At 62.8% G+C, this 57,671-nt stretch carries 45 protein-coding genes and 1 pseudogene (1 of these 46 running past the window's edge); 26 read left to right on the top strand and 20 right to left on the bottom strand.

Annotated elements, in window-relative coordinates:
- A protein-coding gene (locus MON38_RS14415) for an ABC transporter permease (protein ID WP_241936887.1) crosses the window boundary here: on the bottom strand, window positions 1-565 show its 5' end (the start). The gene continues 698 nt to the left of window position 1, outside the view; 565 of the gene's 1,263 nt are visible here — the first part of the coding sequence; its start codon is at window positions 563-565; the stop codon falls past the left edge of the window.
- A 148-nt stretch (window positions 566-713) separates the two neighbouring features.
- On the opposite strand from MON38_RS14415, the gene queA reads away from it, so the two are divergent.
- From queA to MON38_RS14400, 3 genes are all read left to right on the top strand, one after another.
- On the top strand, window positions 714-1,763 hold the full coding sequence (gene queA, locus MON38_RS14410; RefSeq protein WP_241937502.1) for a tRNA preQ1(34) S-adenosylmethionine ribosyltransferase-isomerase QueA: 1,050 nt from the start codon (window positions 714-716) through the stop codon (window positions 1,761-1,763).
- 145 nt (window positions 1,764-1,908) lie between these two features.
- Window positions 1,909-2,634 (top strand): 2-C-methyl-D-erythritol 4-phosphate cytidylyltransferase, encoded by a 726-nt coding sequence (locus MON38_RS14405; protein WP_277881510.1) that lies wholly within the window; start codon window positions 1,909-1,911, stop codon window positions 2,632-2,634.
- A gap of 98 nt (window positions 2,635-2,732) precedes the next feature.
- Window positions 2,733-3,533: an enoyl-CoA hydratase-related protein gene (locus tag MON38_RS14400; protein ID WP_241936885.1), complete on the top strand. Its 801-nt coding sequence runs from the start codon at window positions 2,733-2,735 to the stop codon at window positions 3,531-3,533.
- A gap of 197 nt (window positions 3,534-3,730) precedes the next feature.
- On the opposite strand, the gene MON38_RS14395 is transcribed toward MON38_RS14400, so the two are convergent.
- A complete protein-coding gene (locus tag MON38_RS14395) occupies window positions 3,731-4,570 on the bottom strand; it encodes a hypothetical protein (RefSeq protein ID WP_241936884.1) in 840 nt (279 codons plus the stop codon).
- A gap of 198 nt (window positions 4,571-4,768) precedes the next feature.
- Between MON38_RS14395 and MON38_RS14390 the strand changes: the two genes are divergently transcribed.
- From MON38_RS14390 to MON38_RS14380, 3 genes are all read left to right on the top strand, one after another.
- Complete coding sequence (locus tag MON38_RS14390) at window positions 4,769-5,380, top strand: DUF4142 domain-containing protein (protein WP_241936883.1); 612 nt, start codon at window positions 4,769-4,771, stop codon at window positions 5,378-5,380.
- A 75-nt stretch (window positions 5,381-5,455) separates the two neighbouring features.
- On the top strand, window positions 5,456-6,058 hold the full coding sequence (locus MON38_RS14385; protein ID WP_241936882.1) for a DUF4142 domain-containing protein: 603 nt from the start codon (window positions 5,456-5,458) through the stop codon (window positions 6,056-6,058).
- A gap of 232 nt (window positions 6,059-6,290) precedes the next feature.
- The gene (locus MON38_RS14380; RefSeq protein WP_241936881.1) at window positions 6,291-6,941 is read left to right on the top strand and encodes a DUF4142 domain-containing protein; all 651 of its coding nucleotides are present in this window, start codon (window positions 6,291-6,293) and stop codon (window positions 6,939-6,941) included.
- A gap of 74 nt (window positions 6,942-7,015) precedes the next feature.
- Here the strand turns inward: MON38_RS14380 and uvrA are convergent, their stop codons facing one another.
- A complete protein-coding gene (gene uvrA / locus MON38_RS14375; RefSeq protein ID WP_241936880.1) occupies window positions 7,016-10,048 on the bottom strand; it encodes an excinuclease ABC subunit UvrA in 3,033 nt (1,010 codons plus the stop codon).
- A gap of 394 nt (window positions 10,049-10,442) precedes the next feature.
- Here uvrA and MON38_RS14370 point away from each other — a divergent pair, with 394 nt between their 5' ends.
- From MON38_RS14370 to MON38_RS14350, 5 genes are all read left to right on the top strand, one after another.
- Complete coding sequence (locus MON38_RS14370; RefSeq protein WP_241936879.1) at window positions 10,443-11,198, top strand: hypothetical protein; 756 nt, start codon at window positions 10,443-10,445, stop codon at window positions 11,196-11,198.
- Window positions 11,199-11,302: 104 nt separating this feature from the next.
- A complete protein-coding gene (locus tag MON38_RS14365; RefSeq protein WP_241936878.1) occupies window positions 11,303-11,773 on the top strand; it encodes a hypothetical protein in 471 nt (156 codons plus the stop codon).
- A 118-nt stretch (window positions 11,774-11,891) separates the two neighbouring features.
- Window positions 11,892-12,416, top strand: coding sequence for a hypothetical protein (locus tag MON38_RS14360; RefSeq protein WP_241936877.1), 525 nt, complete (start codon window positions 11,892-11,894; stop codon window positions 12,414-12,416).
- Between the two features lie 114 nt (window positions 12,417-12,530).
- Window positions 12,531-13,961, top strand: a complete 1,431-nt coding sequence (locus MON38_RS14355; protein WP_241936876.1) for an MBOAT family O-acyltransferase — start codon at window positions 12,531-12,533, stop codon at window positions 13,959-13,961.
- Window positions 13,962-14,000: 39 nt separating this feature from the next.
- On the top strand, window positions 14,001-15,329 hold the full coding sequence (locus MON38_RS14350; protein WP_241936875.1) for an alginate O-acetyltransferase AlgX-related protein: 1,329 nt from the start codon (window positions 14,001-14,003) through the stop codon (window positions 15,327-15,329).
- Between the two features lie 65 nt (window positions 15,330-15,394).
- On the opposite strand, the gene asnS is transcribed toward MON38_RS14350, so the two are convergent.
- Window positions 15,395-16,789, bottom strand: a complete 1,395-nt coding sequence (gene asnS, locus MON38_RS14345) for an asparagine--tRNA ligase (RefSeq protein ID WP_241936874.1) — start codon at window positions 16,787-16,789, stop codon at window positions 15,395-15,397.
- A 178-nt stretch (window positions 16,790-16,967) separates the two neighbouring features.
- Between asnS and rpoN the strand changes: the two genes are divergently transcribed.
- Both rpoN and MON38_RS14335 read left to right on the top strand, forming a co-directional pair.
- Window positions 16,968-18,557, top strand: coding sequence for an RNA polymerase factor sigma-54 (rpoN, locus tag MON38_RS14340; RefSeq protein WP_241936873.1), 1,590 nt, complete (start codon window positions 16,968-16,970; stop codon window positions 18,555-18,557).
- A 183-nt stretch (window positions 18,558-18,740) separates the two neighbouring features.
- Window positions 18,741-21,560 (top strand): response regulator, encoded by a 2,820-nt coding sequence (locus MON38_RS14335; RefSeq protein ID WP_241936872.1) that lies wholly within the window; start codon window positions 18,741-18,743, stop codon window positions 21,558-21,560.
- Window positions 21,561-21,657: 97 nt separating this feature from the next.
- On the opposite strand, the gene MON38_RS14330 is transcribed toward MON38_RS14335, so the two are convergent.
- A complete protein-coding gene (locus MON38_RS14330) occupies window positions 21,658-24,288 on the bottom strand; it encodes a T9SS type A sorting domain-containing protein (protein ID WP_241936871.1) in 2,631 nt (876 codons plus the stop codon).
- A gap of 84 nt (window positions 24,289-24,372) precedes the next feature.
- Window positions 24,373-26,400 (bottom strand): hypothetical protein, encoded by a 2,028-nt coding sequence (locus MON38_RS14325; protein ID WP_241936870.1) that lies wholly within the window; start codon window positions 26,398-26,400, stop codon window positions 24,373-24,375.
- A gap of 333 nt (window positions 26,401-26,733) precedes the next feature.
- Between MON38_RS14325 and MON38_RS14320 the strand changes: the two genes are divergently transcribed.
- Window positions 26,734-28,839, top strand: coding sequence for an OmpA family protein (locus MON38_RS14320; RefSeq protein WP_241936869.1), 2,106 nt, complete (start codon window positions 26,734-26,736; stop codon window positions 28,837-28,839).
- Window positions 28,840-28,913: 74 nt separating this feature from the next.
- On the opposite strand, the gene MON38_RS14315 is transcribed toward MON38_RS14320, so the two are convergent.
- From MON38_RS14315 to proS, 3 genes are all read right to left on the bottom strand, one after another.
- A complete protein-coding gene (locus MON38_RS14315) occupies window positions 28,914-29,261 on the bottom strand; it encodes a DUF4844 domain-containing protein (RefSeq protein ID WP_241936868.1) in 348 nt (115 codons plus the stop codon).
- Between the two features lie 279 nt (window positions 29,262-29,540).
- Entirely contained in the window at window positions 29,541-29,960 is a 420-nt protein-coding gene (locus tag MON38_RS14310; protein WP_241936867.1) for a DUF4844 domain-containing protein, read from the bottom strand.
- 176 nt (window positions 29,961-30,136) lie between these two features.
- A complete protein-coding gene (gene proS / locus MON38_RS14305) occupies window positions 30,137-31,612 on the bottom strand; it encodes a proline--tRNA ligase (protein WP_241936866.1) in 1,476 nt (491 codons plus the stop codon).
- Between the two features lie 263 nt (window positions 31,613-31,875).
- Here proS and MON38_RS14300 point away from each other — a divergent pair, with 263 nt between their 5' ends.
- Both MON38_RS14300 and MON38_RS14295 read left to right on the top strand, forming a co-directional pair.
- Window positions 31,876-33,204, top strand: a complete 1,329-nt coding sequence (locus MON38_RS14300) for a hypothetical protein (protein ID WP_241936865.1) — start codon at window positions 31,876-31,878, stop codon at window positions 33,202-33,204.
- A 77-nt stretch (window positions 33,205-33,281) separates the two neighbouring features.
- Window positions 33,282-34,877 (top strand): OmpP1/FadL family transporter, encoded by a 1,596-nt coding sequence (locus tag MON38_RS14295; protein WP_241936864.1) that lies wholly within the window; start codon window positions 33,282-33,284, stop codon window positions 34,875-34,877.
- Window positions 34,878-34,985: 108 nt separating this feature from the next.
- Here the strand turns inward: MON38_RS14295 and MON38_RS14290 are convergent, their stop codons facing one another.
- Complete coding sequence (locus MON38_RS14290) at window positions 34,986-36,041, bottom strand: hypothetical protein (RefSeq protein WP_241936863.1); 1,056 nt, start codon at window positions 36,039-36,041, stop codon at window positions 34,986-34,988.
- Window positions 36,042-36,147: 106 nt separating this feature from the next.
- Between MON38_RS14290 and MON38_RS14285 the strand changes: the two genes are divergently transcribed.
- Complete coding sequence (locus MON38_RS14285; protein ID WP_241936862.1) at window positions 36,148-38,373, top strand: S9 family peptidase; 2,226 nt, start codon at window positions 36,148-36,150, stop codon at window positions 38,371-38,373.
- A 170-nt stretch (window positions 38,374-38,543) separates the two neighbouring features.
- Here the strand turns inward: MON38_RS14285 and prmC are convergent, their stop codons facing one another.
- Entirely contained in the window at window positions 38,544-39,422 is an 879-nt protein-coding gene (gene prmC, locus MON38_RS14280) for a peptide chain release factor N(5)-glutamine methyltransferase (RefSeq protein ID WP_241936861.1), read from the bottom strand.
- Between the two features lie 56 nt (window positions 39,423-39,478).
- Between prmC and ribD the strand changes: the two genes are divergently transcribed.
- The 5 genes from ribD to MON38_RS14255 all read left to right on the top strand — a co-directional run bounded on the left by ribD (window position 39,479) and on the right by MON38_RS14255 (window position 44,264).
- Window positions 39,479-40,528, top strand: coding sequence for a bifunctional diaminohydroxyphosphoribosylaminopyrimidine deaminase/5-amino-6-(5-phosphoribosylamino)uracil reductase RibD (gene ribD, locus MON38_RS14275; RefSeq protein WP_241936860.1), 1,050 nt, complete (start codon window positions 39,479-39,481; stop codon window positions 40,526-40,528).
- 110 nt (window positions 40,529-40,638) lie between these two features.
- Window positions 40,639-41,121 carry a GAF domain-containing protein gene (locus MON38_RS14270; protein ID WP_241936859.1) on the top strand — a complete coding sequence of 161 codons (483 nt, stop codon included), beginning with the start codon at window positions 40,639-40,641 and terminating at the stop codon, window positions 41,119-41,121.
- 28 nt (window positions 41,122-41,149) lie between these two features.
- Window positions 41,150-42,106: a carboxypeptidase-like regulatory domain-containing protein gene (locus tag MON38_RS14265; RefSeq protein WP_241936858.1), complete on the top strand. Its 957-nt coding sequence runs from the start codon at window positions 41,150-41,152 to the stop codon at window positions 42,104-42,106.
- Between the two features lie 122 nt (window positions 42,107-42,228).
- Entirely contained in the window at window positions 42,229-42,906 is a 678-nt protein-coding gene (locus tag MON38_RS14260) for a Cj0371 family chemotaxis-regulating polar lipoprotein (RefSeq protein ID WP_241936857.1), read from the top strand.
- A gap of 152 nt (window positions 42,907-43,058) precedes the next feature.
- On the top strand, window positions 43,059-44,264 hold the full coding sequence (locus MON38_RS14255) for a glutathionylspermidine synthase family protein (RefSeq protein ID WP_241936856.1): 1,206 nt from the start codon (window positions 43,059-43,061) through the stop codon (window positions 44,262-44,264).
- A gap of 64 nt (window positions 44,265-44,328) precedes the next feature.
- Here the strand turns inward: MON38_RS14255 and MON38_RS14250 are convergent, their stop codons facing one another.
- The 4 genes from MON38_RS14250 to MON38_RS14235 form a co-directional block, all read right to left on the bottom strand.
- On the bottom strand, window positions 44,329-44,994 hold the full coding sequence (locus MON38_RS14250; protein ID WP_241936855.1) for a phosphatidylserine decarboxylase family protein: 666 nt from the start codon (window positions 44,992-44,994) through the stop codon (window positions 44,329-44,331).
- Between the two features lie 217 nt (window positions 44,995-45,211).
- Window positions 45,212-46,498, bottom strand: coding sequence for a Glu/Leu/Phe/Val family dehydrogenase (locus MON38_RS14245; protein ID WP_241936854.1), 1,287 nt, complete (start codon window positions 46,496-46,498; stop codon window positions 45,212-45,214).
- Between the two features lie 144 nt (window positions 46,499-46,642).
- Window positions 46,643-47,617: a phosphatidate cytidylyltransferase gene (locus MON38_RS14240; protein ID WP_241936853.1), complete on the bottom strand. Its 975-nt coding sequence runs from the start codon at window positions 47,615-47,617 to the stop codon at window positions 46,643-46,645.
- A 139-nt stretch (window positions 47,618-47,756) separates the two neighbouring features.
- Window positions 47,757-48,728, bottom strand: a complete 972-nt coding sequence (locus MON38_RS14235) for a CPBP family intramembrane glutamic endopeptidase (protein WP_241936852.1) — start codon at window positions 48,726-48,728, stop codon at window positions 47,757-47,759.
- A 199-nt stretch (window positions 48,729-48,927) separates the two neighbouring features.
- On the opposite strand from MON38_RS14235, the gene dusB reads away from it, so the two are divergent.
- Together dusB and MON38_RS14225 are read left to right on the top strand one after the other, a co-directional pair.
- Window positions 48,928-49,920: a tRNA dihydrouridine synthase DusB gene (gene dusB, locus MON38_RS14230; protein WP_241936851.1), complete on the top strand. Its 993-nt coding sequence runs from the start codon at window positions 48,928-48,930 to the stop codon at window positions 49,918-49,920.
- 163 nt (window positions 49,921-50,083) lie between these two features.
- Window positions 50,084-51,292 carry an ATP-binding protein gene (locus MON38_RS14225; RefSeq protein WP_241936850.1) on the top strand — a complete coding sequence of 403 codons (1,209 nt, stop codon included), beginning with the start codon at window positions 50,084-50,086 and terminating at the stop codon, window positions 51,290-51,292.
- Between the two features lie 189 nt (window positions 51,293-51,481).
- On the opposite strand, the gene MON38_RS14220 is transcribed toward MON38_RS14225, so the two are convergent.
- The 3 genes from MON38_RS14220 to MON38_RS14210 form a co-directional block, all read right to left on the bottom strand.
- A complete protein-coding gene (locus tag MON38_RS14220; RefSeq protein WP_241936849.1) occupies window positions 51,482-52,543 on the bottom strand; it encodes a lipocalin family protein in 1,062 nt (353 codons plus the stop codon).
- 144 nt (window positions 52,544-52,687) lie between these two features.
- Complete coding sequence (locus MON38_RS14215; protein WP_241936848.1) at window positions 52,688-53,383, bottom strand: carboxypeptidase-like regulatory domain-containing protein; 696 nt, start codon at window positions 53,381-53,383, stop codon at window positions 52,688-52,690.
- A 50-nt stretch (window positions 53,384-53,433) separates the two neighbouring features.
- Entirely contained in the window at window positions 53,434-54,333 is a 900-nt protein-coding gene (locus MON38_RS14210; RefSeq protein ID WP_241936847.1) for a carboxypeptidase-like regulatory domain-containing protein, read from the bottom strand.
- 113 nt (window positions 54,334-54,446) lie between these two features.
- Between MON38_RS14210 and MON38_RS14205 the strand changes: the two genes are divergently transcribed.
- Entirely contained in the window at window positions 54,447-54,974 is a 528-nt protein-coding gene (locus MON38_RS14205; protein WP_241936846.1) for a hypothetical protein, read from the top strand.
- Between the two features lie 72 nt (window positions 54,975-55,046).
- Window positions 55,047-56,840 carry an amino acid permease gene (locus tag MON38_RS14200; protein ID WP_241936845.1) on the top strand — a complete coding sequence of 598 codons (1,794 nt, stop codon included), beginning with the start codon at window positions 55,047-55,049 and terminating at the stop codon, window positions 56,838-56,840.
- Between the two features lie 62 nt (window positions 56,841-56,902).
- Here the strand turns inward: MON38_RS14200 and MON38_RS14195 are convergent, their stop codons facing one another.
- Both MON38_RS14195 and MON38_RS14190 read right to left on the bottom strand, forming a co-directional pair.
- A complete protein-coding gene (locus MON38_RS14195; protein ID WP_241936844.1) occupies window positions 56,903-57,058 on the bottom strand; it encodes a hypothetical protein in 156 nt (51 codons plus the stop codon).
- Window positions 57,059-57,557: 499 nt separating this feature from the next.
- Window positions 57,558-57,671, bottom strand: a pseudogene (locus tag MON38_RS14190) (IS5/IS1182 family transposase); the annotation flags it as partial.

Below are 57,671 nucleotides of genomic sequence, written 5' to 3'. Positions count from 1 at the left end.
CGCGGGCCTTGAGCTGCTGGCCCACCGCGCTGGTTCCCGGAAACAGGTTTTCGGCGATGGTGGCCCCGATGATGGCCACCGGCCGCGCGCCGTCCATTTCCTGTTGGGTGAAGTAGCGGCCCTCCTTGATGGGCACGTTGCTCACGGCGCGGTAGTCGTAGCTCACGCCCTGCAGCGTGCAGTCGGCCACCGAGTTGGAGCCCGCTTTGAACGTGTTGCCGCTTTTTGCCGCGAAAATGGCGATGCCCTTGTTGTTGGGGCCCAGCTGCCGGCGCAGCTGCTGAAACTCGCGCGGCGAGGGGTTGGGGCGGTTGAAGTACTTCCACCACGGAAACTCGGCCCCGAACTCGAAGGGCCATTTCTGCACGTAAATCACTTTGTCGCCCACAAAATCGAGGCTGCTGCGGATGTTGGCCTCCAGCGAGTCGACGATGGTGAAAACGGCGATGATGGAGAAGATACCGACCGTGACGCCAAGCAGCGACAGAATCGTGCGCAGCAGGTTGGATTTGAGGGCATCCCAGGCGAAGAGAAAGCTTTCGAGGGTGAGGCGGAGCGTGAGCATGGTGCAAAAGACGGGGCTGCGCCGGAAAGTTGCGCCCGCTCGCCGACCGGCCAGATGCGCCGATAACAAAAAACAACAAATCCCAAATAAAAGCCGTACTTTTGCCTCCCCAAATTTCCGTATATTCCCTAAATACAGCCCTATGGCAATGAAATTGCACGAGTTCAAATTTGAGCTCCCTGAAGAGCTGGTGGCCATGCACCCCGCCCGCAACCGCGACGAAAGCCGCCTGATGGTGGTGCACCGCGCGACCGGCCAGATTGAGCACCGCAACTTCAAGGATATCCTCGATTATTTCGACGAGGGCGACGTGCTGGTGTTCAACGATACGAAGGTTTTTCCGGCCCGCCTGTACGGCAACAAAGAGAAAACCGGGGCTAAAATCGAAGTTTTCCTGCTGCGCGAGCTGAACAAGGAGCTGCGCCTGTGGGACGTGCTGGTGGACCCCGCCCGCAAAATCCGCGTCGGCAACAAGCTGTACTTCGGCGAGTCGGACATGGTGGCCGAGGTGATTGACAACACCACCTCGCGCGGCCGTACCATCAAATTCCTGTTTGATGGCACCGACGAGGAGTTCCGCAAGGCGCTGTATGAGCTGGGTGAAACCCCGATTCCGAAAGAAGTCATCAACCGCGAAACCGAGCCCGCCGACAAGGAGCGGTACCAGACCATCTACGCCGAGCACATTGGCGCGGTGGCGGCCCCGTCGGCCGGCCTGCACTTCACCCGCGAGGTGATGAAGCGCATGGAAATCAAAGGCGTAGAACCGGCGTTTGTGACGCTGCACGTGGGCCTGGGCACCTTCCGCACGGTGGATGTGGAAGACCTGACCAAGCACAAGATGGACTCGGAGAACTTCATCGTGACGGCTCCGGCCTGCGAAGTGGTGAACAAGGCCCTCGATGCCAAAAAGAAGGTGTGCGCCGTGGGCACCACCACCATCCGCGCCATGGAAGCTTCGGTGTCGGCCAACGCCCGCATGAAGCCCACCCAGGGCTGGATTGACCGGTTCATCTTCCCGCCCCACGATTTCAAAATCGCCAACTGCATGCTCACCAACTTCCACATGCCGGAGAGCACGCTCATCATGCTGGCCTCGGCCTTCGCCGGCTACCCGCTGCTGATGGAAGCCTATAAGGAAGCCATCAAGGAGAAGTATAAGTTCTTCAGCTACGGCGACGCGATGTTGATTCTTTAAGGAGGGACTCGGGGTCTTGGGGACTTAGGGACCTGGTTTTTCCGGTTCTTCTCGTCTGCTGACCTTTTTTATCTCCTGCTGAATTTTGGGCGCTGATGTTCCTTTTGGAGCGTCGGCGCTCTTTTTTTATCACAACTTCGCGCCGATGAATGCTTATTCCAACCAAGACCCCAAGTCTCCAAGACCCCAAGTCCCTAGCCGATTCGCCGTTCTCGTAGCGGGCGGCAGCGGCACCCGTATGGGAGCCGACCGGCCCAAGCAGTTTCTGCTGCTGCGCGGCGAGCCGGTGCTGCTGCACACGCTGCGCCGCTTTGCCGAGCCGGCGCTGGGTGTGGCCGAGGTAGTGCTGGTGCTGCCGAAAGACCAGCTCGACACCTGGCAGGCGCTGTGCAACGAGTTTAATGTGACGATACCGCACCAGCTGGTGGCGGGCGGGGCCACGCGCTGGGCCTCGGTGAAAGCGGGCCTGGCGGCATTGAAAGAGCACCCGGAAGGGCTGGTGGCCGTGCACGACGGCGTGCGGCCGCTGGTATCGCGCGCGGTGATAGAGCGCACCTACGCCGCTGCTGCTACCCACGCCGCGGCCGCGGCGGCCGTGCTGCCGAAGGATTCGGTGCGGCTGGTGTCGCAGCACGGTTCGGCGGCGCAAAACCGCAGCCGCCTGCGCCTGATGCAAACGCCGCAGACGTTTGAAATAGACCTGCTGCGCCGCGCCTACGCCATGCCCGAGCTGGCAACCTTCACCGACGATGCTACGGTGGTGGACGACCTGTGCCGCGTGCAGCTGGTGGAAGGCGACTACCGCAACTTAAAAATCACGACGCCGGAAGATTTGCTGGTGGCCGAAGCGCTGCTGGGCGCCGGGCAGTAGCGCGAACTTTGTAGTTCGTGCCCCGGAACGTTCAAACGGCGCGGCGACGCGAACCACAAAGTTCGCGCTACTTTCGCCCTCCCAAACCAACCCACCTAATGGAATATACCGCCCTGCTTTACGACGTGCGCCCCGACGGCGTGGCCACCATCACCCTGAACCGTCCGGAGGTGTTCAACGCCTTCAACGACCCGCTGAGCTATGAGCTGCAGGACGCCCTGAAGCAGGTGGCGCGCGATGCCAGCGTGCGGGCCGTGGTGCTCACGGGCGCGGGCCGGGCCTTCTGCTCGGGCCAGGATTTGAAGGCGGCCCAGGAAGCCGCCGCCGCCGAAGGCAAGCCCCGCTCCTTCTACGACTCGCTGCACCAGCGTTACAACCCCATCATCCGGGCCATGCGGGCGCTGCCGAAGCCCATTGTGGCGCGGCTGAACGGCGTGGCGGCGGGCGCGGGCTGCTCGCTGGCGCTGGCCTGCGACGCCATCGTTGCCAGCAGCGAAGCTTCGCTGATTGAGGTGTTCATCAACATCGGGCTGGTGCCCGATTCGGGCTCGTCGTGGTTTTTGCCGCGGCTGGTGGGCACGCTCAAGGCATTCGAGCTGTGCAGCCTGGGCTCGAAAGTGCCGGCCGAAGAAGCCCTGCGCCTGGGCCTGGTGAACCAGGTGGTAGCGCCCGAGCAGCTCGACGAGGCCACCTACGCGCTGGCGGGCCGCTACGCCGCCGCTCCCACCAAATCCATCGGCCTCATCAAGCAGATGCTGAACAAGGCCGGCGCGGCCACGCTGGATGAGATGCTCGACTACGAAGCCCACTGCCAGCAGATTGCGGGCGAGTCGGCCGATTATGCTGAGGGCGTAACAGCCTTCAGCGAAAAGCGCAAGCCGGTTTTCACGGGCAAATAAATACCGACTGTCATTCCGACGAAGGAGGAATCTGACTGATTCCGTCCCAAGATTTTCTCAGATTCCTGCTGCGTCGGAATGACGAAAGCCCATTTACTGTCGATTCCCACCCGGCAGCCGTTCATGCCAGCATGAACAAAAAGAGCCGCCCTTGCAGGGGCGGCTCTTTTGTTTCGCAGAAAAGAGGTGAGCGAAAACTAACGCAGCTGAATGGTGCGGGTGTGGCCGTTGACGGTGACGGTGGCCACGTTGTCGCAGGTGCCGGTGCCGTAGTCCAGCGTCATGGTTTTGCTGTTGGTGTTGGTGACGCCGATGGTGCCCTGCACGAAGTACTTGGGGCAGTCGGCGCGCTTGATGAGCGGGCTCTGGATGGTGGCGGTGTAGCCCACGTTTTTGCGGTTGGTGCCAGTGGCCGAGCCGGTTACGCTGTACACGTCGTCCGAAACCTGCGGGGTGCCGTAGCCAGCGGTACGGGTGAAGGTCCAGTTGGCGGTCCAGGAGTGGGTGCCGCCACCGTTGGCGCGGATGATGCTGGCGTTGGTGACGTCGACGGTGAACGAGCCCAGGCCGGTATCGGTGAAGGTGCGGGTGGCGGTGTGCTGGTTGTCGTTCACGAAATAGTTTTCGCGCGTCACCACGGCGCCGGCCGTGCGGCGGTTCACATCGGTGGTGAAGCGCACCAGGATTTTGCCGCGGCGGTAGCGGCCATCGGCGCACAGGCAATTGGTAGTGCCAAAGTCGATGGTGAGGGTTTTGGTGGCGAAGTCGTAGCTGCGGCTGGCGCAGCTGCCGAAGCGGGCGCGGAAGTCGGCGTCGCCAATGAGGTTGGGCGAGCCCTGCGTTTGCGGGTCGGTGGGGCCGGCCATTTGCATAGCTTCCGAGCTCATGGCGGTTTCGGAGTTGTCGTCGGTACGGTCTTCGGCCGTGGTGATGTCGTCGGAGGGCGTGACGTCGTTGTTGCGGTTGCAGCCGGTGGTGAGCAGGGCGGCGCTGGCAAAGCAGGCCAGCGCGAAGGAACGGAGAGTGGCGGTACGCATGACGAAGGTGAAAAACGGGTTGGGAATAAGGTGAGAAACGGAACGAAGTACTGCGTTTGTGGTCGGTTGGAAGCGGAAGGTAGCGCCGGGTTTAAGCCACCGAAAAAATAATTGCGCCGGTTTCGGCCAAACCCCGGTTTCGGCCGGCCGTATAGCGGGCACGCCTGGCCAAAGGAGCTGCGCGCCCCCGGCTTCCCTATGCATATTTCCCTGAATTCCACGCCCCTGCCCCGCCAGTTGTTCTGGCAGCTGCTGGTGGCCCTGCCCCTGCTCGGCGGCTGCTCGGGCAGCGGCTCCAACGCCGATGCCGTGGACACGGCCATGGCCCAGAACGAAAAGAAAATCGACACCGCCGACATCACCCAAAAGCAGGAAGCCGATGCCGAATTCCTGGTAAAAAGCACCAGCAACGCTCTGCTCGAAGTGGAGTTGGGCAAGCTGGCCCAGGCCCGCGCCACCGCGCCCGCCGTGCGCAGCTACGGCGCCCGCCTGGTGCCACAGCGCCTGGAACTGCTGGCCACGCTGCGCGCCCTGGCCGCCGCCAAGGGCCTCACGGTGCCCGCCGCGCTGGGCGGCGACGAGCAGGAAGCCTACCACGAAGCCAGCACCCAAACCGGCGCGCAGCTCGACAAGCACCTGATGGCGCTGCTGGTAAAAGCCCAGAAACACGACGAGGATGCCTTCGACGACATGAGCGACGAAGCCTACGACGGCGACATTCGCGGCTTCGCGGCCAAGTTTCACGGTCCGGTGCAGGAACAGTTGGATGCTGCCAAAGAAGCGGCCGATGTGGCAGAGAAACTACCGTAACGGGCGGCGCTTCAGCTATTTTTCATCTTCCCTATTTCAACTTACCCGCTTCACTTCACCAACCCATTCCCCCTTATGAAACGCTCTTTCATCACCCTGCTCAGTGCGGCCGCCCTGCTGGTATGCGCCGTCGGCTGCAATTCCAACGACTCGGTTAAACAGGCCGAAAAAGTGAACGAAGCCAAAATCGACAGCACCACAGCCGATACCGACATGGGCAAAGTCGAAAAGGAAGGTAAAGACTACGATGCCGAATTCCTGGCCAAAGCGGCCAGCGGCGGCATGCTAGAAGTAGAGATGGGCAAGGCCGTGGCCGCCCGCGCCGTGACGCCCGATGCCAAGAAATTTGCCGAGCAGATGGTGTCGGACCACACCAAATCGAACGCTGAGCTGATGGCCCTGGCCGCGAAAAAGAACGTGACCCTGCCCACTGCCCTTAGCGACAAGCACCAGGGCGTGCTGAAAGACGTGACCGAGGAAAAAGGCGTGAAAATGGACCAGGAATACATGAAGGAAATGCTGAAGGACCACGAGGAAGACGTGAAGGAATTCACCGATGCCTCCATCAAAGCCTCCGACCCCGACATCAAAGCTTTCGCCGCCAAGAACGTGCCCGTGCTGAAAATGCACCTCGACATGGTGACGAAAATGAAGCCGACCGTAGACGCGGCCAAGTAGCGCCCAGCAGCAGCTGTCGATTTCCGAAACCAGCCCGCTCCGAGTCACGGAGCGGGCTTTTTTGCGCTGCAGCTACTGCCCAGCGGCTTGAAAATCAACGGCTGAGCTTATGAGCTAAATAGCTGCGCCAACGCAACATCTTTTCCCAAATCCTGCGTAAGGGATGGTATCAGGCGCAGCAGTGCCTGGTTTCCAACTGGTCTTACGCCCATTCACCTCCCATCCCCACCTTATGAAACGCACCCTCCTTCCACTGCTGGCCTCGGGCCTGCTCGCACTCACGTCCTGCGGCGATAACAAAACCGCCGACAGCGCCACCGACAGCAACATGGCCAATACGCCGGCCGCCGGGGCCGATACGGCCGCAACTTCGGCCGCTATGGCTGGCGATACCAGCGCCATGCCCGGCAGCGGCACCGCCATGGGCGATGCCAACGGCCCCACCGGCCCGCACAAAGACGACAACGAATTCATGATGACGGCCGCCCACAGCGACCAGAATGAGATTCAGCAAAGCAAGATGGCGCTGGCCAAAGGCGTAACCGGCATGGCCAAGGAAATGGCCAACAAAATGATTGCCGACCACACCAAATCGACGGCCGACCTGAAGAAGATTGCCGCTAAAAAAGGTATTACCCTGCCCACCGACATGGACGCCGAGCACAAAGCCATGGCGCCGGAAATGGAAAAGCTGTCGGGCAAGGATTTCGAGGCCAAGTACCTGTCGCAGATGCAGGCCGACCACCAGAAGACGGCCAACACCATGATGGCCCACGAAAAAATGACCAACGACGCCGACCTGAAATCCTTCATCGGCAAAACGCTGCCAGTGGTGCAAATGCACCTGGGAATGGCCCAGAAGGGCTCGGACATGAAGATGTAACCGTGCATCCGCCCCAATAAAAAAGCCGCTGTCCGTAACGACAGCGGCTTTTTTATTGGAGCGAATAGAACGTTTTAGCTGGCGTACTTGCTCGTACGCAGCTCCTCGGCCAGAAAGCGGGCCGTGTGGCCCTTGCCGGATTTGGCTACCTGCTCGGGCGTACCCTGGGCGACTATCGTGCCGCCGCCAGCGCCGCCTTCGGGGCCGATGTCGATGACGTGGTCGGCCACTTTAATCAGGTCGAGGTTGTGCTCGATGATGAGGACGGTGTTGCCCTTATCAGCCAGCTTCTGGAGCACATCCGCTAGGTGATTAATATCCTCGAAGTGCAGGCCGGTGGTGGGCTCGTCAAGGATATAGAAGGTTTTGCCAGTGTCCTTTTTGCTGAGCTCGGTGGCCAGCTTCACGCGCTGGGCCTCGCCGCCCGAGAGCGTGGTAGCCTGCTGGCCCAGCGTGAGGTAGCCAAGGCCGACTTCATTCAGCGTCTTGATTTTACGCAGGATGCGGGGCTGGAATTCGAAGAACTCCACGGCCTTCTCCACGGTCATGTCGAGAATGTCGGTGATGGACTTGCCCTTGAAGCGCACTTCCAGGGTTTCGCGGTTGTAGCGGCGGCCCTTGCAGGTTTCGCAGGGCACGTGCACGTCGGGCAGGAAGTTCATCTCGATGGTGCGGATGCCGGCGCCCTCGCAGGTTTCGCAGCGCCCGCCCTTCACGTTGAAAGAGAAGCGGCCGGGGCCATAACCCCGGATTTTCGCCTCCGCCATTTCGCCAAACAGCTGGCGGATTTCGGTGAACACACCCGTGTAGGTGGCCGGGTTCGAGCGCGGCGTACGGCCGATGGGCGACTGGTCGACCTCAATCACCTTGTCCACCAAATCCAGCCCTTCAATGCTGCCATAAGCCAGCGGCTCCTTTTTGGAATTGAAGAAGTGCTGGTTGAGAATGGGGTACAGCGTGTCGTGGATGAGTGTAGACTTGCCCGACCCGCTCACCCCAGTCACGGCCACCAGCTTGCCCAGCGGCACTTTCAGGGTCACGTTTTTGAGGTTGTTGCCCTTTGCCCCTTTCAGCACCAGTTCGGTGCCTTCGCCCTTGCGCTTCTTCTTTTGCAGCTCGATGTGCTTCTGGCCGCTGAGGTACTGCGAGGTGAGCGAGCCGGAATTGAAAATCTCATGCGGCGTGCCCGAGGCCACGATGTGGCCGCCGTGAATACCCGCGCCGGGGCCAATGTCCAGCACGTGGTCAGCGTTAAGAATCATGTCCTTGTCGTGCTCCACCACAATCACCGAGTTGCCGATGTCGCGCAGGTGCTGCAGGGCCTTGATGAGCCGCTCGTTGTCGCGCTGGTGCAGGCCGATGCTGGGCTCATCCATGATGTAAAGCACGCCCACGAGTTGGGTGCCAATCTGGGTGGCAAGGCGGATGCGCTGGCTTTCGCCGCCGCTCAGCGTGCGCACCGGCCGGTGCAGGTTCAGGTAGTCGAGGCCCACTTCGAGCAGGAAGCCGATGCGCTTGCGAATCTCCTTCAGCAACTCGCGGGCGATGACGTTCTGACGCTCGGTCAGGCGGCTTTCCAGGCCCTCAAACCAGCCGGCCAGCTCGTTCAAATCCATCACCGACAGCTCGCCGATGTGCTTGTCGTCCATCTTGAAGTGCAGGCTTTCCTTTTTGAGGCGGTAGCCGTGGCACTCGGGGCAGGGCTGGGCCTGCGCGTATTGCGCAATCCATTCGCGGATGTTGTCCGACTCCGAATCCATCTGCCGCCGCAGGAAGGGAATAATGCCCTCGAATGGCTCCGAATACATGCCCTTGCCGCTGTCGGCCTCGTCCTCCGAGATGCCGTGGAGCAGACGCTTCAGCAGCTCCTCGGGCAGCTTCTCAATCGGGGTATTCAGCGTGGCCTTGTTCTTCTTGAGAATGAGTTGCAGTTGCTGGAAAATCCAGATGTCGCGGTACTCGCCCAGCGGCGCGATGCCGCCCCGGCTGATGCTCAGCTTGCGGTCGGGCAGCACGGCTTCCTCTGTAATTTCCTGCACCTCGCCCAGGCCGTTGCAGGTGGGGCAGGCCCCGTAGGGCGAGTTGAAGGAGAAGGTATTAGGCGCCGGGTCGTCGTAGGCGATGCCGGTGGCCGGGTCCATCAGGAAGCGCGAGAAGAACTGCGGCTGGGCCTTTTTGGCTTCGGGGTCGAGCACCAGCATGGTGCCTTTGCCGTGCGTGAGGGCATTCTGCACCGAGCCCGATAGGCGAAACCGGTCCTCCTCTTTCACCAGCAGCCGGTCAATCACGATTTCGATGTCGTGGATTTTGTAGCGGTCCACCTGCATTTTGGGCGTGATGTCAAGGATTTCGCCATCGACGCGCACTTTGGTGAAGCCCAGCTTGGCAATCTTCTGGAAATCTTCGCGGTAGTGGCCTTTGCGGCCCTTCACTACGGGCGCCAGCACCACCAGCTTCTTCCCATCGAAGTGCCTGAGGATGTAGTTGATAATCTGGTCGTCCGACTGCCGAATCATCTTCTTGCCCGTGGCGTAGCTGAAAGCCTCAGCGGTACGCGCATACAGCAGGCGCAGAAAGTCGTAAATCTCGGTGATGGTGCCAACCGTGGAGCGCGGGTTGCGCGAGGTCGTCTTCTGCTCGATGCTGATAACCGGCGACAGGCCTTCAATCTTGTCCACGTCGGGCCGCTCCAGCCCGCCCATAAACGAGCGGGCGTAAGCCGAAAACGTCTCCATATACCGCCGCTGCCCTTCGGCATAAATGGTATCGAAGGCCAGGCTCGACTTGCCCGAGCCCGAAATGCCCGTGAACACTACCAAGCGGTTGCGCGGAATCTTTACCGACACATTTTTCAGGTTATGCTCGCGCGCGCCGTACACCTCGATGTACTGCGCCTCCAGGTGCTGCGAGGCGGGGCTGTGGCCGTTGAGCTGGCCGTGCACGTGCCCGGTAACGGGGCCGGCGGCGGGCAGTTCGGTGAGGTCGCGCACGGCGGCAGCGGTTTCGGCCACCGCGGCCGACGCGCCGTTTTTAGCAGAAGTCTTCTTAGCGGTTTTCGGAGCTTTGGCAGCTTCGGCAACCGGAGTTGCAGTGGATTTTTTGGCCATTCAGGAACGCAGCGAATAAGTGCGTAAAGGTACGGAAGAAGGGTGCCCCAAGGCTACGAAAACAAGCAAATTGCCAGCCGCGTTAGCCAGCCCAGCGGGTGGGGCGTTGGTGCGTAACACAGCAGCCGGGTGGTTTGTGCCCGCAGTTGGTACGAATGAACTGGGCGTGAGTCGCCGGCTTTCCGTTCAAAGGCCCAAAATCACGTATAGGGCATTCCGCGAATCTTGTAACCATCAGGTATTCAGCAGAAATTCATTCCTCTACAATTACTTCGCCAGTCCCCGCAATAATATTTCCCGGGCCCCTCCCTTATTGCGCATCTTGGCACTTGCCTTGCATCTACAGGTTACGGCAGTGGCTACGTGCTTCGCCTCACTTCTCTTGTCAACCATCATGAAACCCCTCGCAAAATTTATCGGCGCTGCTCTGGTGGGCGCGCTTGCCTTGTTGGCCGCTCCTACTGCTCAGGCCCAGGTGGGGGTGAATATTAATATCGGCACCCCGGCCTGGGGGCCGCAGGTTCCCTACGGCACGCAGTATTACTACATCCCCGAAATTGACGGCTACTATGACCTGTACGCGCAGCAGTACATCGTGTTCCAGGATGGCTACTGGGTGCCCCTGCCGCAGCTCTATGGCTACGACCCCTACCAGTTCCACCCGGTCGTGATTCAGTACCGGGGCCGCGAGCCCTGGCTGCAAAGCAGCTACTACCACCAGCGCTACGCCTACCAGCCCTATCGCAACTACGGCCGCGGCGGCTACGGCAACGGCTATTATAGCAACGGCTACGGCCGCGGTAACTACCCCAGCGGTGGTGGCTATTATGGCGGCGGCCGCGGCTACAACGACCGCGACGACCGCGGCCGCAACAACGGCGGCTACGGTGGCGGACGCGACCGCGATGGCCGGAGCAACTATGGTGGCAGCACCAGTGGCCCACGCGGCAACCAGCCGCAGCCGGGCGGCGGTTATGGCAACGGCCCCCGTCCCGACCAAGTGCAATACCCCGGCAGCACTCCGCGCGGCAACCAGCCGCAGGTGCTGCAGCCACAGCCCGGCGGCAACGGGGGGTATGGCAATGGCCAACCCCGCGGAGGCCAAGGCAACAACGGCCAGGGTGGCGGGGGCCGCCACGGCCGCGACTAGTCCGGCACCGTTCAACCTGCCGCTACCAAACCAAGTATAAAGCCTGCGCCCGGCCGGACCTGCGTTCGGCCGGGCTTTTTTATTCACCTGCTGAATTCCTGCTCATGAAACTTCTTCCCACCCTGCTTTGCGCAGCCCTGCTGGGCGGCGCGGCCCTGGCAGCGGCCCCGGCCGCCCACGCCCAGATTAACATCAACATCAACCCGCCCAGCTGGGGGCCGGCCGTGCCGCAAGGCTCGCAATACTACTACATTCCCGAAACCGACGGGTTCTATGATGTGCCGGCCCGCGAGTACATCGTGCGCCGCGATGGCCGCTGGATTCGGACGGGCAGCCTTTCGGGCTACAACCCGGCCAATTTCCACCCGGTAGTGGTCGATTACGTGGGCGCGCAGCCCTGGTCGCGCTACGACGAGTACCGCGCCCGCTACCCGCGCGGCGGCAACCCCAGCAACGGGGCTATGCCTCCCGGCCAGGCCAAAAAGCAAGGCTACCGCGCCAACCCCAGCAACGGTGGCCTGCCCCCCGGGCAAGCCAAGAAAATGGGCCACGGCAACGGCCACGGCAAGCACTAGTCAGCCACTGATTCCGACACCAGGCCCCGCCCTACCCGGCGGGGCTTTTGCGTGGCTGGGGTTTGGCACCGTCCTTGCCAATGCTTCGTTAGTTCGTGTACTTTTTGCCCATCAAGCCATGAAATCTCTGCCTTTTTTAGTGAGTGCAACCCTGCTGAGCGCAGCGGTACTGGCCACGACTCCGGCGGCCCACGCCCAGGCCCACATCGACATCAACGTGGGCACGCCCGCCTGGGGCCCTCCCGTGCCGCAGGGCACCCAGTTCTATTACATCCCCGAAATCGACGGCTACTACGACCTTTACGCCCAGCAGTACATTGTGTACCGCAACGGCCAGTGGATTCCGGTGGGGGTGATTGATGGCTACGACCCGCGCAGCTTTCATCCGGTGGTGCTCGATTACCGCGGCCGCGAGCCGTGGGTGTACGTGGGCGCGCACCGCGACCGCTACCCCCGCCGCGTGGTAGTGGTGCAGCCCCGGCCGGTAATTGTGCGCCAGCGTGGCCTGCCGCCCGGGCAAGCCAAGAAACTATACCGCGAAGGCTACCAGCAAGGTCGCCGCGAAGACCGCGAAGACCGCGACGACCGCGACGACGACCGTGGCCACGGCAAAGGGCATGGCAAAGGCCACGGCCGCGACTAAGCCGCAGCTTTCCGTCGGAATGTCCGCTTTCAGAACCTGCCCACCCGGCAGGTTCTTTTTTTGCCTGCCCGTTCCGGTTGTAGTTTTGAAACGTCCTACTCTCTCCTTTCTTTCATGGTTTTCAGCAGTACCCTTTTTCTGTTCTACTTCCTGCCCGGGTTTTTGCTGTTGTACTACGCCGTACCGGCCCGCTTCAAGAATGCCGTGGCCCTGGTGGCCAGCATTGGTTTTTACGCCTGGGGCGGGCTGAATTTCCTGGCGCTGTTTCTGGCCTCGGTAGTGGTCAACTTCGTGCTCATCCGCTTTATGGCGGCCGCACCGGAACGATGGAAGCAGCGCATATTTCTGATTATGAGCATCGTCATCAACGTGGCCATGCTCTTTTATTTCAAGTACGCCAACTTCTTTCTGGATAACGTGAGCGCCGTGGGGGGCTACTTTGGCGGCGAGCCGCTTACCTGGGAAAAGGTGGTGCTGCCCATCGGCATCTCCTTTTTCACCTTCGAGAAGCTGACCTACACCATCGACGTGTACCGGGGCGTGAACAAGCCGCTGAAGTCGTTCTGGGACTTCATGCTCTACATCATGCTCTTTCCGAAGATGATTGCCGGGCCCATCGTGCGCTTCCACGAAATTGCGGGCCAGCTCACCGACCGCGCGGCCTTCGAAACCATCGACCACAAGCTGGCAGGCGCTTTCCGCTTCGTGCTGGGACTAGCAAAAAAGGTGCTCATCGCCAATGTGCTGGGCGAGCAGGCCGACCATCTGTTCAGTGCCGACCCGGCTACGCTGGGCCCCACGCAGGCCTGGCTCGGCGCCCTGGCCTACACCTTCCAGATTTACTTCGACTTTTCGGGCTACTCCGACATGGCCATCGGCATCGGGCGCATGATTGGCTTTCAGTTTCCCGAAAACTTCAACAACCCGTACGTGTCGCGCTCCATCACCGAGTTCTGGCAGCGCTGGCACATCACGCTGGGCCGCTGGATGCGCGACTATCTCTACATTCCGCTGGGGGGCAACCGGGTGCACCCCAGCCGCCTCTACGCCAATCTCTGGACGGTGTTCATCCTCTCGGGCTTCTGGCACGGCGCGGCCTGGAACTTCATTGCCTGGGGCGCTTACCACGGCCTCTTTTTGGTACTGGAGCGGCTGTTTCTGCTGCGGCTCTACAAAAAAATCGGGGTGGCGAGCATCGTGCCGACCTTCCTCATCACCGTGGTGGGCTGGGTGCTGTTCCGGGCCGAAACCTTGGGCGGGGCGGGGCGCTACCTCAAAGCCATGGCCGGCCTGATGCCCGTGCCTACCGGTCAGCCGCTCATTTTCAGCCTCGAATTCTGGGTAATGATGGGCGTGGCGGCGCTTATCTGCTTTGCCGCAGCTTGGCCGGCGCTGGAGCGCTGGGAGCTGAGCACCCTGGCCAAAGGCCACTTCACCCTCCGCGGGGCCGTTGGCCTGACGATGGCAACGGCCCTGCTGCTGGTGCTCAGCCTGAGCTACGTGGTGGGCAGTTCGTTTAATCCTTTCATCTACTTCCGGTTTTAGTCTGCTTCGCAGGCTGCCGGCTGTCAACCTTGTCCTTCCGTGGCGCTGTTTATCAAACGTTTGCTATTGATGTTGCTGCTGGCGCTGGTGTTGCTGCCAGCGTTGCAGGCCAAGCTTCATTTTTTTGAAGAGAAAGCCCTGGCCGGGGCCTTTACCGTTGCTCCGCACGCGGAGTTCTCGTGGGAGGCCCTGCGCGACAATTCCTTCCAAACGGCGCTGGAGCATTACCTGGAAGACCGGATTGGGTTCCGGACTTACCTCATTCGGCTGCGCAACCAGCTTTCGTTTTCCCTTTTTCGGGCGGTGCGCTCGAGCGACCTGCTGGTGGGCGAACACGGCGTACTGTTTCAGCCGGGGCCCATTGAAAGCTACCTCGGCCACGACCTGCTGGCCGAAGACGAAGTCCGCTTCCGGGTGGCGCGCCTGCATGCAGTGCAGCGCGACCTAAGCCGGCACGGCGTGCACATGGTGTACGTGCTGGCCCCCGGTAAAGCCCGCTTCCAGCCCGAAGACCTGCCGGCGCGGCTGCGGGCGGCCCCGGGCACTATCACTAACTACGACCGGTTCGTGCATGCCATGCTCGCCGACAGTGTCTCGCTGCTGAACCTGACGCCGGTGTTTGCCCGCTGGAAGCACACCAAACCGTACCGGCTGTTTCCGAGCGGCGGCACCCACTGGAGTGGATACGGCGCCACGCTGGCCGCCGATACCCTGCTGCGGTATCTGGAGCACATCGGGCAGGTGCGCTTTCCGGCGGTGCGCACGGTAGCCCCGCCCCACCTCATCTACAATCCCGATTCGCTGAAGGGCACCGACAACGACCTTGGCTGGACGCTGAACCTGATATGGCCGCGCGACGTGAAACCCCTCGCTTACCGCCGCCTGGCCTTTGGCCCGCCGCAGCCGGGGCAAACCCGGCCATCGGCCTTGTTCGTGGGCGACAGCTTTGCCTGGGGCCTCATGCTGTTCAGCCCCTACATGCAGCGCGAGTTTTCCGATGATACCCGCTTCTGGTACTACAGCGATGCCGTGCACCTGCCCGATAGTGTGTACCACGACACGGGTATTAAAGCCAGCACGCTCGACTTGAAACAGCAGATTGAGTCGCGGCAGTTTATCGTGCTCCTATTCACCGAGCACAACCTGGGAGGCAAAGAATACGGGTTTACCGACCGCGTGTACCACCTCTATCATCCCCTGACCCCTGCCGACCAGGCAGCCATTAACCGGATAGCGCAGCAATTGGTAGCCAAAGCCTCGTGGGAAGAGCAGACTAAAGACTTGGACGGCTTCAAATACCGCGCCCACGAACAAGCCCACGACTTGTACGAACGGCAACAATACCGGGCCGCGCTACAGGGCCAATAGAACCATGGCCAATTAAAAAAGCCGGCCCCGCGAAGGGCCGGCTTTTTTGTGACTGCGCGGCAGCTTTAGAACGCCGCGTTCTTGGGGTAGCGCGGGAATGGAATCACGTCGCGGATGTTGCTCATGCCCGTCACGAACAGCACGAGGCGCTCGAAGCCCAGGCCGAAGCCAGCGTGCGGCGCGCTGCCGAAGCGGCGGGTGTCGAGGTACCACTCCAGGTCTTCGGTGGGCACGTGCATCTCGGCCATGCGGGTTTCCAGCTTGTGCAGGTCGGCCTCGCGTGCCGAGCCGCCGATGATTTCACCGATGCCGGGAAACAGCACATCCATTGCCTGCACGGTGCGGCCGTCATCGTCCAGCTTCATGTAGAAGGCCTTGATTTCCTTCGGGTAGTTGGTGAGGATAACGGGCTTCTTGAAGTGCTTCTCGACGAGGTAACGCTCGTGTTCCGACTGCAAATCGGTCCCCCAATCCACGGGGAACTCAAACTTCTGCTTGGCCGATTTCAGGATTTCGACGGCCTCGGTGTAGGTGAGGCGCTGGAAGGCGTTGTCGACTACGAAGTTCAGACGGCCGAGCAGTTCCTTGTCGTACTGGTCGTTGAGGAATTGCAGGTCGTCGGCGCAGTTGGCGAGGGCGTACTTCACCAGGCTTTGGAGGAAATCCTCGGCCAGGTCCATGTTTTCTTCAAGCTCGTTGAAGGCCACTTCGGGCTCAATCATCCAGAACTCGGCCAGGTGGCGGGCGGTGTTGGAGTTCTCGGCCCGGAAGGTGGGGCCGAAGGTGTAGATACTGCCCAAGGCCATGGCCGCCAACTCGCCTTCGAGCTGGCCCGACACGGTGAGGTTAGTTTGCTTGCCGAAGAAGTCCTGGGTGTAGTCTACCGAGCCGTCGTCGGCCAGCGGCGGCTTGTCGGCCGACAGCGTGGTGACGCGGAACATCTGGCCCGCGCCCTCGGCATCGGAGCCGGTGATGATGGGCGTGTGGACGTAGTAGAAGCCGTGGTCGTTGAAATACTGGTGCACGGCAAATGCCAGCGCGTGGCGCACGCGCAGCACCGCGCCAAACGTGTTGGTACGCGGGCGCAGGTGGGCGATGTCGCGCAGGTGCTCCAGCGAGGTGGCTTTCTTTTGCAGCGGGTAGGCTTCGGCATCGGCGGCACCCAGCACGGTTACTTCAGTGGCCTGGATTTCCACGGCCTGGCCCTTGCCCTGCGAGGCCACCAGCGTGCCGCGAATGGCCACGGCGGCGCCGTTGCCCACGTCCTTGAGGGTTTCCTCGGGGAAATTCTCGGCGGCGGCCACGGCCTGAATGGTGTGGATGGTGGAGCCGTCGTTCACGATGATGAACTGCACGTACTTGTTGCCGCGGCGGGAGCGAACCCAGCCTTTAACCAGGACTTCGCGGTCGAGGTCCTGGCTGGCCAGGAGTTCTTTGACGGTGGACCGTTTGAGGGACATAACTTGCGGGGAAGCGGATGAATCGGCAAAGGTAGAGCCGTAGCGTGGACTCTACGAGTCCGCGCATTGCAGAACGTTTGCCCGGGCGCGGATTCGCAGCGTCCACGCCACACCAACTTTTCGGGCTCAACCGTAGTAAAAACGACTGCCGCCGCCGGCTTTCCGTACTTTCGCCATTATGCAACGCCTCGACCTTAAACAGCTCCTTTCGCAAAAGCTTAGCCCGCAGCAGATTCAGTTTATCAAGCTGCTGCAAATCCCCACGGCGGAGCTGGAAACCCGCATCAAGGAGGAAATGGAGGTGAACCCGGCCCTGGAAGAGGACGAGCCCGACGACACCGAAGAGCTGGAGCGCGACGACAGCGACGACGCGGACGATGACGACCCCGATGCCAGTCTAGATAACGACGAAAATACGCTGGATGAGGACTTTGAGGACCGCAGCAGCAACGATTCGGAAATGGCCGACGAGATGCCGGAGCCCGAAATCCAGCCCAAGGACGACAGCCCCGCCGACGAAGCTGCCCCCGACAACACCGACCTCGACCTGAGCGACTACCTCAACGACGACGAGATTGCCGGCTACAAAATGCAGGGCGACGGCCCCGGCGAGGAAGAGGAGCGCGACACCCCGCTGGCCGATACCAGCGGCTCGCTCCTGGATTCGCTGCTCGACCAGCTGCACTTTGCCGACCTCGACGAGCGCCAGGAAGCCATCGGCCAGCAGCTCATCGGCTCGATTGACGGCGACGGCTACATCCGACGCGACCTCTCGGCCATTGCCAACGACCTCGCTTTTTCGCAGAACCTGGAGGTGACGGTGGCCGAGATTGAGGCCGTGCTGCGCGTGGTGCAGCAGTTCGACCCGCCCGGCATTGCCGCGCGCGACCTGCCCGAGTGCCTGCTGCTGCAGCTGGAGCGCCGCCCGCAGGACGAGAACACCGTGAACGCCGAGCGCATTCTGACCGACACGTTCGACGAGTTCAGCAAGAAGCACTACCCGCGCATTCAGCAGAAGCTGGATTTGGAGGATGACGAGCTGAAGGAGGCCATTGGCGTGATTCTGAAGCTGAACCCCAAGCCCGGCGGCAGCGGCCCCAGCGGCCTGGGCAAGACGCAGTACCTGATGCCCGACTTCATTCTGACGAATGACAACGGCATCTTCAACCTGACCCTGAACGCCCGCAATGCCCCCGAACTGCGCGTGAGCCCGGCCTACACCGAGATGTTCCGGACCTACGACAAGGCGGCCAAGAAGGACCAGAAAATGAAGGAGGCCGTGACCTTCGTGAAGCAGAAGCTGGATTCGGCCAAGTGGTTTATCGACGCCATCCGGCAGCGCCAGAACACCCTGCTGCGCACCATGAACGCCATTGTGGAGCTGCAGCGCGACTTCTTTGCCGAAGGCGACGAGGGTAAGCTGAAACCGATGATTCTGAAGGACATTGCCCAGCGCATCGGCATGGATATTTCGACCGTGAGCCGGGTGGCCAACTCGAAGTCCATCCAGACGGAATTTGGGATTTACCCGCTCAAATACTTCTTCTCCGAAGGCATTGCCACCGACTCAGGCGAGGATGCCAGCAGCCGCGAGGTGAAAAGCATCCTGAAGGAGCTCATCGGCAAGGAAAGCAAGGAGCGGCCGCTCAGCGACGACAAGCTGGAAAAGATGCTGAACGCGCGCGGCTATAACATTGCCCGCCGCACGGTGGCCAAGTACCGCGAGCAGCTGAACATTCCGGTGGCCCGGCTGCGCAAGGAGTTGTAGGGTTTGGTTATAGCTGATTTGGAAGAACGTCATGCTGAGCTTGTCGAAGCATCTCTGCCGCGCAACGCAATTCAATCGAATGGATTACTCTTGCGGTAGAGATGCTTCGACAAGCTCAGCATGACGTTCTTTATATCCCTCTCATAGTCCGCCGCCCCTAACGCACCAGCTTTCCCACCCGCTTTGATACCTACCGACCATCTTCCTTCCGACGCGGCGGCTCTGCGCGCGCTCTACCTGGCCGAGCGTGCCCGCCGTGAACAGGCCGAAGAGCTGGCGGCGCAGCTGCAGGGCCGCGCCCAGGTGCCCGAGCTCAACCCCAACCCCGTGCTCCGGCTCGATGCCGGCGGCACGCTGCGCTACGCCAACGCCGCCGCCACGCCCATTGTGGCCGAGCTGCAGGCGGTCGGGCCTTCGCGGCTGCGCTCGCAGCTGCTGCAGGCGGTGGGGCAGGCATTGCGACAGCGGCAGCCCGGGCAGCACAGCATTGCGGCCAACGGGGCACTGTATGTGCTGGCGGCGGTGCCCATTGCAGAAGATGACTCGGTGCTGCTATTCCTAACCGACGTGACGGCCCAGCGGCAGGCCGAGCAGGCCGTGGCCGACCAGCGCGAGTTCTACGAAACCATTATGGCCCACCTGCCGGCCGTGGTGACGGTGCTGGGCCCCGACGAGCATTACCGCTACGTGAACCCCTACGCCGAGCCCGACCCGGTGCGGCGGCGCGCGCGCATCGGCCGCACATTTGCCGAGCACTGCGCAGCCCGGGGCCTGCCGCCCGAAGTGGCGCTGCGCCGCCACCGGCTGTTCGAGCGGGCGGTGAGCACGCGGGCACTGGTGAGCTGGGAGGAGCGCTGGCCCGGCCCCGACGGTACGCCCATGCTCTACTGGCTGTGCTACTACCAGCCCATCTTCGGGGCCAACGGGGTGCTGCGCATGGTGGTGTGCTACGGCTTCGACATCACAACCCGGCGGCTGGCCGAGGCCCGCACCCGCCAGAGCGAAGCCCAGGTGAAAGCCCAGCAAACCTTCACCGAGCAGGTGCTAGACCTGGCCCCCAACCTGATTTACGTGCGCGAGCAGTACCAGGCGGGGCACCAGAGCCGCATCATCTTCCAGAACCGCACCATGGCCGCGCTGCGCGACCGCCTGCTGCACCTCACCGGCTCCGACTCGCTGGACGAGGCCCTGGAGGCCGACGACATCCGGGCGGTGGCCGCAGCCGACGAGCAGGCCCTGCGCACGGGCCAGCCCGTGGCCAGCGAAGACCGCATGCTGCTGCCCACCGGCGAGGAGCGGTGGTACCAGAGCGTGCGCTGCCCCATCACGATGGCCGACGGCACGGTGTGCATTCTGGGCGTGAGCAACGACATAACCGATTTGAAGGCCGCGCAGCACGTGGCCGAAGCCTCGGCCGTGGCCCGCGAAAACTTCCTGGCCAACATGAGCCACGAAATCCGCACGCCGCTGAACGGGGTGCTGGGCATGACCGGGCTGCTGGCCAAAACCTCGCTCAGCGAGCAGCAGCGCAACTACACCGACATCATTCAGTACTCGGGCCGCCACCTGCTGAACGTGGTGAACGACGTGCTCGACATGGCCAAAATCACCTCGGGCAAGCTCGAGCTGGAGCAGCGCGTGTTCAACCTCTGCGATGCCACCGGGCAGGCCGCCGAGCCGCTGGTGCTGCAGGCCGCCGAAAAGGGCATTCGGGTCATCGGCACGCGCCTGCGCGACTCCTGCCCCCTGCCCTGGGTGGTGGGCGACTCCTACCGCATCAACCAGATTCTGCTCAACCTGCTGGCCAATGCCATCAAGTTCACGCCGGCGGGCGGCACCATCACGGTGGGCAGCTTTTTGGTGAGCGAAACCGCCGACACGCTAACCGTGGAGTTTCGGGTGACGGATACGGGCATCGGCATTGCCCCCGACAAGCTCGACACCATCTTCCAGGAATTCACCCAGGCCTACGCCGACACTACCCGGCAGTTTGGCGGCACCGGCCTGGGCCTGAGCATCAGCCGGGCGCTGGTGACGCAAATGGGCGGCCGCCTCACGGTGCAGAGCCAGGTGGGCCAGGGCAGCTCCTTTGCCTTTTACCTCACGCTGCCCAAGGCCCCCGCCCAGCCCGCCGAAACCCCGCCGCCCCAGCCCGAAAACACCGTGCGCGGCCGCCGCGTGCTGCTGGTGGAGGACAACCCGGTGAACCGCGAAGTGGCCCTGCTGCTTCTCGAAAGCCACGGCGTGCTGGTAGACGAGGCCGGCAGCGGCCTCGAAGCGCTGGAGCTGTTCGAGCAGCACCGCTACGATGCCGTGCTGATGGATATTCAGATGCCGGGCATGAACGGCCTGGATGCCACCGCCCGCATCCGGGCCCACGCCGATGCGGCGCGGGCAGCCACGCCCATCCTGGCCCTCACGGCCAACGCCTTTCTGGCCGATGCCGAAAAGTACCTGGCCGCCGGCATGAACGACACCCTGCCCAAACCCTTCGACGAAGCCGAGCTGCTGCGCAAGCTCGCCGGCCTGATTGCGGGCACTACGGGCGCGCTACCGGGCCTGGGAGCCCCCGCGCCGGCCGCACCGCCGCGCCGGCGGCGCGCCCCCCGCCCCCCGGCGGCGGCCCGGCCCGGGGCAGCCGCACCGCAAACAGAGCCGGCTGCGGCCCCGGTGCCCTTGTTCGACCTGACGCTGCTGCGCCAGACGGCCCACGGCAACGCCACGTTCATGAACCGGGTGCTCACGTCCTTCCACACCAACACGCCCGGCAGCGTGGCCGAGCTGCGCGCCGCCCACGCCGCCGCCGACTGGCCCGCTGCCGCCGCCCTGGCCCACAAGCTGCGCCCCTCGCTGCGCCTGCTGGGTGCGGCCACCCTCACGCCCGGCCTCGATGCGCTGGAAGCTGCCGCCGCGCCCGATGCCGAGTTGCAGCAAGCGGCCGAAGCGCTGGCCGCGGGCCTGGAAGCGCTGCTGGCCGAACTGCCGCGCGAGGTGGTAGTATAAAAGTAATCCAGCGCTTTCTCCGCTTCTGCGGTACCCGCCCGCCATCCGGCCGCTCCATTGAACCCCGGCAACACCGGGCGAAACGGCCGGCTCCGGACTACTCCAGCACCACGCGCCGGCTCACGGGGCCGGTGGCATAATCTACGCGGAGCAGGTACACGCCAGCGGGCAGAGCGGCGGTATTCACCGTGCACTCGGCCGTGGTGAGGAGTTGGGTGAGCACGCTGCGGCCCAGGGCATCGAGCAGCTGCACCTGGCGCGGGTGCGCTTCGGCGGCCAGTGCCAGGTGCAGTTGGCCGCGGGCCGGCACCGGCCAGGCCTCGGTGCGGGCCAGCAGCGGCTGCGGGCCCGCCACGGCCAGCACGTTGGCATCGCGCAGGCGCACCAGGCCGTGGTAGGCCTGCCCGCCGGCGGCGGTGAACGCCCCGACGGCCACAATCGCACCGTCGGGCTGCACCAGCATATCGGCCACGACCATCTGCGGGCCACGCGTGGGGTCGAACGAGGAATCGAAGGCGCCGGTGGCCAGCAGGCGGCCCAGCCCCGCTTCGTAGGGCATCTGGCCGGCCGGCGGCGTAGTAGGTTGCACAAAGTAGCCCCCAACCAGTACGCGGCCGTTGGCCTGCACCAGCAGTTTCGACACCCGGCTTACCGGGAGCCCAAGGCCACTGTAAGGGTATCCTCCTGAAAAGCTGTTATCGGGCGTGCCGTCGGGCAGCAGGCGCACGGCCAGGCGGGCCGTACCACCACTGGAGGAGTACATCTCGCCGCCGAAATACAGCCGGCCGGCCGCATCCTGAGCAAGCGTTTTAATCTGGAAAACCTCGCCGCCAGTATAGCCGGTGTATAGAAAGGCCGGGTCGAGGCCACCGCCGGGTAGCAGGCGCAGCAGGCGGGAATATCCCGCGACGCTGGCCCGCCGGTAGGCCACCACCAGGTTGCCGTTGGGCTGCACAAGTACGTCTTCTACGCTGGCAACGGTGCTGGCCGTATCAGCCCGCAGCTGAAAGGTGGCATCGAGCTGGCCGGTAGCGGCATCCAAGCGCACAATTTTGGTGTGGCTGGGGCCGGCCCGCAGGTTGCCGGCCACCAGCACCGCCCCGCCGGGCAAGGCCACCACCCGCTGCACCACGTCGGCCGGGCCGTAGTAGGGCGAAGAAGCGTTGCTAGCACGCGTAAGGGCCGGGGCGAAGGCGGCATCGAGGGCCCCGCCCGGCAGCAGGCGGGCCAGGCCCGGGCGCGCGGCAGGGCCCACCCCCAGAAAGCGCCCGCCCAGCAGCACCTTGCCGTCGGCCTGCAGCGCCATGGTCGTCACTTCGTCGTCGGCTTTGGCCGGGCTGTAGCCAAGGTCGGCGCTGCCATCGGCCAGCAGGCGGGCCACGTTGCCCACCCGCTGGCCGTTCAGCTCATCAAAGAAACCGGCCACCAGCAGCTTGCCGTCGGGCTGCTGGGCCACGGCATTAAGCCGGCCCACGGCCTTCAGGCTAGGCACGAAAGCCGCGTCGCGTTGCCCGTCGGCATTCAGCACCGCCACGCCCTGCGCGGCCGCCCCGGCCCCGGCGTAGTGGCGCAGCGGGCCGGCCAGCAGCACCTGGCCATTGGGCAGCACCTGCATGCTGGCCGGGATGAGCCGCTGGGAAAAAGTGGTGTCGGGCGCAAACGAGGCATCGCGGGCCCCGCTGGCCAGCAGGCGCTGGGGGCCAGCCACCAGGATGTGGCCATCAGGCTGCACCAGCACGGCCGACCGCACCGGCTCGGAGGGCCGCCCCATAAGGAAGCCCCGCACCGATACCTGCGCATCGAGCACGAAGCTGGCATCGCGCTGGCCGGTGGCGTCGAGGCGCACCACTCCGTTGGCTGGAGCGCCGCCCAGGCTATCGGTGGCCAGCACGGGAGCCAGCGCCGCGAGAATATGGCCATCGGGCTGCAGGGCCAGGCCCGCCACCAGGGTAGCCCGGCCTGCGCGGTCGTCAAACGTGGCATCGAGGGCCCCGGTGGGCAGCAGGCGCAACAGCGTGTGCGGGCGTTGGCCGGGAGTGGTGGAGCGCCCGCCACTTACCAGCAACTTGCCATCGGGCTGCCGCGCCAGGGCCAGCACGCCGAAGAAATTGTCGAATCCGTTATTCCCCAAGGCGGTTTGGAAGGCGGTATCGAGGCTGCCGTCAGGGTTCAGGCGCACCAGGCCGCCGGCCGGCTGCCCATTGAAGCTCGCAAAACCGCCCCCAATCACCAGCTTGCCATCGGGCTGCTCCAGCACCGCGTGGATACTGCCTCCGGCCCCGGTAGCCGTGCCCGCGCTGAAAGTAGCATCGGGGGTGCCGTCGGCGTTCAGGCGCAGCAGCACGCGGCGCGTTACCGGCCCCAGTGTCAGGCTGTAGCCTAAGTGGCTCACCACCAGCAGCTGGCCATTGGCCAGGGGTAGTACCTGCTGCACCTCGCCCGTCAACCCCTGCGTGTTGGTATTGAAAACAGCATCGGGCTGCGTGCCGCCGGCCAGGTAGCGCACCAGCGGACCGGTGGACGTTCCTTCGGCCCGCACCCAGTCGCCCAGCAGCACGCGCTTGCCATCGGGCAGCTGCACGGCCTGCCGCGCCGCCGCCGGTGCGTAGCAGCGGGTGGGCACAAGACCCGGGTCGATGGTTGGTTGCTGGGCCTGGGCCGAGGTAGCGGAAAGCAGTACAATCAGGCAGCCAGGCAGGGTAAGACGAGAAAGTAGTAAGTGCTTCATGTGGCTGTGGATGAAGGAAGAACGACGAGGCAGTCCGGGCAATACGGTCAGTCAATCCAAAGGTTAAACTCTTCCGTCCCTTTCCTACCGCCGCCCCACCCGCCACTCGGCCGCCACCTCGAAATACGGCAGCACCCGGCGCGTCTCGCGGTCCAGGTCGGCCGCGGCGTAGCTGGTGCCGTTGAAGCTGCCCTTGCCCAGCTGGTAGGCATAGTAGGTGCGCAGCCACTGCAGCCACAGGCTGGCCGTGAGGGTGAGGCCCCCGGCGCGCCGCTCGATGCCCACCTCGGGCCCCTGCTGGCGGGTGATGTTGTGCAGGTAGATGAGCGAAGTGGGCGGGCCAGTAGGCTGGTCGAGCAGCAGGGCGGCGCGGCCGTAGTTGCGCTGCTCGAGCAGGCGATAGCCCAGGCGCAAACTGGTGCTGCCGCGCGGCCCGGCCCAGCTCTGGCGGGCGCCCACGCTCAGGTCGTGCGTCACGCTGGTATCGAGCGGGCTCTCCCGAAACTGCGTCCAGTTGAGCTGGCCCACACGGTTTTCGCGGCGCTGGTAGTCGGCCAGCAGCAGCAGGCGCGGCCGCAGCTGATAGCTGAGGCTTTGCGACTGCTCGAGCACGCGGCTGGCGCGGTTGCGGGCCTGCTCAGTGGCCTGGTCGCGCACCTGGTAGCTCACCCACAGGTGGTACTGCGAGCGGATGCTCCAGCGCCCCGGGGCCCAGGTGAAGCCCGGCTCCCAGTGCAGCAGGTGGTCGGTATAGTTCTCCGCACTTAGCCCCGCCCTTATGAAGACCGTCTGCCGGTACTCGCCCGCCACCCCCAGCGTGGTGCGGAAGGCCCCGGCCCAGCGGCCCGTCCAGGTCAGGCGCAGCAGGTGCTGGGCTTCGTCGCGGGTTTGCTGGTTGTCCTTGCTGGGGGCGTCCACGCGCAGCAGCTGGGCGGTGCCTTGCAGGGCCACCGCGTGCCGGGGCGTGGGCAGCCAGGTCAGCGCGCCCTGCCACAAGGTGGTTTGCTCGGTGATGTCCTTTACCTGCTCGCGGGCCAGGGCGGCGGCCAGGCGGGCCGCGTTCAGGTTGCGCGAATTGTCGAGGTAGTACCCACGCCGCCGCTCCCGGTACGCAAAGCTGAGGCTGGTTTGCACCCGGGGCCGGGCAAAGCGCAGTTCCTGCCGGGTATCCAGCTCGCGCTGGCGGTAGCCCACATCCTGCAGGGTGTCGGCCCGCTCGCCCAGCCGCCGATATCGAAATGCCCGCGTCGGCAGAAGCACGCTGTTGTCCGAACGCAGCGTGGTGTAGGCATTGAGCCGGTAGCTGGCCCCCGCCTGCGCCAGCACCGTGTCGGACTGAATGCGCTGCACCGAGCCCAACAGGTAGTCCTCGGCGCGGTTGGTGCGGTAGCCCAGCCGGCCCTGCACCGTCAGGGCCGCATTTTCGAGAAAAGCCTGCTCGCCGGTGGCCTCGGCCACCAGCCGCTGCATGGTGCGCGGCCCCAGGCTGGCCCGGGTGCCCAGCACGCGCGCCACCAGGGGCGCGGCCGTGGCCCCGTTCAGAAAATAAATGGCGGCCGCATCGAACCCGTAGGCCAGGCCGGCATCTTGGCGGCCGTTGCGGCGGTCGGTGGCCAGGCCACCCAGCACGGTGAGGCGCAGCTGGCTCAGCGAGTCGGAGGCCAGGCCGGGGCGCAGGCGGCGCTGGTAGCCCACGCGGCCCAGCCACAGGCCGGTGCGGGTGTTATTGGCGCGGCTCTGGTCGTAGTGCAGCTGCTGGCCCACCTGCCAGTGCTGGCCGGCCCCGAGGCTGATGATGTGGGCCAGGTCGGCCCCGTAGTCTTCGCGCACGAAGGGCGGCGTGCCTCGGGAGTCATACACCCAATCGGTGCCCACGCGGTAGCGCAGCTGCTGGCGCGGCCCCAGCAGCAGGTAGCCGCGCGCGCCGCTGGTTTGCACAAAGGTGCTCACGCCCACCCGCCGCGCCCGGGCCAATAGCAGCAGCGAGGTATCGGCCCCCGCCGGCCGCAGCCCCCGAAACACCGGCCCAAACGGCGTGGCCCCCACCAGCACCTGCGCTTGGGTAGCGAGGGGCAGGCTGGCGACTAGTAGAACAATGTAGAGACGCGACACTTCGCGTCTCCGGCACCGCGCTACCGGGCCAGAACCGTTCAACGGTGCGCACGCCGAGACACAAAGTGTCGCGTCTCTACACGCAAACAGCTTCCTCGCCAGCCACCGCGCCGCTGTTCGAACTCCCGCCAAAAGCCACCGAATAATCACATTGCTTGCCCCGGCGCATTAGGCAGCCGGCGGGTTGTAGCGGGAAGGTACTACAGCGGAAGGACTGGTCGAAAAAATACTTTTTCGTTAGGTTAGCGGCTGGCAAACCCATCGAAACAACCCGGCAATTTTGTACATTTGCTTGACTACGCTTAGCCAGTACTACTTTTTGCCATTTTTGCTATGAATAATCGTCGTTTGAATTATCTGCTGGCGACTGTGCCGGTGGCCCTGGGCCTGCTGGCCGCTGCCCCGGCCCAGGCCCAGCACGTGCAATGGGCGGCCCGCCTGGTGGAGGCTTCGTCGCAGAAAGCCGAGGGCAAGGAACCCTTCGCGCCTTCGCAGGTGCTGGGTGCCCCCAACGCCCTGCCGCTGGGCGAAATCAGCAACAACGCCTGGATTCCGCGCAAGGAAGGTTCCGGCGAATTCATCGAGGTGAAATTTCTGCGCTCAGTGGCAGCCCAGCAGATTACCGTGGTCGAGAACTTCAACCCCGGCTCCATCACCAAAATCGAACTGATTGATACCAAAGGCGTGCACCACGAGGTGTATACCAACGCCAACCCCGGCCCCCTGCCCGAGCCCTCGCGCACGCTGGAGGTGAAATTTCCCGCCGCCGAGTACCGCACCATCGGCGCGAAAGTGTTCATGAACACCGGCAAGGTGGAAGGCGTGAACCAGATTGACGCCATCGGCATTGCCGACGTGGCCTCGACGATGGTAAAGCAGGCTTTCGAAGGCGAAAAAGGCCCCGAGGCCGTGAAATCGACCCAGTTTGACTCCTCGCTCGTGAACCTTGGCCCCAACGTAAACACGCGCTACGTCGACACGCACCCCGTCATCTCGCCCGATGGCCGCACGCTCTACTTCGCCCGCCAGAGCGCGCCCACCAACGTGGGCGGCGCGCGCGACCCGCAGGACATTTACATCTCCAAGCTGGTGTCGGGCAAAAACAAAACCTGGGGTCAGGCCAAGAACATGGGCGAGCCCAGCAACACCCCCGAAGACCCCAACGGCCTGGCCTCGGTATCGGCCGACGGCCGCACGGCCCTGCTCATCGGCGTGTACGAAGACGGCCTGATGGAGCCCAAAGGCTTCAGCATGAGCAAGCGCGGCGCCGGCGGCTGGAGCAAGCCCGTGAAAGTCGACATCGACGACTACTACAACAAGGACCCGCAGAACATCGACGCCTACCTCTCCACCTCGGGCAAGGCCCTGCTCATGGCCGTGGAGCGCAACGACGGCCTGGGCGGGCAGGACATTTTCGTGAGCTTCCCGAAGGACGATAACCTGCCCGGCGTGATGCACGACACGAAAAGCCAGAAGAAATGGACCAAGCCCAAAAGCCTGGGCCCCAACGTGAACACGGCCGGCGCCGACTTCGCCCCCTTCCTGGCCGCCGATGAAAAGACGCTATACTTCGCCAGCGACGGGCGCGGCGGCTACGGCAAGTCCGACATCTTCTACACCAAGCGCCTCGACGACACCTGGACCAACTGGAGCCCCCCGCGCAACCTCGGCCCGGTGGTGAACTCGCCCGACTTCGACGCCTACTACACCATCTCGGCTGCCGGCCAGGATGCTTACCTGGTGTCGTCGCGCAACGGCACGGGCGGCTCGAAGGACATTTTCCGCATCTCGCTGGCCCCCGCCTTCCAGCCCGAAGTGGTGACGCTGGTAACCGGCAAGGTGCTCGACCAGGCCACCGGCAAGCCCCTCAAAGCCATTATTCACTACGAAAACCTGCTCACGGGCGAGGAAATCGGCGTGACGGAAACCGACCCCGCCACCGGCGAATACACCATTGTGCTGCCCAGCGGCGTGCAGTACGGCTACCGCGCCGAAGCCAAAGGCTACCTGGCCGAAAACGCCAACCTCGACGTGACGGCCAAGGACAAGTACACCGAGCAGAAGCAGGACTTGTACCTTGTGCCCTTCAACGTGGGCCAGACGGTGAAGATGAACAACATCTTCTTCCAGCAGAGCCGCTACTACCTCACCACCAGCTCCTACCCCGAGTTGCTGCGCCTCATCCGCATCATGAAGGACTACCCGACGGTGGAAATCAAGCTCTCGGGCCACACCGACAACCAGGGCGACCCCGCGCTGAACCTCAAGCTCAGCCTCGACCGCGTGAACGAGGTGAAGAAATACCTCAGCAGCCACGGCATCAACGGCGGCCGCATCACCACCGAGGGCTTTGGCGATACCAAACCCATTGCCAGCAACGACCAGGAAGAAACGCGCATGAAAAACCGCCGCGTCGAATTCACCATCACCAAGAAATAATTCTGGCGATTTTCAATACAGAAAGCCCCGGCTCGCAGCACGAGCCGGGGCTTTCTGTATGGTTGATAGTCGCGTTAGTTTGAAGCTTTGAGCGGGACAGCGGGCTGCCGGGCCACGAAGGCGTCGAGGCGGCCATCGGAGTTATCAATGCCCACGATGTCCATCAGGTCGACATAAAATTCGGCTACTTCGCGGCGGGCATCGGGCGTCGTCATCAACGGTTCGAATCGTTCGAGGCCATGGTCCATAGCTTGCAGATAGGCTTCGCGGCCGGGCGCGCTGCGGGTTATCTGCACAAAATCGAAGGCGGCAATTACGAGCAGTCGGTTCAGCTCGGGGCGCGCTTCAATCTGGCTTTTAGTGGTGGCGCTGGGTTCGGCCACGTGCTTGGTGGCTTCAATAAAATCTTCGAGCCGGCTCACTACCAGGGCTGAGCCCGGACGTAGCTGTGCATGCGAAAAAAAGGCCAGGCAGCATAAAAACATGCTGCAGCAGAAGCGCTTCATAATGGTAGAAGTATAATTATCCGGCTATTTTAAAGCAATTAGGCGCAGGAAAAGCACAAAGATGGGCATAATGTTCCAAATATGAGAATAACAGGCACGCCGGGCTCCGCCCGAACGCGAAAAGCCGGCTGTTTACCGAATCGGAAACAGCCGGCTTTTCGCGTTCGGGCGGGACTCCGACGGATAATCAGGGTTCTAGCGTTGTGGCGGCGTGTTTTCGACGAAGGCCGTGAGGCGGCCATCCGAGCTTTCCAGCCCCACGATGTCGAGCACGTCCTGGAAATATTCGGCCAATTGCTGGCGGTCTTCCACCTCGGTTGCCAGGGCGTTGAGGCGGGCCAGGCTGGCATCCAGCGTTTTGAAGTAACCTTCGCGGGTAGGATTATGCGAAGCCTGGCGCAGAAACTCGGCCGAGGCGTCGACCAGCACCCGATTTAGCTTGGGGCGGGCTTCGACCGGCAGGTTGCCGCTGGTGTTGCCAATAACTACCACCGCCTGGGTTTTGCGCACCAGCTGCTCGAGGCGGGCAATGGCTTTGGCCGGCACCGGCACGGGAGTTTGCGCGCGGCCAACAACCGCAATACATAAGAGGGCGAGGAGCAGGTATGCGCGCATAACGACGGGGGGTTAAGTGAAGAAATGATGAATCATGACACAATATAGTTAAACTATTTAATATTTTCATACTAAAAAAATAAGTTAAAGGCCCCCAACTTCCACCACAAAAAAGGCCCGGCCAGACGACCAAAGTCGTCCGGCCGGGCCGGTTGCAGTTCAAGAACGGGTGCGGGCTAGTAGGCGCGGGCGAAGTAGGCGCGGCGCGGGCTGGGCTTGCCCGTCACCATGCAGATGCCTTCTTCGTCGGCCTCGTTCAGGGGCAGGCAGCGCACGGTGGCTTTGGTTTCTTCCTTGATGCGCTCCTCGGTTTCGGAAGTGCCGTCGTAGTGGGCCAGCAGGAAGCCGGGCTCCTCGTCGAGCATCCGCTTGAACTCATCGTAGCTGTCGACGCGCGTGGTGTGAGCGGCGCGGAAGCTCTTGGCGCGCTCGTAAATGTTGGTCTGGATGTCGGTGAGCAATTGGTCGACGCTGGCCACGATATCGGCCAGGGGCAGGCTCATTTTCTGCTTGGTGTCGCGGCGCACCACTTCCACCATGCCGGCGTCGAGGTCGCGCGCGCCGATGGCCAAGCGCACGGGCACACCTTTCAGCTCCCATTCGGCAAACTTGAAGCCGGGGCGCTCGGTGTCGCGCGCGTCCAGCTTCACCGAAATGCCGCGGGCAATCAGGCCCATCTGAATGGGTTTAATGCGCTCCAGCAAGGCATCCAGCTCACCGGTTTTGTAGATGGGCACAATGACCACCTGAATCGGGGCCAACTTGGGCGGCAGCACCAGGCCTTCGTCGTCGGAGTGGGCCATCACGAGGGCACCCATCAGGCGCGTGCTCACGCCCCAGCTGGTGCCCCACACGTGCTCGCGCACGCCTTCTTTATTGGCAAACTGCACATCAAAAGCCTTGGCGAAGTTCTGACCCAGGAAGTGGCTGGTGCCGGCCTGCAGCGCCTTGCCGTCCTGCATCAACGCTTCGATGCAATAGGTGTCTTCGGCGCCGGCAAACCGCTCGTTGGGGGTTTTCACGCCCTTCACCACGGGCAGCGCCATGTGCTCCTCGGCAAACTCGGCGTACACATCGAGCATCTGCCGGGTTTCGGCTACGGCTTCCTCAGCGGTGGCGTGGGCGGTGTGGCCCTCCTGCCACAGAAACTCGGCGGTGCGCAGAAACAGGCGGGTGCGCATTTCCCAGCGCACCACGTTGGCCCACTGGTTGATGAGCAGGGGCAGGTCGCGGTAGCTCTGCACCCAGTTCTTGTAGGTGCTCCAGATGATGGCCTCCGAGGTGGGGCGCACCACCAGCTCTTCTTCGAGCTTGGCGTTGGGGTCGACGCGCAGCTTGCCGGGCTTGTCGGGGTCGGTCTGGAGGCGGTAATGGGTAACTACGGCGCACTCTTTGGCGAAGCCCTCGGCGTTTTTTTCCTCGGCTTCGAACAGGCTTTTGGGGACGAAGAGCGGAAAGTAGGCGTTTTCGTGGCCGGTGCGCTTGAACATATCGTCCAGCTGGCGCTGCATTTTTTCCCAAATGGCGTAGCCGTAGGGTTTGATAACCATGCAGCCGCGCACGGCGGAGTTTTCGGCCAGACCGGCTCGTTTCACCAACTCATTGTACCACAACGAGTAATCTTCCTGGCGGGTAGGCAACTTTTTGCTCATGGGAGGCATCTTAGGGGTAATTGAAAAAGTTCCCGACTCTGGTACAAGAATTGAGTAGCACCAAGGGCACCGTTTCGGGCCCAAATTACGTTAGGAAAGCGCGGACCGCGCCACGTCTCCAAATTCGGCAGTTGGCCCCCAACCAACACCCGCCCGGCCCGGTTCTTCGCCAAATACAGCCTGACTAGTAGCTTCTTCATCCCACTTCCATCGTATAGGTTGTTACTTTACCGAAGGCTTCCTCTCCTCATTTTTTTTCAGTCATGAAAAACCTACTCACCGCTTGTTTGCCCGCCTTGGCCCTGTTCGCGCTGGGTGGTTGCGCCGGCACGTCGGCCCTTACATCGTCGGAAGACGATGGGGTCTATTATTCCTCGAAAGACCGCACCACGGCCGTGGTACAGGCCGCGCCCGCGCCAGCTTACGCCAGCGAAGAGGCCAACCCCGATTATAATGGCGGAGTCTCGTCGTCTTCGGCTCAGCAGAACAGCGGGTCGACGCAGTACTACGACAATAACTACACGTACATGCGCGGCGTGCCCGGCTACGGCGGCACCTCGGCCTATTACGGTGCTGGCCTGAACGGTTATTCGCCCTACAGCCCGTATACCACGCTTAGCTACGCACCTTTCGGCAGCATTTGCACCGGGTTTGGCTACGGCTGGGGTGGCGGGGCCTGCGGCTATTCGCCATATGCCTACGGCGGCTACGACCCTTTTTACAGCTCTTTTTATAGCCCGTATGGCTATGGCTACAGCCCTTACTACGGCTATAGCACGGGGCTGAGCATCAGCTTTGGTTTCGGGCGGCCTTACTATGGCGGCTTTGGCTACAACCCCTATAGCTATGGCTATGGCTACGGGTACTCGCCTTACTACTATGGCGGGGCCTACTACGGCGGCTATTATGGTCGTAGCGGCTACTATGGCAATAGCTACTATGGCAACAACAACGGCGGCTACTATGGCGGCGATAACCGCAGCGGCGGCCGCACCTATGGCCACCGCACCGACCGGGCTTCGGATGGTGGCTACAGCGCTGCTCCCGCCGTGGGCGCCGGAAGCGGCACAACCACTACGGGCGGCCACGGTCGCAGCGAGCGGGTGGCTGGCACTGGTGGACTGGTGGGCGACGCAGCTTCGGACGGGATGAACCGCAACCGCCGCGCCGAAGTTGCCCCTGCTGGCGGCTACAACAACCAGCCCCAGCGAATGGATGATGCCGTGCGCCCCCGCTACCGCACCATGGATGCTCCCGTAGCTGCCGACCCCAACAACGGCCGCAACCGCGCCGCTGAAATGCAGCCCCAGGGCCAACCCGCTACGGCACCGCAGGAAGGCCGCCGCCGCGGTGGCTTCTTCCAGAACGTGTTTGGTGAGCCGGTGGGCAATGGCCAGGCCGCGGAGCAACCGCGCCAGCGCACTTACGAGCAACCCCGCCAGCAGACGTATGAGCAACCGCGCCAGCGCACCTACGAGCAACCCCAGCGCAGCTACAGCCAGCCGTCGTATTCGGCACCGGCCCCGTCGTATGGCGGTGGTGGGGGTGGCAACAGCGGGGGCGGCGGGGGCGGTCGCCGGGGCCGCGACTAAGCCGCTTCCGTTATTTTCTGCAAAAACTTCCCCAGTGAGCCGGCCCGACGGCCGGCTCCTTTTCTTTCCCCCATCCCATGAAAAAACGGATTTTATGGCTTAGCCTGGCCCTCGTTGCGGGGCAGGCCGGCCACGCCTTTGCCCAGGGCGCCAGCGATGCGCTGCGCTATTCGCGCCAGCAGTTTGGTGGCCCGGCCCGCACCCAGGGCATTGCCGGGGCCAACGTGGCCCTCGGGGCCGATTTTGGCAACCTCACCAGCAACCCGGCCGGTCTGGGCCTGTTCCAGAAGTCGGAGGTTCACTTTGCGCCCGGCGTTGGCATTGGCCAGAGCGACAGCCGCCTTGACGGCGGCACGGGTGCGGCCACCAACGACAGCAAAAACAGCTTCCACGTGGGCAGCGCCGGGGCGGTGTTTGCCACCCGCAAGCCCGATAGCGAGGATGGCAACTGGCGCGGCGGGGCGCTGGCGCTGGGCTTTACCCGGCTGGCTGATTTCAACACGAGCACCTCTTACCAAGGCTCGTTCGGGCTGGAGAAGGGTTCTTTTCTGGAGCGTCTGCAACCGCAGGCCGGAGTGCGCCCGCAGAGTTACTACGATAACCTTGATGCCCAGGCCAGAGCCAACCGCTACACTTCCGATATTGGGCTGGCCTACGGGGCTTACCTGGCCAATATTTCTTCTTACCGGAGGGCGGGCGCCCAATTCGGCAAAGATTCGGCCGTGGTGTTGCGCCGACAGGGTGCCACGCTGAACCAAGGCGAACAGGTAACCAACTCGGGCTCGATGTCGCAGTTTGATATTGGCTACGGGGCCAGCTACCGCGACCGGCTGTACATTGGCGGGGCCATTGGGTTTGTGAGCTCCAACTTCACCCAAACCCGCAGCCTGACGGAATCGGACAACGACCCGGCCACCCACTTTCAGAGCCTGACCAGCAGCACGCAGCTGCGCACTAAAGGCAGCGGCTTCAATGCCCGCCTGGGCGTGATTGTGCGGGCACTGGACAATTTGCGTTTCGGCGCATCGGTGCAAACACCCACGTTTCTGCGCCTGAGCGACACATTCAGCGAAAGCCTGGTGGGCACCTTCAGCGCGACCGGTACCGACCGTGTGCCCAGCGACCTGCCGGTGGGCACGGGCCCAAAGGTTTCGCGCCCCGTCAACGACTACGACTATACCCTCACCACGCCTTTCCGGGCCAATGGCGGGGTGGCGCTTACGCTGGGCAAGCACGGCTTCCTCACGGGCGATGTGGAATACGTGGGCTACCAGCAGGCGCGCCTGCACAACGACCCCAACGGCGCCAATGGCGACGACTACTCGTTCACCGATGAGAATGCCGATGTTCGGCGCCTCTACCGCAACACCGTGAACCTGCGCTTCGGGGCCGAGGGCCGGTTTGATGTGTTCCGGGTGCGGGCTGGCTACGCCCGCTACGGCGACCCCTACCAGGCCGATGCCAACAACGAGCGCGCCCAGAATTTTTACACGGCCGGCCTGGGCCTGCGCCAGGGCAGCTTTTTCCTCGACGCGGCAGGCGTGTATTCGACTTTCAACCAGAGCTACAACCCTTACCACGTGTACGACAGCAAAGGAGTCGATATAGCACCGCTTATTAAAACCAACGCCAGCCGCTACACCACCACCGTAACGGCGGGCCTGATTTTTTAGCCGTAAGCAAACGCCATTGAGCGGCCCGGGAGCCATTGTGCCGCCTGCAGCCACAACGCATAAAAAAGGGCCGCTCTGGCAGGAGCGGCCCTTTTTTATGCGTTGTGGCTAATACTTCTGCACCTTGACCTGGCAGGTGAGCAGGGGGTTGGTGCCCCCGGTGAAAGCGGTTACCTGCAGTAGTCCATAATACGCTACGCCGTTGCTGTCGAAAGCTTTGAAGGCGATGACCTGGTTGAGGGCCAGCGGGCCGGTGGTTTTATTGCTGGTAAGGCCATTGGGGTATTTGTAAGCCGCACCGGCATTGAAAACCGCCAGAATACCGGCGTTGGTGGCGGCATTGGCAAACTGCGTGGGGGTGAGGCCCACGGCGCGCACTTCGGTGGCGCGCCGATGGTCGGCATCGGCAGGCCATTTGCTACCGTTCAGCGGCACGCGGCTGGCGGTGTCCGCCGGGGCCGCCAGGCTTACGGCGGTGCCGGCCCGGTTGGCCACGCACACTAGGTCGACGAGGGTTTGGTTGGCTAGCAGCGAGGCGCTGTTGTTGAGCACGGCATATTTAGGCAGCAGCAGGCCCGAGCGCAGGTTCAGGAACACGCGGCGGCTGTCGCGCACGCTGGCAGGGCGGGGTGCCTTGAACGGTATCGGGCGCAGTATCAGCGGGTAGTTGTGGAACACGGCGGCCGAATCGGTTTTGCGCACGGTGAGGCGGTAAGCGCGCGCGGCGGTCTGGTCGCTGGCATCGGTGGCTGTGTAGGTCCAGGTTTCCTTGCCCGAGGTGGTGCGGGCCATCAGCCCGTTTACAAACAGGATTTCGCTGCCCCGGCCTGCGCCGCCGCTGCCAGCGGGCAGCAACGAATCGAGGTAGACGACCCGAAGCGACCGGGGTGCTCTAGTGGTATCGAAGCTGCTAGTCGGAATGGGGTAAAGAATCGGCGCGAGGCCGGGTTCGTAGGTTACCTCGATGCGCAGTCTTTTCAGGGGCTGGTCGTTGCCGACGGCGTAGGCATGCGTTACGAGGGTGTCGCCGGCTTCCACGGTGCGGTTGCCCGATAGCAGGCCGGTGGCGCCCACAAAATCGAGCCGCACGGGCGCATCGGTTTTGGAACAGGCCGCCAGTGAGGCCAGCGCCGACAGGCAGAAAAACAAGGAGCGAATTCGCATAGGGCAAAGATACTGGGGGCTGGCCGCGCAACCCTGCTACGGCCGGTGGTACCTTTAACGCCCTACTCCCGCCCGTATTTCGCTTTCGTTTCTTTTTACCTGATTTATGCGTTTTCGCTTTGTTGCGCTGGCTGCGCTGCTGGCTGCCAACGGCCCGGCATTGCTGCCAAGCCTCACCCCCACCCTGGCCCGGGCCCAGCAGAAACAGGCGCTCACCCTGGAAGACATCTGGACCCGGCCTACGTTCCGCGCCGCCTCGGTGCCGGGCTTCAACTGGATGAACGATGGCCGCTACTACTCGGCCCTGGAAAACGGCACCCTGGTGCAGCACGAAGTGACGACCGGCAAAACCCTGCAAACGCTCGTATCGGCCACCGAACTGCAGCTGCCCGGCGAGGCCAAGCCGCTGGCCGTGGACGGCTACAGCTTCAACGCTGATGAGCAGAAAATTCTATTTACCACCGGCACCGAGCCCATTTACCGGCGCAGCGCCCGGGCCAGCTACTACGTGTTCGACCGCGGCAACAGGAAGCTGACGCCGTTGAGCGCGGGCGGCAAGCAGGGCTACGCCACGTTTTCGCCCGATGGCCGCTACGTGGCTTTCACCCGCGACAACAATGTGTTCGTGACGGATTTGGCCACGATGCAGGAGAAGGCCGTGACGACCACCGGCGTGCCCAACAAGCTCATCAACGGCTCGGCCGATTGGGTGTACGAGGAAGAATTCAGCTTCGCGCAGGGCTTTTGCTGGTCGCCCGACAGCCGGCAAATTGCGTTTTATACCTTCGACGAAAGCCAGGTGCCCGAGTACGACATGCAGGAATGGGGCGGGCTTTACCCCAAGGAATACCGCTTCAAATACCCCAAGGCCGGCGAGAAAAACTCGGTGGTATCGGTGAGCAGCTACGAGGTGGCCAGCGGCAAAACCGTGAAGATGGACGTGGGCCCCAACCCCGACCAATACCTGCCGCGCCTGATGTGGACGCAGGCCCCGAACACACTCAGCATTCAGCGCCTGAACCGCCTGCAGAACAAACTCGAAATCCTGCACGGTGACGCCACCACCGGCAAAACCCAGGTGGTGCTGACCGATGCCAGCCCGGCCTACGTCGACATCAGCGACGACCTGCGCTACCTGCCCGGCGGCAAGCAATTCCTGTTCACGAGCGAGAAGGACGGCTACCAGCACCTCTACTTGCATGATATGAGCGGCAAGCCCGTGCGCCAACTCACGAAGGGCAGTTGGGAGATTACGGCCGTGAACGGGTTCGACCCCAAAACCGGCTTCGTGTACTATACCAGTGCCGAAGCCTCGCCGCTGCAGCGCCACCTCTACCGCGTGAATGTGAGCGGCCACGGCAAGCAGCGCCTCAGCGAAGCCGGCCCCGGCACCGATGTGGTGAATATGAGCCCCGACACTCAGTATTTTCTCAACACGCACTCGGCCGCCGGGCTGCCGGCCGTGGTGAGCCTGCGCGAAGGCAGCACCGGCAAGCTGGTGAAAACCCTGGAAGACAACTCCAAGCTACGCGAAACCCTGGCCCAGTATGACCTGGGCAAGCTGGAATTTATCAGCTTCAAAACCAGCGACGGCACCCAGCTGAACGCCTCGATGCTGAAACCCAGCAACTTCGACCCCGCCAAAAAATACCCCGTGCTGATGTACGTGTACGGCGGCCCCGGCTCGCAAACCGTGGCCGACAACACCGGCGGCGGCATCTCGGCCACCAACTACCTCTGGCACCAGCTGCTGGTCCAGAAAGGCTACATCGTGGTGTCGGTGGATAACCGGGGCACCGGCGCACGGGGCCGCAATTTCCGCCAGACCACCTACGCCAACCTGGGCAGGCTCGAAACCATCGACCAGGGCGAGGGTGCGAAGTACCTGGCCACGCTGCCCTATGTGGACAAATCGCGCATTGGCATCTGGGGCTGGAGCTTCGGCGGCTACATGACGGCGCTGGCTATGACGAAGAATGCGGACCTTTTCAAGATGGGCATTTCGGTGGCTCCGGTCACGAACTGGCGCTACTACGACACGGTGTACACCGAGCGCTACCTGAAAACACCGCAAGAAAACCCAGGCGGCTACGACGATAACTCGCCGGTGCAGTTTGCCCAGAACCTGCGCGGCAAGTTCCTGCTCGTGCACGGCACCGGCGACGACAACGTGCATTTCCAGAACTCCATCGCCTTCGTCGATGCCATGATTAAGGCCAATAAGGACTACCAAACGCTGTACTACCCCAACCGCAACCACGGCATCCGGGGCGGCAACACCTCGCTGCATCTGTATCGACAGATGACGAATTTCGTGCTGCAGAACTTGTAGGCTGGCAGGGCTTAGTAGACCATCAAAATCAGCCCGTCATGCAGAGCGCAGCGAAGCATCTCGCGTGCCGCCACTAACCAATGACGACCTCGCGACTGACGACCTCGCGATTGAGCTACTACCACACGCGAGATGCTTCGCTGCGCTCTGCATGACGGGCTTTTGCCTCTCTACCGCTCCTCTCCTACACCCCCACCCCGCGCTGCCCGCACCATGCGCGGCCGCCCGAACATATCGGCCACCACGCGCACGTCGGCAAAGCCCTGCGCGGTGAATAATGCGGCCGTTTCCGCGCCCAGGGCTTCGTTGATTTCCAGATAAGCCACGCCATCGGCGGCCAGCAGCTGCGCGCCGATTTCGGCCAGCCGCCGGTAGAACAGCAGCGGGTCCTCGTCGGGCACAAACAGGGCCGTAGCCGGCTCCCAAGCCAGCACGTTCTCGCGCATCTCAGCGCGTTCGCTTTCGCGCACGTAGGGCGGGTTGCTCACCAGCACGTCGAGCGCGCCGGGGGCCAGGCCGGCGGGCAGTTGCGTTAGAATATCAACCTGTTGAAACGCTACCATCGGCGCCCACATGGCCGCGTTGCGGCGGGCCACGGCCAGGGCTTCGGCCGAAATATCCACGGCCAGCACCTCGGCTCCGGGCAGCGCGCGGGCCAGCGCCAGTGCCAGGCAACCCGAGCCGGTGCCCACGTCGAGCACGCGCCGGCCGGGCCGGCTGGCCTGCTCCTGGGCGATGAGCTGCACCAGTTCCTCGGTTTCGGGGCGCGGAATGAGGGTAGCGGGCGTCACTTCCAAATCCATGCCGGCGAAGTGGGCCGTGCCCAGCACGTATTGCACCGGCTCGTGGGCCAGCAGGCGGGCCTCGATGGCGGGCAGCTGCGTCATAATTTCGGGCGCGACGGCTTCGCGGGCGGCCATGCGAAACGGCAGCGGCTCCAGCTGCAGCAGCTGCTGGAACACGAGCGTGGCAATGGCTTCGGCCTCGTGCGCCGGGTAAAGAGCCGCGAGGGCGGCGGTGAGGGCGGCAGTGGCATCGCGTAGCATCATCGGAAACAAAGGTAGGCCGGGGGCGTAGCTACGGTGTCGCACCTACCTTCGCTGCTATGAAATCAGACGACGTGAAACCAGACGACGCCCTGTTCATGCGCCGCGCCCTCGATTTGGCGCAGCTCGGCACCGGCTACGTCCGGCCCAACCCTTTGGTGGGCTGCGTGGTGGTGCACCAGGGCCAAATCATCGGCGAGGGCTGGCACCGGCAATACGGCGGGCCTCACGCCGAGGTGAATGCCCTGGCCGCCGTCGAAAACCAGGAGTTGCTGCGCGAAAGCCGCGTGTACGTGACGCTGGAGCCTTGCGCCCACCACGGCAAAACGCCGCCCTGCGCCGACCTGCTCATCGAAAAAGGCGTGCCCGAAGTCGTCATCTGCAACGTCGACCCGTTTGCGCTGGTGGCCGGCCGTGGCATCGAAAAGCTGCGGGCCGCCGGTGTGCACGTCGAAACCGGCCTGCTGGCTGAGGAAGGCCGCTGGCTGAACCGCCGGTTCTTCACTTTTCACGAAAAAAAGCGGCCTTATCTGGTGCTAAAGTGGGCCGAAACGGCCGACGGCTTCTTGGCCGGGCGCTATTTCCAGCCGGTTCAAATCAGCGGGCCGCAGGCGGGGCTGCTCACCCACCAGTGGCGCGCCGAGGAGGCCGGCATTCTGGTGGGCACCCGTACGGCGCTGCACGACAACCCGCGCCTGAACGTGCGCGACTGGCCCGGCCCCCAGCCCACGCGCCTCGTCATCGACAAAAACCTGAGCCTGCCGCCCACCCACCACCTGCTCGACGGCTCGCAGCCCACCCGCCTCTACACCTACCGCCAGCCCCACCACACCCCCAACCTCGACCTCGTTACGCTCTCCGAAGCCGACGACCTGCTGCCCCAGGTGCTGGCCGATTTGCATGCGCAAAATATCCAGTCGGTACTGGTAGAGGGCGGCCCTACGGTGCTGAACGCGCTGCTGGCTGCCGGCCTGTGGGATGAAATCCGTGTGTTCCGCTCGCCCATGCGGCTGGGCCAGGGCATTGCCGCCCCGCGGCTGGGCCACACCGGCCGCCGCTCGGTCGAAAATGTTGGCCCTGACGAGCTGTTGTGGTACGTGAACGACTAAGCGCGCCGATTTCGGCAAAGCCGTTTCGACGGCTGTAATGCCGGCTTCCTTACTGCGAATAACTATTCATCTTCATTGCAATTCGCGGACTACAACGTCCGCGCTACCTCATGGCCGAATCCCTCACCCTCGATACCACGCTCACCAAAGCCGAGCAATACCGCCAACTGCTGCCCCAGATTGAAGCCCTCACCACCGGCGAGCCCGACCTCACGGCCAACCTCGCCAATACGGCCGCCGCGCTGCGCCAGGCGTTTGGCTTTTTCTGGGTCGGCTTCTATGTAGTGAAAGCCGACGAGCTGGTGCTCGGCCCCTTCCAGGGCCCCATTGCCTGCACGCGCATCCGCCACGGCAAGGGCGTGTGCGGGGCCAGCTGGGCACGCGCCGAAACCGTGCTGGTGCCCGACGTGGAAGCCTTCCCCGGCCACATCGCCTGCAGCTCCGATTCAAAATCCGAAATTGTGGTGCCCATCCTCAAAAACGGCCAGGTCGTGGCCGTGCTCGATGTCGACAGTGATAAACTCAACGACTTCGACCACGACGACCAGGCCGCGCTGGAGCAGCTAATGCAGCTGGCAGCGCAGTGGTTTTAGTCGCGCCATCCCTTTCCAAATCTGCCGCGTGACTTACTACTCCATTATTCGCCTGCTCGGGACCGTCGGATTATCACTACTCAGCAAATGGGCAAACGGCCAAGCCTCTGCCCTCACGGGCACGGTGGTTAATGCCGCTTCTGGCCAGCCGGTGCCGTTTGCAGTAGTGGAAATTCCCACCCGGCACCTCGGCGTTCAGGCCACCGAGCTGGGAACTTTTGTGCTGGAACTGCCGATGGCCCTGGCTTCCACCGATTCGTTGTGGGCTACCTCGCTGGGCTACCACGCGCGGCACTTTGCCGTGCCCGCAGCATCGCCCTGCCGCCTGCAGCTGCAAGCAAGCACGGTGGCATTGCCCGAAGCCGTGGTACGGCCACCCGGCCCACCCACCGTGCTGGGCCCGGGAGCTGACGGCGACAAGTTTGGATTTGCTCAAGGCACGCTGCGGGCGGTTGGCAGCCAGGGTTGGCAAATAGCCCGACGGTTCGATAACGCCCCAACCGGCGTGGTTCAGGCCGTACGCTTCTATGTAAAGCCCAACACGCAGTGCGGCAAGGCGGCGGTCAGAGCCCCTTTCCGAGTGCGCCTGTATGCAGCCGATGGGCCCGGGGGTGCACCCGGCACCGACCTGCTGACGGTATCTGTCCTCACGGCCGCCGCCGGGAAGGGTTGGCATGAAGTCGACTTGCTCCGCTACCAGATTCAAACTCCAACGGCTGGTTTTTATGTAGCAATGGAGTGGCTGTACACGGATGATGCCTTTGGCTGCACGTACACCTCTTACAACCCGACGACCAAAGAGAAAAAAACTGCTTACGCCTACGGCCAGAGCCTGGGTGGCTATTTCGACCTTGCCCCACCCGCGACCTGGTACCTTAGCACCGGCTACCCGTGGCAGCAATTTGCTCATCGCTCCATCGCCCGTATTCCAGACCAAGGCCAGAACCGCAACGCTGCCATTCAGGCCGTTATCCAGCTCAACTAGCCCAACAGCAAGTATGGCTTAACCGCGCTGAAGCTTTCAGCCGACAAATCTGCAATCCCGGTCTTTGCCAAACAAGCATAGTTTTCCTTTTAGGACAGCGCCCATCCACACTTCTCATTCCTATGAAAAAGCACTTCCACTCCCTCGGCGACTGGCGCCGCAACGTGTTGCTGCTGGCCGCCGCCGGCAGCCTGGGCCTCGCGCTGCCCGCCTGCTCGGGCAACGAAAACAGCACCGATGAACAGGGGGCCGAAGCCAGCTGGGGCGGCGAAACCTACAGCCAGGGCGTCATCACCGAGATGACTGAAGTGAAGCCCGACGAGTGGAAAATCACGGCCGAGCGCCCTGCTGGCAAGGAAGAAGTGGCCGCCATCCTGCACCACCTCGACGGCAAAACCGACACGCTGCAAGGCCAGGCCCTGCAACGCCAGATGCAGGACTACAGCCGCCAGAACCCCGAAAACCACGTCCAGAACAGCGGCCTGATGAACGTGCTGATGTGGAGCAGCATCGGCTACATGGCCGGCCGCTACATGACCCCCAACCCCGGTTACTACGCCAACCCCGGCGTGATGCAGCAAAACCAAAGCTGGCGCGCCAACGTGGCCCGCGAGCGCCAGAGCGGCCGCGGCTTTTTCGGCCGGGGGTTTGCCGGCGGGCGCACTTCGCCCACGGCCGGCATTCAGGAAAGCCGCTCCACGTTGCGCGCGTCGCCGCGCCCCAGCTTCCGCAGCAGCGCCCCGGCCGGGCGTAGCAGCGGCTTCGGCAGCCGCGGCGGCTTCCGGGGTTTTGGGGGGTAGCGGGTATTCGAGTTAAAAAGCACGTCATGCTGAGCGCGGCGAAGCATCTCGCGTGCGGCTACTAATTCTTTTTCTAAACATTTGAATTTACCGCTGGACGCGAGATGCTTCGGCTGCGCTCAGCATGACGTCCTAATTGTCACGACCTACCAATGATAAATCTGCTCCCCCTCACCGGTGATGTAGCGCCCGCTGTGCGTGGCATGGGCTGGGAATGGGCCATCGAAGACGCCTGCCAGCACTACGTGGCCCGCGAAGCCGTGCAGTTGCCCGAAGCTGACGCGGAAACCCTGCTGCAAGCCGCCGACACGCTCTACGATATGCTGGTGCAGGCCATTCCCGATGCACTGCCAGACGACTTCCTGCGCCAGCTTGCCATTCCGCCCAACTTATGGGAAGCCGTGCGCCACTCCTGGCACGACGAGCGGCACTGGCACCTCTACGGCCGCTTCGACTTGGCCCTGACCCCAGAAGGCCCCAAACTACTAGAATTCAACGCCGATACCGCCACCAGCCTGCCCGAAACCATGGTGGTGCAGTGGGCCAGCCTGGTAGCCGCCGGCCAAGCCGAAGACGACCGTCAGGCCAACGGCCTGTTTGAGTGCCTCGAAGACCAGTTCCGCCACTGGCGCGGCCTCAACAACGACTTGCAGGCCACGCTGCTGCTCGTGCATTTGCCCGACAGCGCCGAGGACGAAGCCAACTGCGCCGTGCTGGCCGAAGCCGCCCGCACCGCCGGTTTCGCCGATACCTATGTGTGCCCGGTGGATGCCATGCGCGTATCGGTGGATGGCGAAGACCGGGGCGTGTGGGCCGAAACCGTGCCCGGCCAGTGGCAGCGGTTCGACTTCCTGTTCAAGCTGGTGCCGTGGGAAATTCTGGCCGAGGAAGAGCCTGCCCTCACCGCCGACCTCGCAGATTTGCTACTCACCCGCAACGTGGTGATTGCCAACCCGGCCTATGCCCTGCTGTTCCAAAGCAAGGCCCTGCTGGCGCACCTCTGGGCCACCTTTCCGCACCACCCTCTGCTGCTCGAAGCCAGCCTGCAACCCCTCGCCGGCCACGGCGTGCGCAAGCCCGTTTTCGGCCGCGAGGGCCAGAACGTGGCTGAAATCAACACCGACGGCAGCCCCGGCACTGAAATTCCCGGCAAGTTTGGCCAGCAGCCGCAGCTCTACCAGCAATGGGCCGAGCTGCCCGCCGACGCGCAGGGCCGCCGCTACCAGGCCGGCGTGTTCTGGGCTGGCGAGGCCTGCGCCATCGGCTTCCGCCGCGACGCGGGCCTGATTACGAATCTGTCGGAATTTGTGCCGCACCTGCTCATTCCACCCATCAACCCGATAGATTCGCTGCTGTAGAAGCAAAGAAAAAGGCCACTTATCCAGTGGCCTTTTTCTTTCTTAAATCTTTGAAAGAAGATTATTACGACACCTTCAGTTGGCAAATCACGGTTTCGCCGCCCTTCACTTTCTGGCCCAGTTCTACTTTCACTTCGGTATCCATCGGCACGAAAACATCGACGCGCGAGCCGAACTTAATGAAGCCGAACTCCTCGCCCTGGGTCACTTCGTCGCCCTCGTTCACATACCACACAATCCGGCGGGCCATGGCCCCGGCAATCTGCCGGAACAGCACCAGCGGGCCGGCATCCGACTCTACCACCACCGTGGTGCGCTCGTTCTGGGTGCTGCTTTTGGGGTGCCAGGCCACGAGGTAGTTGCCAGGGTGGTACTTAAAGTATTTCACCAGCCCAGAAATCGGGTTGCGGGTGACGTGCACGTTAATGGGCGACATGAAGATGCTGATTTGCTTGCGCTCATCCTCGAAATACTCGGGCTCGAACACGTTTTCAATCACTACCACCTTGCCGTCGGCCGGGGCCAGCAGCAAGTCTTCGTGGGTGAACATGTGTCGGAACGGGCTGCGGAAAAACTGCAGAATCAGCAGGAAGATGATGACCGTGGCGCCAGCAAACAGCCGGTTCACCAGCACCTGCCCCCGGTTGAACTGAAACATGAGCAGGTTGAGAACCAGCAGAATCAGCAGCGTGACGAACAGGATGCGTCTTCCTTCTTTGTGAATCTTCATAATCACGAATTGAAACGGCGTGCACGACGCCGCTTCGGGTAAACAATTGGTCTTAAACGGAGCGCGTCGGCCAATAGCTGGCCGCCCACGGCCCCTAAGCTAGCGCAAAGGTCAGCAAGGAACAGTAAAAAGGCACGGGCCGCTGAGCCCGTGCCTTTAAAACCATACGAACAAACCGGCCCCAACGGCCAACTGGCCCGGGCAGCCGGCTCATTTTTTAGAAGCCGCCGCGGTACTTGTAGGTCTGGGCTACTTTGTCGATGGCCACCACGTAGGCGGCGATGCGCATCGGGATTTTATATTTCTGGCTGGTCTGGTACACCTTTTCGAAGGCATCGGACATGATGCGGTCGGCGCGCTCGGTCACCATTTCCAGCGTCCACTTGAAGCCCTGCTTGTTCTGCACCCACTCGAAGTACGACACCGTAACGCCGCCCGAGTTGGCCAGAATGTCGGGTACTACCATGATGCCTTTCTCGTTGATGATGGGGTCGGCGGAGGCCGAGGTGGGGCCGTTGGCACCCTCCACAATCAACTTGGCTTTGATGTCGTGGGCGTTGTGCTCGGTAATCACGTCCTCCACGGCAGCGGGCACCAGCACGTCCACGTCCGACGTCAGCAGGTCGTCGGGGTTCATCGGCGTGGCGCCGGCGAAGCCTTCAAGGCGGCCGTTGTGGGCGTTTTTGTAGGCAATGGCTTCGTCGATGTTGATGCCATCAGCGTTCCAGTACGCACCCGAAATGTCGGACACGGCCTTGATTTTCACGCCCTGCTGGTGCAGCAGCACCGCGGCCCACGAGCCCACGTTGCCAAAGCCCTGCACAGCAGCCGATACTTCGGTCGGCTTCAGGTTCAGCTTCTTGAGAGCGGCCAGGGCCGACACCATTACGCCGCGGCCGGTGGCCTCGGTGCGGCCCAGCGAACCACCCATTACCAGGGGCTTGCCGGTTACCACGGCGGGCGAGGTCATGCCGTTGGTTTTCGAAAATTCGTCCATCAGCCACGCCATTTCGCGGGGTCCGGTGCCCATGTCGGGAGCCGGAATGTCGCGGTCGGGGCCGAAAATGTCTTTCAGGGCCAACGTGTAGCCGCGGGTCATGCGCTCAATTTCGCCGGCGCTCATCGTGGTGGGGTCGCAGATGATGCCGCCCTTGGCGCCGCCGTAGGGGATGTCGACCACGGCGCACTTCCAGGTCATCCAGGCCGCGAGGGCCTTCACCTCGTCGAGGTGCACGTTTTTGTCGTAGCGGATGCCGCCCTTGCTCGGGCCCAGAATGGTGTTGTGAATCACGCGGTAGCCTTCGAACACCTGCACTTTGCCGTTGTCCATCGTCACCGGAATGTGCACGATAACCTGCTTATCGGCAGCTTTGAGTACGTTGTAGGTTTCGTCGTCGAGGCCGAGAATTTCGGCGGCGATGTTGAAACGCGACATCATCGATTCGAGCGGGTTTTCGCGGTCGACTTTCGGGGCCGGTTCTTTATACACAGTGTGGGCTGCCATGAGGGGAGGTTATGGTGTGTGGGTGGGACTTGGATACGGTTTAGGGCCGCAAAGGTAGCTTCTTTTAGCTGTTAGCTACTAGCTGTTGGCTGTTAGCTCTACCCTGAACGGGGCTAATAGCAGCTAATGGCTAAAAGCTAACAGCTAAGCAAAAAGCAGTTGCAGCAGCGCCAGCACCGGCAGCACCAGCAGAAACGCGTCGAACCGGTCGAGCAGGCCGCCGTGGCCGGGCATGATGCTGCCCGAGTCCTTCACCCCCACGCTGCGCTTGAGCATGGACTCGGCCAAATCGCCCAGCGGGGCGAACACCGCCACCACGCCGGCCGCCACGAGGCGGTGCGCCAGGGGCATATCGGGCAGCATGAAGCCCACGGCCCAGCCTACCACCAGCGTGAGCACGAAGCCGCCGGCCCAGCCTTCCCAGGTTTTGCCGGGCGAGATTTTGGGGGCCATTTTGTGCTTGCCGAAGGTTTTGCCGGCGGCATACGCGCCAATGTCGGAGGCCCAGATGAGGAAAAGCAGGGCGAAGATGCGGCGGTAGTCGTAGCCTGATTTGCTGCTAACTGCAATGAGATTCAGCAAAATCATAGGCAGGCTCACATACAATAGGCCAGTCAATGTGATACCAACATTCGTGAACGGCGCTTTGACACTTGGCCAGTTCCGCATTTCTACCAATATCAAACTGATAGGAGTTAACAGAATTATTACTGGCAACATCTTACGGAAGAACAGGCCTAAGCCATAATACTCGGCATTCATCCGGTTTTGGTAGATGACCGCACTGCCAATTACATCTGGCACATCACCGGTAGCCGCTAAATAGTCAGTAATAAAAATTGTGTAAGCAAAGCCTATAAATAGCGCTAGGCTTGCCCCCACCCCAATCCACGTAGCCGGTGCGTAGCCGCCCGCCCGCATCATGCGGTAGAACTCCCACAGCATCACGGCCTGCACAAAGGCGAAGAACAGCCCGAATGTGACGGGGCTGAACCAGACGCTGCCCAGCAGCAGCGCGGCCCCGATGAGGCCGTAGATGACGCGCAGGCGCAGGTTGCTGGGGCCGGCGGGCGTGGCGGCGGCAGTTTCGGAGGTAGCGGGAGGCGTAGAGTCGGCCAAGTGGGGAAGGATGTAGAGACGCGATACTTCGCGTCTCATCGTTGGGAATCGTTGGGAGTTGTGCGGTTACGGACGTTCGAAGAAAGTCGTTCGGCCGGAGGTCAGCGGCGCGCACACCGAGACGCGAAGTGTCGCGTCTCTACATCGCCTGGCGCACGCCATCGCTGCCGATGGTCAGCATCTGGGTAGGCGCGGCGGGGGCCGTCATGCTACGATGCAGCACGTAAAGCAGACCGGCCGTGAGCAGGGCCGAGGGCAGCACCAGCGTCCAGGGCAGCGCGTCGGTCGAGTCGGGGTCGAAGCCCCAGCCGAACTGGCCGCGCTGGGTGAGGTAGAGGATGAGCAGCTGCAGGGCATTCTGGGTGAAGTGTGCGGCCATGCTCACCAGAATGTTGCCGCTCCAGAGGTACAGATACCCCAGCACCAGCCCCAGCACGAAGCGTGGCACAAACCCGAAGAACTGGAAGTGAATGGCCGAAAACAGCGCCGCGCCCAGCCACACGCCCACGTGCGGCGAAAACCAGCGCACCAGGTTTTTTTGAATCACGCCGCGAAACACCAGCTCCTCGGCCACGGCCGGCACCAGCGCAATCACAATTACGCCCACCGCGAAGCGGGTTCCGGAATTGAACCGGGTGAGGAATTTGGTGAGGCCAGCGGCGCGGTCTTCGCTGGCGCGGGCCCACCCCTCGAAATCGTGCAGCGCGGCCGGGAAATGCGCGCCCGCGTTCCAGGCGATGATGACGGACATCAAGGGCAGAATAACCACGATGAGCGCGGCGGCGGCCAGCAGCCACCAACCCGCCCCCAGCCGGCGCGGGCTGAAATACTCGGCCCAGCGGTAGCCCATGGCCGAAGCCAGCGCCAGCGCCCCGCCCCCAAACGCCAGCAGCAGCAGCAGCCCCTGATACAGCATCAGAATGCCCCAGCCCTGCGGCTGCGTCTCCGGCGAAGTGGTGATGCGGGCCATATCGAGCAAGCCCACCCCGAACGTTGCCTGCGAGATGCCGGCAAACAGCGTCAGGCCCACGCAAGCGCCCATAATCATGAAGCCCAGCAGCAGCAGAATCTGGAGGCCGGGGTGCAGCGTGCGGGGCAGGAAACCTTTCATAGCGGGGCGCAAGTTGGGAAGGGCGTAAATTTGCGTAAAATACGCTGACATTTAGTTGGCAACTGTCATCCTGAGCGCTGCGAAGGACCTTATCACGGCTGAGCTGTTTGTAGTAAATCAAACGGCGCAAACGTGATAAGGTCCTTCGCGGCGCTCAGGATGACAGTTGCTCTATCAGTAAAAAACCTATCGTATTCCCGTGGTCAACATCGGTCCCAACATCTCGCTTCCCGACTTCCCGCTCCTGCTCGCGCCCATGGAGGACGTGAGCGACCCGCCTTTCCGCGCCGTGTGCAAGGCCAACGGGGCCGATTTGATGTACACCGAGTTCATCTCGTCGGAAGGCCTGATTCGGGCCGCCGCCAAGAGCCGCAAGAAGCTCGATATCTTCGACTACGAGCGGCCCATCGGCATCCAGCTTTTTGGTTCCGATATTGAAACGATGGGCGAATGCGCCGCCATCAGCACCGAGGCCGGGCCCGATTTGATTGACATCAACTACGGCTGCCCGGTAAAGCAAGTAGCCTGCCGCGGCGCGGGCGCGGCCCTGCTTCAGGACATTCCCAAAATGGTGGCCATGACGGCTGCCGTGGTGAAGCACACACACCTGCCCGTGACCGTGAAAACCCGTCTGGGCTGGGACGAAGGCACCAAAAACGTGGAAGAAGTGGCCGAGCGCCTGCAGGACGTGGGCATCGCCGCCCTCACCGTGCACGGCCGCACCCGCGCCCAGCTCTACAAGGGCGAGGCCGACTGGCGCCTCATCGCCAGCATCAAAAACAACCCGCGCATCAAAATCCCCATCTTCGGCAACGGCGACATCGACTCGCCCCAGAAAGCCGTGGAGTATAAAAACCGCTACGGCGTGGACGGCGTGATGATTGGCCGCGCCAGCATCGGCTACCCCTGGATTTTCCGCGAAGTGAAGCATTTCGTGGCCACCGGCCAGCTGCTGGCCCCGCCCACCCTCGAGGAGCGGGTGGCCGCCTGCCAGATGCACTTCGACCGCAGCATCGAGTGGAAGGGGCCGAAAGTGGGCATCTTCGAGATGCGCCGCCACTACGCGCACTATTTCCGCGGCCTCGAAGGCGCGAAAGCCTGGCGCACTAGCCTGGTAAATGCCGAAACGCCCGCCGACGTGCTGGAGATTTTGCAGGAGATTGCCGCCAGCGACGCCGTGCTGGTGGGGTAGTTGTCTGTCATCCTGAGCGCAGCGAAGGACCTTATCATGTCTGAACGTTTTGCAGTAATCATTTTTTGACCTGCTACTCGTTCGGGAGTGATAAGGTCCTTCGCTGCGCTCAGGATGACAGTCGGTTTGCTGCCGTTCCTTTGCGCGCCCCGTATCCTCCTTCATGATTCCGATTTACGAGAAGAAAACCCGCATAAAAATCCTGGTGGCGGTGCTGGCGCTGCTCATTGGGGCGGCTACCATCATCTACACCAACTGGCTGGTGCAACGCGTATCGGCCCGCGAGCAGCAGCAGATTCAGCTCTACGCCAAGGCCCAGGAGTTCATCATCAATTCGGAATCGGACTCGAACACGCTGTTCGTGTTCAATGAGATTGTGAATGCCAATGCCACCATTCCGGTCATTCTCAGCAGCGACGGCAAGGACATTATCGCAGCCAAAAACGTGCTCATGCCCGCGCACCTGCCCGAAGCCGATTCGGTGGCCCTGCTGCAGCGCGAGCTGCTGCTGATGAAGCAGCAGCACCCGCCCATCGTGGTGAAGTTCGGGGCCGGGCAGGTGAACTACATTTTCTACCGCGACTCGCAGCTGTTGCGGCAGCTGCGCACCTATCCGCTGGTGCAGCTGGTGGTGATTGGCTGCCTGGCCATCATTGCCTACTTCGCGTTCAGCTCCTCGCGCCGGGCCGAGCAGAACCGCGTGTGGGTGGGCCTGGCCAAGGAAACTGCCCACCAGCTGGGCACGCCGCTCAGCAGCCTGGTGGGCTGGCAGAACTACCTGCGCGACTCCGACCGCTTCAAAAACGAGCCTATTGTAGAGGAGCTGGGCAAGGATATTCGCCGCCTGGAAATCATCACCGAGCGGTTCAGCAACATCGGCTCGGTGCCGGTGCTGAAGGACGAAAACCTGTACCAAACCACCCGCAACGCCATCGAGTACCTGCAAAGCCGGGTGTCTAAAAAGGTGGTTTTCAAGATTGAAACCGACCTACCAATGGACACGCCGGCCCGCATCAACGTGCCGCTGTTCGATTGGGTGATTGAAAACATCTGCAAAAACGCCGTGGATGCGATGGAAGGGCGCGGCTCTATCACGCTGCACCTGCGCCGCGTGCGCACCCGGCGCACCTGGTACCGGCGCGGCGCCCCGCCCCGCCAGGTCGCGGTCGACATCACCGACACCGGCAAGGGTATCTCCAAAGCCAAGCTCGAAACCGTGTTCATGCCCGGCTTCACCACCAAAAAGCGCGGCTGGGGCCTGGGCCTGGCCCTGGCCAAGCGCATTATCGAGAACTACCACGAAGGCCGCCTCTTCGTGAAGTGGAGCGAGGTGGGTCGCGGCACCACGTTTCGGGTGGTGCTGAACCAGTAGTCGTCTGTCATTGCGAGCGAAGCGCGGCAATCCATCCTCTCGATGCAGAAAGCCCTAAAATTGTGACAAGCACTTTTTGAAACGCAAAAAGCCCCGACTCATGCCAGAGCCGGGGCTTTTCACATTATCAGGCTGGTCGCACTTAGAGGACTGATTGCCGCGGCCTGCGGCCTCGCAATGACAGACGACCTACCTATTCGTAATCTCCACGTAAGCCTGGCCCGTCACCGGCTTGCCGTTATGCGTGCCTTTCACGCGGCACATGCCTTCCCAGTAGTACATAGTGAAGGCGTGGAAAAACCGCAGCGCCAGCTCCTGCTGCGGCACCAGCGGCTCGATGGTGAGGTCGTAGCCCTGGGCGGGCACTTGCACGCGCCAGGTGGCGGGGTACTTCTTTTTCGATTTCGGGCTCGTCCAGTACGTGAGGGGCGTGAGGGTGAAATCGGGTCCCGAGAGGTGCAGGTCGCCGCCGGTGGGGCGGCTCAGGGTGCCGTTGTTGAGCTGCTGGCCGGTGGCGGTGTTGCGCAGCGTGTTCAGCATGAACTCCTCGCGGGGCTCATCGAGCTGGATGGCGAGCCAGTCCCAGCCCACGTTTTTGTCCACGATGCTGGTGCAGTTCCACTGCCGGTCATACCACAGCTCGCCGGCCACCTGCCGGGTTTTGCCGGCAATAGTGAGCGTGCCGGTGGTGGCTAGGCGCGGGTAGGAATAGTAGCCGGCCGTGATGCCATTGCCGTAGTTTTCGTAGCCAGTGCCGCTGTGCAGCACCACGGGCCGCGTGGGGCGGGTGGTGAGGTCGAGGGCGTAGCCGGCGTTCTGCTTGCCGGTGAGGGCGGCCTGGAAATGGTAGGCTCCCTCCTGCCCATCGAACGTCCACGTCTGCCCGGCTTTGCGTTCGCGCAGCCGCACCGGCAGCGAATCGGTGAGCAGGCGCGGCAGGCGGCCCAGGTCGTAGTCGTAATTGAATTTCTGGCCCTGCGGGTCCGTCAGGGCCACATTCACCATCTGCCAGTCCTGCTTGCCATCCTTCAGGTTGAAGTGGAAGAAGACGTACTCGACGCCAAACTGCTCGCCGGTAGCCTGGTCGCGCAGGTGGCCGGTGAGGTACCACCATTCGAGCGAGTTTTTGGGATGCGGGGCTTCCTCGTGGGGAAGCTCGGCGCGCTGGGCGGTGGGGTTGAATCGGGTGGTAGGGCGCGGGGTGGCGCAGGCGGCCAACAGGCCAAGAAGGGCAAAACGCAACACTTTCATACCCTGCTACAAGGCATTTTGGGGGCGAAAGGTTTGGGCACGCAAGGTTTATCGCGCAAGGTTTCGCGAGGTTAAAAGAGGTTTCGCAAGGTTGATATTATCGTTGACCTTGCAAAACCTCTTTTAACCTCGCGAAACCTTGCGCTACCCTTTCGGCGGCATCACCGGCGGCTCGGGCTGGCGGATTTTGCCCATCACCTTGCCCCGGCCTTCCACCGATTCCATACGCACCACCAGCTCGACGGGCGGGCCGGCGGCGGGTAGTTTCACCGGTACCTCTTTTACCTTGAACACGAACGGGCTGCCCTGCACGCGCAGCGTGAGCGCGCCGGCACGCACGGGCTCCCAGCTGCGGGCCAGCACCAGCTCGAAGCGGCCATTTTCGTCGGTGGTGGTGCCGTACTGGGTATCGTTGATGAAGACGAACACACCGGCCACGCCAGGCCCGTTGGCGCCATCGAGCACCACGCCGCGAATGGTGATGGACTGCTGCTGCTCGGCCGTGACCGGCACCGTGGCGGCGGCCGCGGTGGGCGGCTGCTGGGGCGGCTGCGTGGCGCACGACGAAGCCGACTGCCAGCCCAGCAGCGCCAGGCCCGCCAGCACCCAGCGCCGCCAGCGCGCCACCGGCGGCGAGGCTACCTGGGTAGCGTAGGCATTGGCGCACACCGGGCGGCCGCCCTGCCCCGCCAGAAACGCCAGAATCTCAGCCTCGCTGAGCGTGGTGAAATCAACAACTTCGGTGGCGCAGGTGGCGCAAAAGCGGCCGGCCGCCGTGGGCGACATGGCAGCCCAGGGCTGGGCGCAGGGCTGCGGAATGGAAAACGAGGAAGAAGCCATGCGGCTAAGGTATTGGTTTTTGGAAGAAAGCCCGACAATGGTTGGCGGCCTCAGTTGCGGTGGAAGGGCCGAGTGAGCCAGTATTTGCCCCAGAAGTAAAAAGCGCGGGGGTGCCAGGGGGCGGGCGGCAGCTTGCGGCTCCACGGCGTGATAAGCACTTCTCCCATCATCCCTTTCATATCGGCTTGTAGTTGGAAGGCCTGCGTTGCGCTCGCGGTGCGGGTTGCCAAGGTGCGCTCCTGCGCCACAAACCCCACAAACGACAAGCTGATGGTAAGCGCCGGGGCACTGGACATTTCGGCGGGCACCGGCAACTCATAGTAGCCATCGGCGGTGGTGCTGGTACCAATAGTGGTGCCCTTAATCAGCACCGTGACACCCGGAAGCCCTTGCTTATTAGAAAAATCAGTAACAATACCCCGTAGTACCAGCGGCGCAGCAGGCGCGGGCGCGGTTATGCGCGTACCGCTGCTCACCATGCCCATGGTAATAACCGCGGGGGAAATATTGGATGGCAGCACAATCGTGTTGCGCGGTTTTGCGGCCGTCGGCACCTGCGTTTCGGGCACGGGCGGCGTGGCCGGCACGGGGCCGCCCCAATAGCGGGCGCGCCACTCGGTAGCAGCCTGGGCTTGGGCCTCGGGGCTGCCCGTTTCGCGCACGGCCCACACGGCCACGAGAGCCGCCAGCCACGCCCGCCACCGCGCCGCTGGGGCAACCGGCGCGGCGCGCTGCAACGGCCGCTCCAGCTGCCCCGCCGCGAACCGGCCGCAGGTGCGGCCACTCGCAGCCCCGGCCAGGTAGGCCAGGATTTCGGCATCGGTTTTCAGGGTAAAGTCGACTACGGTTTTGGCGCAGGCGGCGCAGTGGCGGCCGGCGGTGGCCGGCGTCATGGCATCCCAGCTTTCGTGGCAGGGCTGCGGAATGTGGAGCGAGGTGGTGGCGCGCATAAGCAGGTAGTGAAAGGCTTTGCCCCTTCGATGCCCGCCGGCCCGCGAATGCATACAACGCATTCGCAAAAACTTGTATCTTGTAGCTATTCAGCCGCTACCGCTTCTTGTGTATGAAAACGATTCTTCGCTTTGCGCCGCTGGCGCTGTTTGCCCTGCCCGGTTTCAGCTACGCCCAGACGCGGGCGGGCAGCGCGGTGGGCCTGGAGTTTCCGGCCCCGGCTCCGCCCGCCAAAGGTCATTTCCTCACGGGCACTTACGTGGTGGGCGCTTACTCGCCACTGGCCACGGCCTCGGGCTACGGCTACGGGGTGCAGCCCTACCTGCGCTACCAGTTTGGCAGCAGTGCTACGGGCCGGCTGCGGCCGTTTGTGCAGTACAGCTTCGTGAGCTACCGGCTGCCGGCCTACGGCACCGGCCTAGGCTACGGACCCGAGAGCACCGGGCTGCCGGCCAATGCGGCATTTGCGCCGCTGGCGGCCCGCAGCATGCCCTCCGGCTACGGGCCGTACGGCAGCTACGGCGGACTGGGGGCTTTTTCGGTGGGCATTCCGATGCAACTGGGGCGCGGCACGGCCGTGCTGAATATCGGCGGCGCACTACTCGAAAGCGCCTTCATGCAGTCGCTGCATCCCTGGTAGCCGGGGCCGGGCGCGTCGCAAGCCGCGCCGGGGCGCTATCTTTTCGCCCCCAAACCCGCCCCCTGTTCTTTCATGAGCTCTGAAAAATCCCTGTTTCGCCGCAAAACCATCGCGGCCATTCTGCAAAATCCCCCGGCCGACCACGAAGGCCACGCCAGCCCCGGCGGCCTCGAACGCCACCTCACCGTGCGCGACCTCACGGCGCTGGGCATCGCGGCCATTATTGGGGCCGGCATCTTCAGCACCATCGGCAAGGCCAGCCTCGATGGCGGGCCGGCGGTGTCGCTGCTGTTCGTATTCACGGCCGTGGCCTGCGCATTTTCGGCGCTGTGCTACGCGCAGTTCGCGGCTACTATTCCGGTCAGCGGCTCGGCTTATACCTATGCCTATGCCTCGTTTGGCGAGCTGGCGGCCTGGATTATCGGCTGGGCCCTGATAATGGAATACGCGGTGGGCAACATCGTGGTGGCCATTTCGTGGTCCGACTACTTCACTGGATTGATGGATGGTATCGGGTTGCACATTCCGCTCTGGCTCACGATGGGCACCCAGACCGGCCACGCCGGCTATGAAGCCGTGCAGACGCTGGTGCAGAGCGGCAAGACGCTGGCCGAGGCCACGGCCGCCGTATCACCGGCCCAGCTCGATGGCTACAAGGCCTGGATGATGGCCCCGGCCCTGAGCGACAGCCTGCACTTGGTCATCGACCTGCCCGCCTTCCTTATCACCGTAGCCATTACAGCACTGGTGTACGTGGGCATCAAGGAAAGCAAAAACGCCTCGAACCTGCTGGTTTTGTTGAAGTTGATTATCGTCTTCATCGTGATTGTGGTGGGCGCGTTCTACGTGAACCCGGCCAACTGGACGCCCTTCGCCCCCAACGGCGTGGGCGGCGTGCTCAAGGGTGTGTCGGCGGTGTTCTTCGCCTACATCGGCTTCGATGCCATCTCGACCACGGCCGAGGAATGCAAGAACCCGCAGCGCGATTTGCCCAAGGCGATGATGTACGCGCTGATTATCTGCACGGTGCTGTACGTGATTATCACGCTGGTGCTCACGGGCATGGTGTCGTATAAGGAGCTTGGCGTAGGCGACCCGCTCTCGTTTGTATTTGCCAAAGTTGGCTTGTCGCGTCTGTCGGGGCTGGTGGCGGTGAGTGCGGTGTTTGCGATGGCCTCGGTGCTGTTGGTGTTTCAGCTCGGGCAGCCGCGCATTTGGCTCACGATGTCGCGCGACGGGCTGTTGCCGACGGTGTTCTCGAAGATTCATCCGCGCTTCCATACGCCGTCGTTCGCCACCATCGTCACGGGCTTTTTCGTGGCGGTGCCGGCGCTTATTCTGAACATGGATTTGGTGGTCGACCTCACCAGCATCGGCACGCTGTTCGCGTTTGCGCTGGTGTGCGGCGGCATTCTTATCATCGACCCCTACGGCAAATCGGAGGCCCGTTTCAAAGTGCCGTACATCAACGGGCAGTGGCTGGTGCCGCTGATTCTGGCGGTGGGCGCGTGGCTGGTGGTGCGCTATAACGGCGTCAACAACCACGAGTTTATGCTCGACATTACCGGCCAGCGCGGCTGGATTGAGCACGACGCGCTGAGCGGCAAAGTGACCGGCGGCTTCGCCCACCAGATTCCGACGCTGGTGTTCTTTCTCTTCTGCGTGGGGCTGGCGGTGCTTTCGTTCCGCAAGCGGCTCTCGCTGCTGCCCACGCTGGGCCTGCTCATCAACCTGTACCTGATGACGGAGCTGGGCATCAGCAACTGGACGCTGTTTTTCGTGTGGCTGCTGATTGGCTTGGCCGTGTATTTCGGCTACGGCTATAAGAACTCGAAGCTGGGCCGCACGCCGGAGCTGGTGGCGTAGCAACTGTTTCGTTAGAGCTTGAGAGAAGCCCTAGCTGCTGCTGCGGCCAGGGCTTCTGGCCGTTACGTTTTCCAGCCGAGCCAGTCGGTCAGCCACAAGCCGCCCACCACGAGGGCCACGCCTACCGCGACCACCACGCCCGTCACCACGCCGATGGCCACCACCCACGCCACGCCAGGCACCTTATCCATCCTGTCCTTATCCTCAAAGAAACGCATGGAGCGAAGGTAGCCCCCAGCAGTGGGGAAGGGTTGGCGGCAGATTGCTACCGCTCAACGACTAAGCTGACCGGGCAACGCACGAGTGTGCACTGGAAAGCGTATTTTTTCTTTCACCAAACGACGCCTGTTTACCGTACGACCGTTTGGGTAAACCAACTGTATCATTGGGTATGACCAACTGCTGTCGGCACATTTGCTGCGGAATTTTCTTCCTCGTAGGCCTCCTGGATGCTCACTTTGCGACTGGAAAGCCAGAGGCACGCCTGCCTTCTCAAGCACTGGGAGACACACTCCTTGGGGAAGTGCGCCGCTATTTCAAAAACGGCCAACTGTTGGAACGCTACCGCTTGGTCAACGGGCAGTTTGAAGGTGCTCGCGTTATCTATTACGCCTCCGGGCGCGTGGACCGTGAAATGACCTATCGAGGGGGATGGCCACATGGCTTGTTCAAGGCTTACGACAAAGAGGGGCGCCTACAGCGGGAAATTAGGAAGTGTTAACAATCGCGCAACCAGAGCACGGTTGCTGCCAAGTGAATAAAAGCCAGAAAATGCCGGTCCAACTTGTCGTAGCGCGTGGCCACGCGGCGAAACTGCTTGAGGCGGCTAAA

Origin of the sequence: Hymenobacter cyanobacteriorum, from assembly GCF_022631375.1 — a bacterium.
GTDB lineage: Bacteria > Bacteroidota > Bacteroidia > Cytophagales > Hymenobacteraceae > Hymenobacter > Hymenobacter cyanobacteriorum.
Note: the sequence above shows the minus strand (reverse complement) of the source record. Positions and strands in the feature narration are given on the sequence as shown.

What these genes read in the sequence shown, in the direction of transcription:
- MON38_RS14370 (WP_241936879.1), top strand. Translation starts at nt 10,443, where the DNA reads ATGAAACCCCTCGCAAAATTTATCGGCGCTGCTCTGGTGGGCGCGCTT.
- MON38_RS14285 (WP_241936862.1), top strand. Translation starts at nt 36,148, where the DNA reads ATGCGTTTTCGCTTTGTTGCGCTGGCTGCGCTGCTGGCTGCCAACGGC.
- MON38_RS14290 (WP_241936863.1), bottom strand. Translation starts at nt 36,041, where the DNA reads ATGCGAATTCGCTCCTTGTTTTTCTGCCTGTCGGCGCTGGCCTCACTG.
- MON38_RS14210 (WP_241936847.1), bottom strand. Translation starts at nt 54,333, where the DNA reads ATGCGCGCCACCACCTCGCTCCACATTCCGCAGCCCTGCCACGAAAGC.
- MON38_RS14330 (WP_241936871.1), bottom strand. Translation starts at nt 24,288, where the DNA reads ATGAAGCACTTACTACTTTCTCGTCTTACCCTGCCTGGCTGCCTGATT.
- uvrA (WP_241936880.1), bottom strand. Translation starts at nt 10,048, where the DNA reads ATGGCCAAAAAATCCACTGCAACTCCGGTTGCCGAAGCTGCCAAAGCT.
- MON38_RS14260 (WP_241936857.1), top strand. Translation starts at nt 42,229, where the DNA reads ATGAAAAAGCACTTCCACTCCCTCGGCGACTGGCGCCGCAACGTGTTG.
- prmC (WP_241936861.1), bottom strand. Translation starts at nt 39,422, where the DNA reads ATGATGCTACGCGATGCCACTGCCGCCCTCACCGCCGCCCTCGCGGCT.
- MON38_RS14195 (WP_241936844.1), bottom strand. Translation starts at nt 57,058, where the DNA reads ATGCGTTTCTTTGAGGATAAGGACAGGATGGATAAGGTGCCTGGCGTG.
- MON38_RS14215 (WP_241936848.1), bottom strand. Translation starts at nt 53,383, where the DNA reads ATGGCTTCTTCCTCGTTTTCCATTCCGCAGCCCTGCGCCCAGCCCTGG.
- MON38_RS14270 (WP_241936859.1), top strand. Translation starts at nt 40,639, where the DNA reads ATGGCCGAATCCCTCACCCTCGATACCACGCTCACCAAAGCCGAGCAA.
- MON38_RS14320 (WP_241936869.1), top strand. Translation starts at nt 26,734, where the DNA reads ATGAATAATCGTCGTTTGAATTATCTGCTGGCGACTGTGCCGGTGGCC.
- MON38_RS14205 (WP_241936846.1), top strand. Translation starts at nt 54,447, where the DNA reads ATGAAAACGATTCTTCGCTTTGCGCCGCTGGCGCTGTTTGCCCTGCCC.
- MON38_RS14200 (WP_241936845.1), top strand. Translation starts at nt 55,047, where the DNA reads ATGAGCTCTGAAAAATCCCTGTTTCGCCGCAAAACCATCGCGGCCATT.
- MON38_RS14365 (WP_241936878.1), top strand. Translation starts at nt 11,303, where the DNA reads ATGAAACTTCTTCCCACCCTGCTTTGCGCAGCCCTGCTGGGCGGCGCG.
- MON38_RS14255 (WP_241936856.1), top strand. Translation starts at nt 43,059, where the DNA reads ATGATAAATCTGCTCCCCCTCACCGGTGATGTAGCGCCCGCTGTGCGT.
- MON38_RS14235 (WP_241936852.1), bottom strand. Translation starts at nt 48,728, where the DNA reads ATGAAAGGTTTCCTGCCCCGCACGCTGCACCCCGGCCTCCAGATTCTG.
- MON38_RS14380 (WP_241936881.1), top strand. Translation starts at nt 6,291, where the DNA reads ATGAAACGCACCCTCCTTCCACTGCTGGCCTCGGGCCTGCTCGCACTC.
- MON38_RS14395 (WP_241936884.1), bottom strand. Translation starts at nt 4,570, where the DNA reads ATGCGTACCGCCACTCTCCGTTCCTTCGCGCTGGCCTGCTTTGCCAGC.
- rpoN (WP_241936873.1), top strand. Translation starts at nt 16,968, where the DNA reads ATGCAACGCCTCGACCTTAAACAGCTCCTTTCGCAAAAGCTTAGCCCG.
- MON38_RS14300 (WP_241936865.1), top strand. Translation starts at nt 31,876, where the DNA reads ATGAAAAACCTACTCACCGCTTGTTTGCCCGCCTTGGCCCTGTTCGCG.
- MON38_RS14225 (WP_241936850.1), top strand. Translation starts at nt 50,084, where the DNA reads ATGATTCCGATTTACGAGAAGAAAACCCGCATAAAAATCCTGGTGGCG.
- asnS (WP_241936874.1), bottom strand. Translation starts at nt 16,789, where the DNA reads ATGTCCCTCAAACGGTCCACCGTCAAAGAACTCCTGGCCAGCCAGGAC.
- MON38_RS14390 (WP_241936883.1), top strand. Translation starts at nt 4,769, where the DNA reads ATGCATATTTCCCTGAATTCCACGCCCCTGCCCCGCCAGTTGTTCTGG.
- MON38_RS14405 (WP_277881510.1), top strand. Translation starts at nt 1,909, where the DNA reads ATGAATGCTTATTCCAACCAAGACCCCAAGTCTCCAAGACCCCAAGTC.
- MON38_RS14295 (WP_241936864.1), top strand. Translation starts at nt 33,282, where the DNA reads ATGAAAAAACGGATTTTATGGCTTAGCCTGGCCCTCGTTGCGGGGCAG.
- MON38_RS14220 (WP_241936849.1), bottom strand. Translation starts at nt 52,543, where the DNA reads ATGAAAGTGTTGCGTTTTGCCCTTCTTGGCCTGTTGGCCGCCTGCGCC.
- MON38_RS14245 (WP_241936854.1), bottom strand. Translation starts at nt 46,498, where the DNA reads ATGGCAGCCCACACTGTGTATAAAGAACCGGCCCCGAAAGTCGACCGC.
- MON38_RS14250 (WP_241936855.1), bottom strand. Translation starts at nt 44,994, where the DNA reads ATGAAGATTCACAAAGAAGGAAGACGCATCCTGTTCGTCACGCTGCTG.
- MON38_RS14400 (WP_241936885.1), top strand. Translation starts at nt 2,733, where the DNA reads ATGGAATATACCGCCCTGCTTTACGACGTGCGCCCCGACGGCGTGGCC.
- MON38_RS14360 (WP_241936877.1), top strand. Translation starts at nt 11,892, where the DNA reads ATGAAATCTCTGCCTTTTTTAGTGAGTGCAACCCTGCTGAGCGCAGCG.
- MON38_RS14310 (WP_241936867.1), bottom strand. Translation starts at nt 29,960, where the DNA reads ATGCGCGCATACCTGCTCCTCGCCCTCTTATGTATTGCGGTTGTTGGC.
- MON38_RS14385 (WP_241936882.1), top strand. Translation starts at nt 5,456, where the DNA reads ATGAAACGCTCTTTCATCACCCTGCTCAGTGCGGCCGCCCTGCTGGTA.
- MON38_RS14355 (WP_241936876.1), top strand. Translation starts at nt 12,531, where the DNA reads ATGGTTTTCAGCAGTACCCTTTTTCTGTTCTACTTCCTGCCCGGGTTT.
- proS (WP_241936866.1), bottom strand. Translation starts at nt 31,612, where the DNA reads ATGAGCAAAAAGTTGCCTACCCGCCAGGAAGATTACTCGTTGTGGTAC.
- ribD (WP_241936860.1), top strand. Translation starts at nt 39,479, where the DNA reads ATGAAATCAGACGACGTGAAACCAGACGACGCCCTGTTCATGCGCCGC.
- queA (WP_241937502.1), top strand. Translation starts at nt 714, where the DNA reads ATGAAATTGCACGAGTTCAAATTTGAGCTCCCTGAAGAGCTGGTGGCC.